This is a genomic window from Richelia sinica FACHB-800 (assembly GCF_014698825.1).
Classification (GTDB): domain Bacteria; phylum Cyanobacteriota; class Cyanobacteriia; order Cyanobacteriales; family Nostocaceae; genus FACHB-800.
On the sequence record NZ_JACJTT010000001.1, the window covers coordinates 1 to 57,671 of the forward strand.

The 57,671-nt window shown below is 39.2% G+C and carries 48 protein-coding genes and 1 pseudogene (1 of these 49 running past the window's edge); 20 read left to right on the forward strand and 29 right to left on the reverse strand.

The features are described 5' to 3' along the window. Nucleotides 1-124: 124 nt before the first annotated feature. From H6G73_RS00005 to H6G73_RS00015, 3 genes are all read right to left on the reverse strand, one after another. Nucleotides 125-1,192 (reverse strand): J domain-containing protein, encoded by a 1,068-nt coding sequence (locus tag H6G73_RS00005; protein ID WP_190600890.1) that lies wholly within the window; start codon nt 1,190-1,192, stop codon nt 125-127. A gap of 97 nt (nt 1,193-1,289) precedes the next feature. Next, on the reverse strand, nt 1,290-2,765 hold the full coding sequence (gene cobQ / locus H6G73_RS00010) for a cobyric acid synthase CobQ (protein ID WP_190600891.1): 1,476 nt from the start codon (nt 2,763-2,765) through the stop codon (nt 1,290-1,292). Between the two features lie 225 nt (nt 2,766-2,990). After that, a complete protein-coding gene (locus tag H6G73_RS00015) occupies nt 2,991-3,395 on the reverse strand; it encodes an Npun_F0494 family protein (RefSeq protein WP_190600892.1) in 405 nt (134 codons plus the stop codon). 128 nt (nt 3,396-3,523) lie between these two features. Here H6G73_RS00015 and H6G73_RS00020 point away from each other — a divergent pair, with 128 nt between their 5' ends. Continuing rightward, nucleotides 3,524-3,961, forward strand: a complete 438-nt coding sequence (locus tag H6G73_RS00020) for a peroxiredoxin (protein WP_190600893.1) — start codon at nt 3,524-3,526, stop codon at nt 3,959-3,961. Nucleotides 3,962-4,259: 298 nt separating this feature from the next. Here H6G73_RS00020 and H6G73_RS00025 read toward each other — a convergent pair whose 3' ends face one another. Beyond that, nucleotides 4,260-5,306 carry an ABC transporter permease gene (locus tag H6G73_RS00025; protein ID WP_190600894.1) on the reverse strand — a complete coding sequence of 349 codons (1,047 nt, stop codon included), beginning with the start codon at nt 5,304-5,306 and terminating at the stop codon, nt 4,260-4,262. Between the two features lie 56 nt (nt 5,307-5,362). After that, nucleotides 5,363-5,881, reverse strand: coding sequence for an adenine phosphoribosyltransferase (locus H6G73_RS00030; RefSeq protein ID WP_190600895.1), 519 nt, complete (start codon nt 5,879-5,881; stop codon nt 5,363-5,365). Nucleotides 5,882-6,198: 317 nt separating this feature from the next. Here H6G73_RS00030 and H6G73_RS00035 point away from each other — a divergent pair, with 317 nt between their 5' ends. Continuing rightward, nucleotides 6,199-6,825 (forward strand): DUF3038 domain-containing protein, encoded by a 627-nt coding sequence (locus tag H6G73_RS00035; RefSeq protein ID WP_190600896.1) that lies wholly within the window; start codon nt 6,199-6,201, stop codon nt 6,823-6,825. 264 nt (nt 6,826-7,089) lie between these two features. Then, nucleotides 7,090-8,589 carry a DUF4335 domain-containing protein gene (locus H6G73_RS00040; protein ID WP_190600897.1) on the forward strand — a complete coding sequence of 500 codons (1,500 nt, stop codon included), beginning with the start codon at nt 7,090-7,092 and terminating at the stop codon, nt 8,587-8,589. Nucleotides 8,590-8,783: 194 nt separating this feature from the next. Here the strand turns inward: H6G73_RS00040 and hpnJ are convergent, their stop codons facing one another. Beyond that, complete coding sequence (gene hpnJ / locus H6G73_RS00045) at nt 8,784-10,232, reverse strand: hopanoid biosynthesis associated radical SAM protein HpnJ (RefSeq protein ID WP_190600898.1); 1,449 nt, start codon at nt 10,230-10,232, stop codon at nt 8,784-8,786. A 193-nt stretch (nt 10,233-10,425) separates the two neighbouring features. Then, nucleotides 10,426-11,256 carry a squalene/phytoene synthase family protein gene (locus H6G73_RS00050; RefSeq protein ID WP_190600899.1) on the reverse strand — a complete coding sequence of 277 codons (831 nt, stop codon included), beginning with the start codon at nt 11,254-11,256 and terminating at the stop codon, nt 10,426-10,428. Between the two features lie 766 nt (nt 11,257-12,022). Between H6G73_RS00050 and H6G73_RS00055 the strand changes: the two genes are divergently transcribed. After that, entirely contained in the window at nt 12,023-12,394 is a 372-nt protein-coding gene (locus H6G73_RS00055) for a DUF6464 family protein (RefSeq protein ID WP_190600900.1), read from the forward strand. A 40-nt stretch (nt 12,395-12,434) separates the two neighbouring features. On the opposite strand, the gene fmt is transcribed toward H6G73_RS00055, so the two are convergent. Beyond that, nucleotides 12,435-13,436 carry a methionyl-tRNA formyltransferase gene (gene fmt / locus H6G73_RS00060; RefSeq protein ID WP_190600901.1) on the reverse strand — a complete coding sequence of 334 codons (1,002 nt, stop codon included), beginning with the start codon at nt 13,434-13,436 and terminating at the stop codon, nt 12,435-12,437. 891 nt (nt 13,437-14,327) lie between these two features. On the opposite strand from fmt, the gene H6G73_RS00065 reads away from it, so the two are divergent. After that, nucleotides 14,328-15,614: a hypothetical protein gene (locus H6G73_RS00065; protein WP_190600902.1), complete on the forward strand. Its 1,287-nt coding sequence runs from the start codon at nt 14,328-14,330 to the stop codon at nt 15,612-15,614. 153 nt (nt 15,615-15,767) lie between these two features. Here H6G73_RS00065 and H6G73_RS00070 read toward each other — a convergent pair whose 3' ends face one another. From H6G73_RS00070 to H6G73_RS00080, 3 genes are read right to left on the reverse strand one after another with little or no spacing between them, the layout of a single operon-like run. Then, nucleotides 15,768-16,724 carry a heme o synthase gene (locus H6G73_RS00070; protein WP_190600903.1) on the reverse strand — a complete coding sequence of 319 codons (957 nt, stop codon included), beginning with the start codon at nt 16,722-16,724 and terminating at the stop codon, nt 15,768-15,770. Nucleotides 16,725-16,757: 33 nt separating this feature from the next. After that, nucleotides 16,758-16,952, reverse strand: coding sequence for a hypothetical protein (locus H6G73_RS00075; protein ID WP_190600904.1), 195 nt, complete (start codon nt 16,950-16,952; stop codon nt 16,758-16,760). A gap of 39 nt (nt 16,953-16,991) precedes the next feature. Next, nucleotides 16,992-17,930, reverse strand: a complete 939-nt coding sequence (locus H6G73_RS00080) for a COX15/CtaA family protein (RefSeq protein ID WP_190600905.1) — start codon at nt 17,928-17,930, stop codon at nt 16,992-16,994. A 408-nt stretch (nt 17,931-18,338) separates the two neighbouring features. Between H6G73_RS00080 and H6G73_RS00085 the strand changes: the two genes are divergently transcribed. The 5 genes from H6G73_RS00085 to H6G73_RS00105 all read left to right on the forward strand — a co-directional run bounded on the left by H6G73_RS00085 (nt 18,339) and on the right by H6G73_RS00105 (nt 25,226). After that, on the forward strand, nt 18,339-19,418 hold the full coding sequence (locus H6G73_RS00085; RefSeq protein WP_190600906.1) for a cytochrome c oxidase subunit II: 1,080 nt from the start codon (nt 18,339-18,341) through the stop codon (nt 19,416-19,418). A 124-nt stretch (nt 19,419-19,542) separates the two neighbouring features. Then, nucleotides 19,543-21,237 carry a cytochrome c oxidase subunit I gene (gene ctaD / locus H6G73_RS00090; protein WP_190600907.1) on the forward strand — a complete coding sequence of 565 codons (1,695 nt, stop codon included), beginning with the start codon at nt 19,543-19,545 and terminating at the stop codon, nt 21,235-21,237. A gap of 84 nt (nt 21,238-21,321) precedes the next feature. Continuing rightward, a complete protein-coding gene (locus H6G73_RS00095; RefSeq protein WP_190600908.1) occupies nt 21,322-21,942 on the forward strand; it encodes a cytochrome c oxidase subunit 3 in 621 nt (206 codons plus the stop codon). A 1,030-nt stretch (nt 21,943-22,972) separates the two neighbouring features. Continuing rightward, nucleotides 22,973-24,214 carry a DUF4912 domain-containing protein gene (locus H6G73_RS00100; protein ID WP_190600909.1) on the forward strand — a complete coding sequence of 414 codons (1,242 nt, stop codon included), beginning with the start codon at nt 22,973-22,975 and terminating at the stop codon, nt 24,212-24,214. Between the two features lie 85 nt (nt 24,215-24,299). Continuing rightward, nucleotides 24,300-25,226: a phosphodiester glycosidase family protein gene (locus H6G73_RS00105; RefSeq protein WP_190600910.1), complete on the forward strand. Its 927-nt coding sequence runs from the start codon at nt 24,300-24,302 to the stop codon at nt 25,224-25,226. A 100-nt stretch (nt 25,227-25,326) separates the two neighbouring features. Here the strand turns inward: H6G73_RS00105 and H6G73_RS00110 are convergent, their stop codons facing one another. The 3 genes from H6G73_RS00110 to H6G73_RS00120 all read right to left on the reverse strand — a co-directional run bounded on the left by H6G73_RS00110 (nt 25,327) and on the right by H6G73_RS00120 (nt 29,196). Continuing rightward, nucleotides 25,327-25,785: a COG3650 family protein gene (locus H6G73_RS00110; RefSeq protein ID WP_242034076.1), complete on the reverse strand. Its 459-nt coding sequence runs from the start codon at nt 25,783-25,785 to the stop codon at nt 25,327-25,329. Nucleotides 25,786-25,793: 8 nt separating this feature from the next. Continuing rightward, on the reverse strand, nt 25,794-26,723 hold the full coding sequence (locus H6G73_RS00115; RefSeq protein WP_190600911.1) for a carbohydrate ABC transporter permease: 930 nt from the start codon (nt 26,721-26,723) through the stop codon (nt 25,794-25,796). Between the two features lie 370 nt (nt 26,724-27,093). Beyond that, complete coding sequence (locus H6G73_RS00120; protein WP_190600912.1) at nt 27,094-29,196, reverse strand: TonB-dependent receptor plug domain-containing protein; 2,103 nt, start codon at nt 29,194-29,196, stop codon at nt 27,094-27,096. 209 nt (nt 29,197-29,405) lie between these two features. On the opposite strand from H6G73_RS00120, the gene H6G73_RS00125 reads away from it, so the two are divergent. Beyond that, entirely contained in the window at nt 29,406-29,744 is a 339-nt protein-coding gene (locus H6G73_RS00125) for a hypothetical protein (RefSeq protein WP_190600913.1), read from the forward strand. 343 nt (nt 29,745-30,087) lie between these two features. Continuing rightward, complete coding sequence (locus H6G73_RS00130; protein ID WP_190600914.1) at nt 30,088-30,615, forward strand: hypothetical protein; 528 nt, start codon at nt 30,088-30,090, stop codon at nt 30,613-30,615. 87 nt (nt 30,616-30,702) lie between these two features. Here H6G73_RS00130 and recA read toward each other — a convergent pair whose 3' ends face one another. Then, on the reverse strand, nt 30,703-31,779 hold the full coding sequence (recA, locus tag H6G73_RS00135) for a recombinase RecA (protein ID WP_190600915.1): 1,077 nt from the start codon (nt 31,777-31,779) through the stop codon (nt 30,703-30,705). Between the two features lie 357 nt (nt 31,780-32,136). Between recA and H6G73_RS25045 the strand changes: the two genes are divergently transcribed. The 5 genes from H6G73_RS25045 to H6G73_RS00155 all read left to right on the forward strand — a co-directional run bounded on the left by H6G73_RS25045 (nt 32,137) and on the right by H6G73_RS00155 (nt 36,536). After that, the gene (locus H6G73_RS25045) at nt 32,137-32,250 is read left to right on the forward strand and encodes a leucine-rich repeat domain-containing protein (RefSeq protein ID WP_390838854.1); all 114 of its coding nucleotides are present in this window, start codon (nt 32,137-32,139) and stop codon (nt 32,248-32,250) included. Nucleotides 32,251-32,662: 412 nt separating this feature from the next. Beyond that, nucleotides 32,663-33,685: a tetratricopeptide repeat protein gene (locus H6G73_RS00140; protein WP_190600916.1), complete on the forward strand. Its 1,023-nt coding sequence runs from the start codon at nt 32,663-32,665 to the stop codon at nt 33,683-33,685. Between the two features lie 78 nt (nt 33,686-33,763). Then, nucleotides 33,764-34,603 (forward strand): FAD-binding domain-containing protein, encoded by an 840-nt coding sequence (locus H6G73_RS00145; protein ID WP_190600917.1) that lies wholly within the window; start codon nt 33,764-33,766, stop codon nt 34,601-34,603. Between the two features lie 90 nt (nt 34,604-34,693). Beyond that, nucleotides 34,694-35,110, forward strand: a complete 417-nt coding sequence (locus H6G73_RS00150) for a hypothetical protein (protein ID WP_190600918.1) — start codon at nt 34,694-34,696, stop codon at nt 35,108-35,110. 31 nt (nt 35,111-35,141) lie between these two features. Beyond that, on the forward strand, nt 35,142-36,536 hold the full coding sequence (locus tag H6G73_RS00155) for a TldD/PmbA family protein (protein WP_190600919.1): 1,395 nt from the start codon (nt 35,142-35,144) through the stop codon (nt 36,534-36,536). 103 nt (nt 36,537-36,639) lie between these two features. On the opposite strand, the gene H6G73_RS24670 is transcribed toward H6G73_RS00155, so the two are convergent. The 7 genes from H6G73_RS24670 to H6G73_RS00190 form a co-directional block, all read right to left on the reverse strand. Next, nucleotides 36,640-36,984 carry a transposase gene (locus tag H6G73_RS24670; protein WP_244997473.1) on the reverse strand — a complete coding sequence of 115 codons (345 nt, stop codon included), beginning with the start codon at nt 36,982-36,984 and terminating at the stop codon, nt 36,640-36,642. Further along, nucleotides 36,960-37,814 carry a formylglycine-generating enzyme family protein gene (locus H6G73_RS00165; RefSeq protein WP_190600920.1) on the reverse strand — a complete coding sequence of 285 codons (855 nt, stop codon included), beginning with the start codon at nt 37,812-37,814 and terminating at the stop codon, nt 36,960-36,962. The genes H6G73_RS24670 and H6G73_RS00165 overlap by 25 nt, the downstream gene beginning before the upstream one ends. A gap of 111 nt (nt 37,815-37,925) precedes the next feature. Continuing rightward, on the reverse strand, nt 37,926-39,956 hold the full coding sequence (locus H6G73_RS24300; RefSeq protein WP_242034077.1) for a formylglycine-generating enzyme family protein: 2,031 nt from the start codon (nt 39,954-39,956) through the stop codon (nt 37,926-37,928). After that, nucleotides 39,956-41,125: a hypothetical protein gene (locus tag H6G73_RS00175; RefSeq protein ID WP_190600921.1), complete on the reverse strand. Its 1,170-nt coding sequence runs from the start codon at nt 41,123-41,125 to the stop codon at nt 39,956-39,958. Before H6G73_RS00175 ends, H6G73_RS24300 begins: the two co-directional genes overlap by 1 nt. 13 nt (nt 41,126-41,138) lie before the next feature. Next, nucleotides 41,139-42,170, reverse strand: coding sequence for an AAA family ATPase (locus H6G73_RS00180; RefSeq protein ID WP_190600922.1), 1,032 nt, complete (start codon nt 42,168-42,170; stop codon nt 41,139-41,141). Between the two features lies 1 nt (nt 42,171). Continuing rightward, complete coding sequence (locus tag H6G73_RS00185) at nt 42,172-43,560, reverse strand: hypothetical protein (protein WP_190600923.1); 1,389 nt, start codon at nt 43,558-43,560, stop codon at nt 42,172-42,174. 34 nt (nt 43,561-43,594) lie between these two features. Then, nucleotides 43,595-44,167, reverse strand: a complete 573-nt coding sequence (locus H6G73_RS00190; protein ID WP_190600924.1) for a hypothetical protein — start codon at nt 44,165-44,167, stop codon at nt 43,595-43,597. 621 nt (nt 44,168-44,788) lie between these two features. Between H6G73_RS00190 and H6G73_RS00195 the strand changes: the two genes are divergently transcribed. Together H6G73_RS00195 and H6G73_RS00200 are read left to right on the forward strand one after the other, a co-directional pair. Continuing rightward, entirely contained in the window at nt 44,789-47,623 is a 2,835-nt protein-coding gene (locus H6G73_RS00195; RefSeq protein WP_190600925.1) for a hybrid sensor histidine kinase/response regulator, read from the forward strand. Between the two features lie 2 nt (nt 47,624-47,625). Then, the gene (locus H6G73_RS00200; protein WP_190600926.1) at nt 47,626-50,055 is read left to right on the forward strand and encodes a response regulator; all 2,430 of its coding nucleotides are present in this window, start codon (nt 47,626-47,628) and stop codon (nt 50,053-50,055) included. A gap of 35 nt (nt 50,056-50,090) precedes the next feature. On the opposite strand, the gene H6G73_RS00205 is transcribed toward H6G73_RS00200, so the two are convergent. The 7 genes and pseudogenes from H6G73_RS00205 to H6G73_RS00240 all read right to left on the reverse strand — a co-directional run bounded on the left by H6G73_RS00205 (nt 50,091) and on the right by H6G73_RS00240 (nt 57,363). Further along, nucleotides 50,091-50,411, reverse strand: a complete 321-nt coding sequence (locus tag H6G73_RS00205; protein WP_190600927.1) for a hypothetical protein — start codon at nt 50,409-50,411, stop codon at nt 50,091-50,093. 686 nt (nt 50,412-51,097) lie between these two features. After that, a complete protein-coding gene (gene coaE / locus H6G73_RS00210; protein WP_190600928.1) occupies nt 51,098-51,694 on the reverse strand; it encodes a dephospho-CoA kinase in 597 nt (198 codons plus the stop codon). Further along, nucleotides 51,687-53,265 (reverse strand): annotated as a pseudogene (cobA, locus tag H6G73_RS25050) (uroporphyrinogen-III C-methyltransferase). Before cobA ends, coaE begins: the two are co-directional and overlap by 8 nt. Nucleotides 53,266-53,281: 16 nt before the next feature. After that, nucleotides 53,282-54,514: a tetratricopeptide repeat protein gene (locus H6G73_RS00225; RefSeq protein ID WP_190600931.1), complete on the reverse strand. Its 1,233-nt coding sequence runs from the start codon at nt 54,512-54,514 to the stop codon at nt 53,282-53,284. Nucleotides 54,515-55,013: 499 nt separating this feature from the next. Further along, nucleotides 55,014-55,487 carry a tetratricopeptide repeat protein gene (locus H6G73_RS00230; RefSeq protein ID WP_190600932.1) on the reverse strand — a complete coding sequence of 158 codons (474 nt, stop codon included), beginning with the start codon at nt 55,485-55,487 and terminating at the stop codon, nt 55,014-55,016. 10 nt (nt 55,488-55,497) lie between these two features. Then, entirely contained in the window at nt 55,498-56,439 is a 942-nt protein-coding gene (locus H6G73_RS00235; protein ID WP_190600933.1) for a homogentisate phytyltransferase, read from the reverse strand. An 81-nt stretch (nt 56,440-56,520) separates the two neighbouring features. Then, nucleotides 56,521-57,363: a methyltransferase domain-containing protein gene (locus tag H6G73_RS00240; RefSeq protein ID WP_190600934.1), complete on the reverse strand. Its 843-nt coding sequence runs from the start codon at nt 57,361-57,363 to the stop codon at nt 56,521-56,523. Nucleotides 57,364-57,569: 206 nt separating this feature from the next. Between H6G73_RS00240 and H6G73_RS00245 the strand changes: the two genes are divergently transcribed. Beyond that, a protein-coding gene (locus H6G73_RS00245) for a TrkH family potassium uptake protein (RefSeq protein ID WP_190600935.1) crosses the window boundary here: on the forward strand, nt 57,570-57,671 show its beginning. 1,233 nt of this gene lie beyond the right edge of the window; the window shows 102 of its 1,335 coding nt (coding positions 1-102); it begins with the start codon at nt 57,570-57,572; the stop codon falls past the right edge of the window.

A 57,671-nucleotide genomic window follows, 5' to 3' on the forward strand; every position in this document is an offset into this window, starting at 1 on the left:
GTTATGTTCATTGGCTTGAGGAGATAATGTTATGTTGACTATTTTAGGCTTTTTAGAGCTACTCTATCTAAAGATGTAAAGTTTTGTATCGACATTCAACATTTCTGATATTGTCCCTTTGAGTTTAAAATTCCATATCTAAATCTATACCTAATTGGGACAACATATCTTCTAGCATCTCTTCTACGATTCTTTCATTGCTAGCCCGGAGTGATTCTGGCCCTGCTAAAAATTCTTTGATAGTGATTTTTTTATCTTTGAAATCTTGGACAAAATCGCGAATACCAGCAATAATTTTAACTTGTGATTCAACAGCTTTTAACATTAAGCCAATCCCATCTATATTTTGTTTAGCAGCTTTCCGATAGTCAGAAACCATTGCTCCTTCAGGAGTATTTTTGGCTAAACGCAGTTCACGTTTGAGATTTTCGTATTGAGTTTTGAGAATTTCATTTTGCTGCTCTATAATTCGACATTTACGACTTAAATCGCTTTCGCTATTTTTATCGATTTCTTCACCTAATTCATATTTTTTTTCTATTTCTAATAACCTTGCTAGGTCTCCTTCTTGGTAAGCTTTATTAATTTCTTTCATGATTTCAGTGTGGGACATTTGGGTTTCGGAGTCCGTCACTTTATCAGGATGGAATATTTCTGCTAATTTTAAGAATGTTTGTCGAATTCTGCGGGATTCATCGGTTTTAGGTTTACTGACTGATGACACTTCTTCCCGTCCTACTTGTCGCTGTTGATAGCCATATGTATTTTCTGATTGAAAATTGTCATCATCAGATTTAAAATTTTCAAACATTTCATCTAATTCTGTATCATCTTCCTCAATTTGGATTTTTTTAGTGATGATACCTGATGCTTGGAGATTAAAATAAACCTTTTCTACCTTTTCCTGAGTTTGCTTGCCAAATTTCCTACTGGCAAAAATCTCTTTAAATAAGGCATGAATTTCTTGGTCTATTTCTGCTATTTTGACAAAACTAGGACTAATGCGGTGGAACATTTCTGTAGCTAAAGACCGCATTTGTTCAACAAAATTATTTAATTCTGTGCGCTTTTTTTTAATTTGTTTTAATAAAGATTGATGCTCTTTTTCCAGGGAATCTAGATAAATATGTAAGTCAGAGAGAGCCAGTGTGGCTGGCTGGGGTGGAGATGCTAATGTTTTTTTGCGCGGCATAACTAAAGTGGTGAAAAGTTATGTTTAAAAAATAACATAACTATCCTTGAGTTTATACATGTCACTGTAGCAGTGTGATGACAATCAAACCTCTGACTTAAGACAAAAATGGGGTGAGGTCTAAATGTTTTTCAATTTCATTACCTAAGTGGTCTAACATTTGTTCTCGCTGTTCTCGGTAGTTAGCAACCCCTGTAGGTAAGGATTTTAAACCCCGTTGTTGACGAAGGCGATTTAACCAAGCGCGTCGCCAAGGGCCATTATCAAAGATGCCGTGTAAATATGTTCCCCAAATGGATTGACAGTTATCAACTAAGCCCAGACTAGGGTCATCAAATAGGGGTTGACAGGATGGTTTATCTATGAGTTGTTCTACACGCGATCGCCCTTGATGAATTTCAAACCCATTTACAGGTAATCCCATTTGGGGATAATTAGATGTAACTTGCCGTTGACGGGCGATTTTCTGACCTGTAATGATGGTTTTCAAGGGAAATAAATTGAACCCTTGATATTTACCAGCTTGTCCCTCAATTCCTTCTGGATCAGCGATAGTTTGACCTAACATTTGAAAGCCACCGCAAATACCTAATACTGTTCCTCCAGAAGCAGCATAATGTTGAATGGCTTCGGCAATGCCAGTTTTTTGCATCAGTAACAGGTCAGCAATAGTGGTTTTTGTACCAGGGATAATTACTGCGTCTGGATGACCTAAATCTTGTCGAGGATGGATGTATTTAACTGAAACTGTGGGTTCCGATTCTAGGGGGTCAAAATCAGTAAAATTGGCAATTCTTGGTAAACGGATGACAGCTATATTTAAGTCAGCTTGGATTTTGGTAGAATTGCGTTCTAGTAAATCGAGGGAATCTTCAGCGGGGAAAATTGTTTCTAAATAAGGAATCACACCGACAACAGGAATACCAGTCCGCTGTTCTAACCATTTAATTCCTGGTTCGAGAATTGAACGTTGTCCCCGGAACTTGTTGATAACAACTCCCTTAATTAATTCTCTTTCTTCTGGTTCTAGTAACTCTAAAGTTCCTACTACATGGGCAAACGCACCACCCCTATCAATATCAACTACTAATAATGTGGGTGCATTCAAATGTTTAGCCACACGCATATTAGTTAAATCTCGGTGTTTGAGATTAATTTCTGCTGGACTACCAGCACCTTCACACACCAAGACATCAAAATCTGTTGATAAATGTTGCAAACATTCTTGAATAGTTTGCCAGCCTATTTCGAAATATTGCTGATAGTAATCTGCGGCAGTGACTTTTCCTACCGCTTTACCTCTGAGGATGACTTGGGATGTCATATCTCCTTGGGGCTTGAGTAAAATCGGGTTCATTTCTACCCAAGGCGTTACCCCTGCGGCCCAAGCTTGCACGGCCTGTGCATAACCCATTTCCCCACCACTGGCAGTAACGTAGGCGTTTAAAGCCATATTTTGACCTTTAAAGGGTGCTACTCGCCAGCCTCGACGTGAGAGAATACGGCAAATAGCGGTGCTGATAAGTGATTTTCCAGCGTGGGATGTGGTTCCCACTACCATAATTGATTTCATCTTTGATTTAGTACCGCCGTGGGGAATTTAATATTAACTATTTATGGTTCACAGTTGAAAAAGCCTTTGAGGTCAGCTTTTCAAAATTTTTGAATGGTTGCTTGATTTCACCGTGCTGCGTGACTACAGCATGGCGTGGGAATTTTAAGTTTGAATAGTAATATGGCAATCTACTCATCAAAAGTCAAATTTTGACTTGATGTGGTGTAAACGTCAATTGTGGGTTTAGAAGGGTAGACGAAACCAACGGGTAATGAAATCTGCCAGGCGATCGCCTAATGTGGGTGTAGGTAACTCTTGGTTGGAAAACTTTTCCACTAATTGATAACCAAGGGGAGTGAGCCGAAAACTATCTGTAATCCCCTGTCCGTCCACCTCTCGCCGCAATATACCCACTTCAATCAGCCAGCCTAAAGCCTGGTCACAGGCTAACTCAGATAGGGGTTTTTTAGTATATCCATGCTGAATACCATTGTCCATGGCGATCGCTCCCAAGGAAATACTTTGGTTGGTCATGGTGACTACTAAAGCTAATTTGAAGGGAGAACAAATGAGCGATCGCTCGGCTCTTGCTAAGGTTTTACTAGGATAGACTAGGGGTTTGTAATTTTGAGAATTAACGGCTGCCATAGGTTTAGAGTTGAGGGATGGAAGAGTAAGAGGGAGTAAAAACCTTAATTACTGTAACTTCTACTAAATATTGTAAATTATTGTAAAATTTCAAGTGCATAGAGAATCTCATACAGGAACGGTGAATTATGGCTCTAGCAGTTGGTACAGTCGCACCTGCATTTACCACCAAAGACACTAACGGTAATACAGTTTCCCTCTCTGATTTTGCTGGTAAAACAGTAGTTCTCTACTTTTACCCCAAAGATGACACCCCTGGCTGCACCAAACAAGCTTGCAGTTTCCGCGATGCCAAAGATGAATATGTAAGTAAAGGCATAGTAGTGCTGGGAGTTAGTGCTGATGATGAAGCTGCTCACCAAGCATTTACAGCTAAATATAGTCTGAATTTCCCCCTCTTAGCTGACACCGATAAAAGCATCATCAAAGCTTACGATGTTGATGGTGGTGGTTATGCCAAGCGTGTCACCTATGTAATTAGCCCAGAAGGCAAAATTGCTCATGTTGATGCTAATGTCAACACTCCTACCCACGCTAGCGATGTATTGAAGGTGTTGGGTCTGTAATTTGGACAAGTAGGGGCGGGTTAATCAATATCTTGAATTGCTTAACCAGGATACTTGTAAACCCGCCCCTACCACTAATTTAAATATCTTGAATTGCTCAACCAGGCTACTTGTAAACCCGCCCCTACCACTAATTTAAACATCTTGAATTGCTCAACCAGGCTACTTGTAAACCCGCCCCTACCACTAATTTAAACATCTTGAATCGCTCAACCAGTCTACTTGTAAACCTGCCCCTACCACTAATTTAAACATCTTGAATCGCTCAACCAGTCTACTTGTAAACCCCGCCATACCACTAATTTAAATCTTCCAGTTTAATCCGTGGGTCAGCAGCCTTCAGCATCAAGTCAGCAATTAAATTACCCACAATTAACAACACCGCACTCATCACCAAGCTAGCCATAACTAAATACTGGTCTTTGGCTAACACAGCTTGTAGGGTTAACTTGCCCAAACCCGGCCAGTTAAAGAAGTTTTCTGTAATAAATGCACCACTTAACAAACTAGCTAACTCAAACCCCAATAAAGTTATCAAGGGATTAATAGCATTCCGCAGTGCATGAACAAAAATCACCCGATTTTCTGGTAAACCTTTAGCACGGGCTGTTTGAATGTAATCTTGGCGCAGCACATCCAATAATTCACCACGAGTTATCCGTTGCAAACCAGCAAAACTGGTGATACTCAAGGCAATAATCGGTAAAATCATGTGCCAACCGATATCTAAAATTTTCCCCAACCATGTAAGTTCACCGTGGTTGATACTGGTCATATTCCCTACGGGAAACAAGGGGGTAGTAATTTGAGCTAAGAATAATAAAAATAGGGCAGTGATAAAGCTGGGGAAGCCTTGTCCAGTGTAGCTAATGACTTGTAAAACCCTATCGACAGTGCGATTTTGTTTAACAGCTGCGAGAATGCCCAAGGGAATAGCAATAGACCAGGTTGTAATTAAAGAAGCGATCGCTAATAATAAAGTCGCTGGCACCCGTTCCCACAATAGAGACGCAACGGAACGCTGATAAACAAAGCTAGTACCAAAATCACCCTTGGTGACAATTTGCCTCAACCACAACCAAAACTGCTGCGGCCAAGATTTATCTAAACCAAATTGCTTCCTAATTTCTTCGATGCGTTCAGGAGAAATTTTCGGATTTTGCCGCAGGGTATCCACATAATCCCCTGGAGACAGTTTCATAATAAAAAACGATAGTGCAGATGCTAAAAAAATCGTTAATAGTGCCTGCAATAAGCGTTTTACCACATAAATAAAAGTGTCGCTGGTGACTAGCCTAATTAGCCAATCTCGACTCATCTCCAAGGAAATTTTTGTATGTGCCATAGTTTATCAGTTGTCACCTCTGGAAAACTTCATGACTAATCGCCAATCACCAATGACTAATACTGGACTAAGGATATGATCGGCACATCTGGTAGATTTTTTCGCCCCTGCAAATCTTCTAGCTCGATGATAAACCCAAAGCCTACCAACTCACAGCCAATCTTTTCTAACAACTGTGCAGTGGCGCTAGCAGTGCCACCAGTAGCAATTAAATCATCGACAATCAACACTCTGCTGCCCACATGCAAAGCATCCTGGTGCATTTCCAGCATATCTGTACCATACTCTAGTTCATATTCAACCTGATGAACTGCGGCTGGTAACTTGCCTTTCTTCCGCACAGGCACAAAACCCGCCTCTAGCTTATAAGCCAAAGGGGCACCAAAAATAAAACCACGAGACTCCATCCCCACAACGTAATCCGGCTGGAAATCCAAATCTATGCACTTTTGTGCTAAAAAGTCAATTGTGTAGCGTAAACCATCGCGATCGCGTAATAGAGTAGTAATATCCCGAAATAAAATTCCTGGCTTAGGGAAATCTGGTATGTCACGAATTAAAGCTTTCAAATCCATAGGACAAAATTTAGAAATAGGTCACAGACAATGGGTCAGAGGTCTAAGTCAAAACTCTTGCACTGGGAAATTCCACACCAGATTTTGACCAAAACAGTTGATACAGCCTAGCTTGAGGCGTTATCTGATAACTGTCTTCCGTCTTCAACTCCAGATACCTGAAAAATCGTACACTATAATGTCATACGCTGGAGGTTAAAGCCATTGTTTCGTCATCTATTGACAATAACTCAGACTTTAACCCAACCTAAAGAATAAATTCTGAATTCTCAATTGTTTTACTGATTTTATTGGCATAGCATAGGGTATTTTATAGAATGAATGTTTCCGCCGATGTCAAAGCTTTCAACAGTCCAGCGTCCGAGGCCATGCCAATGATTTTGGACACTTTACCAGATCCTGCGATCGCTGGACATGGATGTCCCCGCAGAACCGCAGTACAAATTGACTTGATGTTACTAGCAATAGAAGCATTAGAACTAGGTGGTTCTGAAGCTATATTGGCATTCGCTGATGAATTAGACCTCAAAAACATCATTAAAGACCGAGTCAATTTATGGCGAATGCGAAGTTCTAACCCCCTCCGTCGAGCGCATATTCGTCGCCCTTTAAGCATCTTAGAAGCTAAGGCTTTAGTCATCATTACCTGCTATATAGCCAGACGCTTAACAGTAGTTATCCGCCAACTACTCACCATATATCAACAACTGGATGAAAAGCAAATTCCCCTGGAGCAAAACTTACGTTTAGGTAACTATCTAGAGCGATTTAGAAGACATTTTAAAAGTCGTATGAATGCCAGACGCTCAGGGCTAATTGCTTTAAATTCCGATGACAAACTAGATGAATTAGCTATAGATTTGTTAGGTAAACTACTATTTTGCACCGGCACTACGGGAATGCAGCGCTTTTGGATTAGCCTGTTTGATGGAGAAGTAGATTAAATATCCTTAAATTTATAACTCATAAATTATATAGGTGATAACTTACGCCCACAATAATCAATATGCAGGTTGGTTTTATTCATCAAAAAATCATTTTCCTGGGTTAAGTAAATTACGCTGTAAAACGAGATGCGTCCCCTGACGCATCAAAAATTTATGAAATTAAGTTTGCCATAACAAGGAATTTTACTGTGCATAAATTCTAAGATTGTTTATTTATGTGACAGTTATGATAACTAGATTCATTAAATGCTTTGAGGTGATATGAATATTCAACGTAAATATAGTTTACCTAATTGTACCCTGCTGTTAGAAGGCTTAAGTAATGTCACAAAAACCACCCAATTTCAAGAACTGCGTCCAGAACTTTCGATATTAGTAAATGCAGAATGCCATTTATCTTGTGCCGATCAACCAATCTCTGGAGGCAGGAAGTTTTTTGAGAGTTTAATTCGGGCAGTTAGTGCCTATGCCCAAGAATTTTTAAGTAGCGTCCCCAACCCCCAAGCTCACAATCAGGAATCAGAGTTGGTAGCCCTGCAAAAAATTGGTAGTAATCGACATAAATTAATAGTTTATTCAGAACCTAGCACCCCAGAGGTAGAATCTCATCAAAATAATCGACAATCACCAATTCAAATAGAACTAAACACATTACAACTATTTGATTTAGTAGAAGCCATAGATCAATTTTTTGCGGATACTCAAACATTGCCAGAGTTATCATTAGAGTTGCAACCGGTCACTAGGCGTTATAGTGGAACCAGCCAAGTTTTACTCAAGCAAGCAGTACCTGCAACCTTGGGGGTTTCCAGTCTAGCAGTAGCCGCAGTTGCTTTCAGCTTAATTCCTGCACCCCCAGTCCGTTCCCCAGATACAAAACCACAGGAACAAACTACCTCTAGTCAACCTACTAGTAGTCCTGTCACCGCTACACCAACACCTATAGCTTCAGCTACACCAACAGATGCACCTTCTCCCACCCCTACACCAACAGATTCACCTTCTCCCACCCCTACACCAACAGATTCACCCTCTCCTACCCCCTCACCCATAGCCTCAGCTACCCCCGTCCTGACAGATTTGCAAGCCCTTTTAAAATCCGTCCCCGAAATTACTGACCCTTCCCAATTACGGGCTTTAAATCGCCAAGTTTATAACCAAATCAACCCAGCTTGGACTGGTCGTTCTGAATGGGAAAATGATTTAATCTTCCGGTTAGGTGTAGCAGCTGATGGTAGCATTGTCGGTTACAAAGCAGTCAATCAATCAGCTAATGATGATGTCAACAAAACCCCATTACCAAGTCTGCTTTATAACCCTGCTAATCGGCGTATTACTAACGAACCTATTGCTCAATTTCGAGTCGTTTTTACTAAGCAAGGAGTCTTAGAAGTTAGCCCTTGGGCAGGATACGCTAAAAAACCGGAAGTAGTAGGGGAAAAAATTGCTGATAGCAATGTAGTTAAAGAGTTAAATCAAAAACTTTATAATACTATTCGTCAAGGATGGAGTATTACTCCCACATTTACAAAAGAATTGAAATATCGAGTAGCAGTAAATAAAGATGGCATCATCGCTGACTATGAACCGCTAAACCAAGTTGCTTTTGATCATTTTCGGGAAACACCCCTTCCCCAGATGTTCCAATCAATTTATGGTTCTAACGCTGCTGCACCTAATAATAAAGACCCACTAGCCCATTTTCAAGTGACATTCCAGCCCAAAGGCACACTTGAGGTTAAACCTTGGCAAGGCTATTAATTTCTCGAATATTCTATGATTTCTGGCGAAATATAGCAGGTGACAGGTGAAAGCGATCAAAACCTTTCATTGTGTAAGTTTTAGTATTAGTTAATATCCTAACTTCCTTCCGGCTATATTTATGCTTCAGCTAATAGGGGGAAGCAGGGGTAGAAGGTGAGAAGATTCTTACCCTACACCCTACATTCCACAACTTATACCGCAGCTACTTGCTTAGACTGGGCTTGAGTGCGCCGTTCTTTCAAATAGGAGAAGAACTCTGCACCTTCTCGTAGACGACGAACTAACATCTGTCTATCTGTGATCATTTCCCGCACAATAGGAATAATCGCTTTGGGACGGAAGTAAAAACGGCGATACATCTGCTCAACAGCATCTTCAATTTCTGCACTAGAAAGGGTGGGATATTGCAAAGTAGAAGTTTGAATTCCAGAGTTAGCAACTAAAGATTCATTGGCAAACCAACCATTTTCTTGGGCCTGTGCATACAATTCTGTACCTGGATAAGGTGCAGCAATGGAAACTTGAATAGTATGGGGACTCAGTTCACAAGCAAAACGGATAGTTTCTTCTACGGTTTCTTTGGTTTCAATCGGTAAGCCAATGATGAAGGTGCCATGTACCGTAATACCTAGCTTGTGGCAGTTTTTCATAAATTCCCTTGCCACTTCCAATTTAATGCCTTTTTTGATGCGGTTGAGAGTGTCTTGATTTCCCGATTCAAACCCAACTAACAGCAAGCGTAAGCCATTATCCCGCAAGGTTTTCAAGGTATCGTAATCTAAATTAGCACGCGCATTACAACTCCAGGTGAGGTTGAGTCGTTTCATGTGTTCGCTAATGGCGATCGCTCGATGTTTGTCGATGGTGAATGTGTCATCATCAAACATATACTCCCGTACCTTGTCCCCAAACAAGGCTTTAGCCTCTTCCATCTCCCGTCCCACTGCATCTGGGCTTTTATGGCGATAAAGATGTCCACCAATAGTTTGAGGCCACAAGCAAAAAGTACATTTAGCAGGACAACCACGCCCAGTGTAGAAGGAAATGTAAGGGTGCTGCAAATAGCCAATGAAATATTTACGAATATCTAAATCACGGGCATAAACAGGTAATACGCTGGGCATTGCATCCCAGTCATGAATTAACGGACGTTCTTCGTTATGACGGATATTTCCTAATTTATCTCGATAGCTTAAGCCCTTGATTTCATCCCAAGGTTTACCTTCCGCCAATTCCTTACAGGTATAATCAAATTCATTGCGGCAGACAAAATCTATAACTGGATGATCCCGCAAAGTTTCTTCCGGTAACACCGCCACATGGGCCCCCACAAACCCTATTTGCACACCGGGATTTTGTGCCTTGATAGCTTCTGCACACTTCACATCATTGGCTAAAGAAGGTGTGCTAGTGTGCATAATTACTAATTCATAATCCTTAGCAATTGCCAACACATCCTCCACAGTTTGACCATGGGGTGGTGCATCTACTAGCTTACTCCCAGGCACTAAAGCCGCAGGTTGTGCCAACCAAGTAGGATACCAAAAAGAGGTAATCTCTCGCTTGGCTTGGTATCGAGAACCAGCACCACCATCAAACCCATCAAAGGAAGGTGGACTTAGAAATAAAGTTGTTTTCACAGACATCTCCTCCCACGTACAAAGATTTAGGCAATAGGTAATACCAATTTGAGATTTTGGATGAAAAGCCTTGATTTATAAACTATTGCACTAATTTGCAACCAGAATATTTGTCTCCAATTAAACAAAGACAGCACAACTAACACCAAAACATCTAGTTGCTTGTGGCTCTAAGATATTGATATGGGCAAATCTAACTTGCTTTGATATTTATCTCCATGAGATTTTGCAGGAGAGCATACACATCACTACGGCTGAGTTTTTCCTTACCACTAGCCAAAGCCTCAAGAGTACCATGAGCCAAAGCGAGAGGAATTTGACAAAATTGCAAAGCTGGCCCAGGAGGTAAGGAACTAGTATAGGCATCAGCTAATGCTAAATTGCGCTGTGCATATTCATGTAACTTGGCTGCACTCCATCCTGTGGGAAAGAAATCAACTCCTCGTTTTAAATCTTCATCGTGATTACGGAGGATATTGACTGATTGTAAACCGCGACCAAATGCGATCGCTTGGGTACGGTTTGTTTGTGTCCCATCATACCAAGTCCACAAATCTGACAACAACAAGCCAACAGCACCTGCTACCCCAAATGTATAACGGTCTAAGTCTGACTCTGTATCAATTTGCCAATTCTTTTCTGCCCAAAATGCCATTCTATCTGCCATGGCTGCGGTAGCATCCCATATCCGTGGGGCGATTGTTTCCGGTGCTAAGATAGACCATTCTCTCACCCGCAAACTGACTTCTGGTAAAATATTTTCGTAGCCAGTAAATCCTGTCGAGAAGGCATCTACAGCAAAACCATCCACCCCAGCTTGCAATGTTAAGCTGATGTTACGTAAGATGGCGCTTTTAGCAGTATTATCCAATTCTGGATGGTCTTCAATTTCATCAATGGCACGCATACACAAGTATGCTGAAGTTACGGCTTCCTGCAACCCAGAGGGTAAAATGCTAATGGGGATATAAAAAGTGCGACTAGTTTCTTTGAGGATTTGCAGGGCATCGCTACGTAAATCCATTATACTCACTCCTCTCCTACGCTTTACACCACATAAATCTTTGACTTTTTGATGATACTGGATAAAGTTTTTACTAAACTGGAAAAACTATAGTTACCCTAGTGTTTCATCTAAAAATTAACAATTTATAGTATCGCAATTAACCAAAATCTCAAATCTATTAAAGTTTAGTCTAATATATTGGCTCTTGGTAGCAATCGTTGTGCGGCCAGTTGCCATCCCAATCCGATCAAATTTTTTGTATAAAAATCAACTAATCTACTCAAATTAGCAAAAAAATTAACTGTATTTGGTATATTCCGTCAATCTCCAGTCAAGTTTCGTCCGAAAATTTCAGTATGACTGCACTCAAGTGGACATAGGAGATGCAGTCACAATCACCCCAATCAAGCCTTTTAGCACAGTTACCTGTGATGTACTGAATTTCGACTACGAGGTAGTTGAGCGTAGTCGAAACTCGAAAACCATGCAGTCGTATTCCTCAAGCCTTAGACAGCGTGGCTTTCACCATAATTTCCCCTGCTATAGGACTCCTATTTGATTTTCTTTCTATCTATATCCTCATTTGCCATAGCTGTTGAATTTTTGGCAAATAGATCATGAACAAAATTTTAATTAACTCTTGACAAGTGGCAGATGCAATCAACTTTTATTTTCATGTATTCTGGTGTACACAGTTGATGAAAGCTACTGAATTCCCAACTACTCAACTAAAGTAAAGTGTTGCGATACTATTTTTATAATGTAAATCAGATAACATAAACTTATGGAGCCAGACTCTCTACCAACTGAAGTAATTTTAACCAACCCTCGCCAGTCACTGGGGAAATTACAACTGGATTGGACACCCCAACCGGGAAACTATCTGGATTTCCAAGGCAAAACCTATGCTGTATTAGAGCGTCGTCACCGCTATCAATTTAAAGCTGGACGTTATCGGTTGCATAACATTGCTATTTACGTACAGTCTGCTAAACGTCCTTCTGAAAAAACTTTAGTCGCAGGACGCTGGGTAATTGGAGATGCGACTTGTGACTATAATGCTCTGTCAGAAATCATTCGCTGTGCAGTTAACCCTAATGGCCCTTGTGAATCTTGTCGGTATTACGAAAACTCCCAGCAAAACAGTCCGCAATAATTTAGGGATGGGGAATTGGTGATTAGTTTTTGTCCTCATCTCAACCATTCCCTAAAACTTCCCCCACTGCTAACCGAGTACCATTGACAAAATCCCATCCAGATTGAGGACGCTTCCCTGCTAATTGTACTTCCTGCAACAGTAATAGACCTGCTCCTGTTTGAACGATCGCACCTATACCTTTAACAACACTCACCACTTCACCAGGTTGACCAGATAAACTAGACAGATTAGGGACTTTATTCACGACAGTTTGTAACGATTCTGGCAACTTCTGGATAGATTCAGCATCTAAGGGCAATGTCGCAGTTATCTTCAAGGACTGATGACGAAAACTACTCAGGCAGTTAGGGTAAAAGCCACGAATTTGATTATGTAATTGCATGGCGCTTTTTGACCAATCGATATTGTAGTCTGGTTTTTGAATTAACGGTGCATAGGTAGCAACCGCAGAGTCTTGGGGAATAGGCTGAATTTCCTGTCGTTCTAATTGCCACAATGTTTCCACCAATAAATCAGCACCGATGGTGGACAGTCTTTGCGCTAAGGTCAGGCTATTATCCACCAATTCAATTGGTGTCACAGCTTTTAGTAGCATATCGCCTGTATCCATCCCCACATCCATTAACATGGTGGTGATGCCAGTTTCCTTTTCTCCGTTATATAGACACCATTGAATAGGGGCTGCACCTCGGTACTGGGGTAAAATCGAGCCATGTACATTAATACAGCCTAATTTGGGCATAGCGAGAATTTTCTTGGAGAGAATTTGTCCATAGGCCACGACGACAAACACATCAGCTTGCAACTGTTCCAGAGCAGTTAAAGTTTCTGTATCCTTCTTAATCCGTTCTGGTTGCCAAACTGGGAGATGGTGGGTGATCGCTAAATTTTTGACTGGAGAAGGTGTTAATTTATTCCCCCTTTCTCGGCGTTTATCTGGTTGGGTAACAACTGCTAATACTTCAAAATTAGGGTTTTCTAGCAATTTTTCTAGAGTGGGTACAGCAAATTGGGGCGTACCAAAAAATACTACTTTCATCACTATCCAAATTTAATTTTGTGAATTTAATTGACTGCGGTGACACCGACTGCTTTAATCCAATAGTCAATAAATCATGAAATACCAACCGTTAAGAGTCTGACTCTTTTAGCTGATTTAGTGGTAAAATTGGCATTGTCAGTTAGTCAAAAAGTTCCATTAGAAACTATAATGATCTAGCAATTAGATTAGCTAGTATCAACTGCATCTGCTGCTGGAGTAACTTAGCATTTGCCTATGTCTCCTGGCAAGTGAAGCAGGTATCTATGACTCTCAAAGTTCTGTGATAACAACCCAAAAGTCAGTATCTTAATTGCATAAGCGAATTCTATGCTAGCTGATTTGCAATTTTATGATTTTGGGTAGATGAGAGCAAGATTTTTGATTATGATGTATTCTGCACCCGCAGCGCCAGAGTTTTCAAGAACAATGGTTTTTTATAATGATCAGGGCCTGCACCGTTAGGTCAGAGAATTGACAAGGCGAAACTCGTGGGATTTAGCTGGTGTTAAATTCTGGACTTAAAGCCTCGGTAGATAAATTTTTGGGTAAAACTTTTTAGTCACCCAAAGATAAAATTGGCGTTTTTGGCACGATTGTTAATCTATCTGTGCAAATTGTTCATAGGAGCAAAAAAATGCTCTGTATTTTCTGATTACTGATAGAAAAATATCGGTAATATTTCCGTATACGTTCATGAAAAATCACACAATTTTGAAAATTATAAAGGTGTAGATAATGATACTAAAACTTTTGTAAAGCGATGCAAAATTTGCAGAAATTATCTCGATCTAGCATGTAGTTTGTTGTTATACATATAGTCATAACTTTTTCCATTCCTGCATCAACCTTGCCCCTCACACAGCAACCGCCCCCCTAGAGAGTCCACACATGTTTAAACCCCTTTTGCTGTCAGGATGGTTCCGCGTACAACCATATTTCAAGTACGTTGTCTTTTTTATACTAATTACACCCTTACTAGGTTTATCCGTTCACTCCACCTTGGCAAAACAAGCACAGGTAGGAAAAACCAATTCTGAGTCAGGACAATCTGAAGCTAAGTCTCAGGTAGCAGATACAGCTAAAACCGGGGAAATTGATGCAACTAAAATAAATGCCTTAGCTGCTAGATTAGATTCTTTGCTAATCAACAAAGATAGATTTGGGGGGTTACAAGTATTACCAACAGATAAAATTAATTCTGGGGTAATCAAAGAAAATAACCAGTCTAGCAATGATGGGGCTGAAGCTGATGTTGTGGCAGTAGTTAAACTCTCACCTACTGGTCAACTATCGGCAGATCAAGTTAGTTTAATTCAAAGAATAAAAGAAGCAAAAATTAAATCTTTGCTGGGAGATGTCAGTTTAGCAGATGGGGCATTAGCAACTGTTAAAACCAATCCTAGTATTACCAACCCACAGCCATCACCATCGGAGATCCAAGTAGAAGGACAACCCAAAGACACAGAGATGGTGCAAAACGATCCTCTTGGTAGTCCTCATCCCATTCCTTGGAAATGGATTATGGCAACTCAAGAAGTCATTAGTAACAAACAGGGTTCTGGGGTTCGTTACTATCGCAGTATACCGGTGATTTCTCCTGACGGAAAATATGCTGTGTATAGCCGAGTACAGTTGGATGTGAAGCCAGAAATGTATAACAGCCGTGTTACCAGCATTTTGTTTGTACAAGATGTACAATCTAAACGGTTGCGGGTAATGGCTGCTACATCTTCCGGGAAAGACCCATTGTTAAACAGAGCAGGGAATTCAGAAGTTGTCACAGAAACGGATGGCAAGATAGGGGTGTTGGTTCCCGTTAGTTGGTCTGAAAAAGGCGATCGCTTCCTCGCACGTAAATTTGAGGGCATATTCAACACGGCTGATTCTACAGATTCAGCAGTCATCTGGGATCGGCAAAATCATCGCACTGTTACCGTCGCACCCACTGAAGAACAGCATGAACATGAAAAAATTGCGATTTTGTTGGGCTGGAGTCAAAAACAACCTGATAGCGTATTGTTTAAAGCGGGTGAACTAGGGGAAGAAGATTGGCCTCTAGTCCAAGTATCCAGCAATGGCAAAATCGTCACTTTATCTAGCGATGAAGATAAGCCAGTAACATTTGGAGAAAAGATTACCCAAGTGTGGGCAGAACCACAAGTAGCGTCTAGATAATTAATTAATGAATAATGATTGAAATTCCCGTTGTTACTGATAGTGACATCGGGAATTTTTTTGTATTTATAGCAGGAGGCAGGGGGGAAACGGAGGACAAGGGGGACAAGGACGAAATCTTCTTTTACCTCCCCCTCTCCCCCTCTCTTTGATCTAACTAACCAAGTGCAACTGAGTCAGCACTGTACTAACGAGATGTTGAGTAATCGGTAAACTATCAATTACCATCCCCAAACACAACAGCATCATGTAGGAGATGGAATACAGGAATAATTCCCTTGCAATGGTTTTATCCTCTGGATTTTGTAATAAGCGCCAAGACTTGTGAACAAACACTCCACCCAAGGTCATAGCAATTACTACATATACAATGCCACTAGCATGTAAGGGATAGAACAGCATCACAGTTGCTGTGACTGTAATCACTGTATAAAACCAAATTTGCCTAACGGTGGCTTTATCACCTGCAATCACAGGTAACATTGGTACACCCACCTTTGCGTAGTCATCCCGAATCATTAAAGCCAATGCCCAAAAGTGTGGTGGTGTCCATAAAAAGACAATGGCAAAAATTAGCCAAGCTGCCCAGCTTAAAGTATCTGTCACCGCAGCCCAACCCACTAAAGCGGGAATTGCTCCCGCAGCACCACCAATCACAATATTTTGAGTGCTGTGACGTTTCAACCAATGGGTATAGACTAAAACGTAAAAAACTATGCCAGAAAATGCTAAAAGTGCGGAGAGAAGATTGGCAAATACTGTTAATAGGGTAAAAGAAGCAACTGCTAGAGCGATCGCGAAAATAAATGCGTCCCGTGCTTGTATCCGACCAGAAGGCATAGGCCGATGCCGTGTGCGTTCCATTTCATAATCTATATCTCGGTCGTAGATACAGTTAATAGTCTGGGCGCTAGCGGCTGCTAAAGTGCCACCAATCATTGTTACTATCAACAGCCAAGGATCTACTTGTCCCTTAGCTGCTATCCACATACTACCCGCAGTAGTAATTAGCAGCAAAGGAATAATACGCGGCTTAGTTAGCTGGTAATAACTTTGAACAACTTGGAAAAATGTTTCGTGGTGACGACGAGAGACGTTAGTCTCAATCATGTTGTATGTCTTTCCTTATGTTTCAAGAACTTATCAGCAACCCCGACTCAGTTTAATGGGAGAATTTCTCCACACAGCTATCTGAGAAGAGGTTGTCAACCACATCCCGTCAAGATTAGTCATAAAGCTTTGTCTAGCTGTATACAAGGCAGTTAGGACATTAACTACAGCTAAAAACTGAGATACCCAAAGGCTTTTAGCACTGTCACCTGCTATATGTAGAGTCAAAGCTATTTGTATTGTTTATGGAAGCAGGGAGGAATACTTTCACCTATCACCTGTTGCCAACATCATTTCCCGATGAGCAAGCTGGTCACGCCATGCTAATACTGTGAACACTACTAAAGTTCCCAACAAAGTAGCACCAATAGCCTGGTGAGACACGGTGAGAGGTTCAACTTGTAAATGTAAGCGGAAAGTAGCAACTCCCAATCCCAGTTGTAAAAGCAACAAACTACCAGCTAGATTTGCTATTTTTCGTAAAGCTGGATGCAGTGCTGGTGTGCGCCAGGAGATGAATACTAATGCTAGGGTGGCGACAGTAGGTGGAACTAATCCAAAAATATGGCTGTACATCATGGTACAGAGTTGATACCCAGCAAAGCATTGATGTAAAGCCCAACGAGAACCAACTAAAGCACCTAAGAGACTTTGTAGGTAGACCAAAACAGCAGCCGTTAAACCCACCCAAGGCAATTTTCCAACTGTTCCCGTTCCCTGGTAGGGAATGAGTGTAGTGCCAATAATTAAAAGGGTAGTGAAAAATAAAAGTGCTGTTCCTAAATGGGCAGTAACAATATCAAAGCGGAGTAATTCTGTAACAGTGAGACCCCCTAGAATACCTTGGAACACGATTAAAAATAGGGCAAATGAAGAAGCCCAAGGTAGCCAATTGGGTAAGGACCGACGATGCCACCAAGATAAACCACAAAGTGCGATCGCACTCATACCAATTAAAGCTGCATCCAGTCTGTGAAACCATTCCAAGAATACTTGGAGATTCATTTGCTTGGCTGGTACTAATTCGCCATAGCATAAAGGCCAATCTGGACAAGCAAGTCCAGCATTCATCACACGGGTGGCGCTGCCTATAGCCATCAAAATCAACGTAGCTATACACATCTTCCACACCAAGCGACGAATCATATCTTTTGGCTGTTGCTGGGTGGCTGTTTCATTTTCTGGTTGTAGGACAAATTCGTTCATTAACGATACCTTCTGCCCGCCTTTGTGAGCGCTGCTGAAAATTTTCGATCTTGATTCAGTACCAAACTTATCTCTAACCTAACTGATTCAGTTGAGGTGAAGAGATGAGCTTTCCCTTATACTTTGGCTCACTTGAGTTACTTCGCGCTGTAAGATTTAGGCATTTTTTAAGATGTAAATAATCAATAAAAAACAATTAACGAAAATTATGGAAAATTTACCTAATTTTTGTTTTTAATTGTCTTAAGCTCAGGGCAATCCTGCCTAACTCACTTTTACTCAAAATTAGGATATTACCTGAAAAAATTAATAAAAATTTCATGCGATCGCCCATCATCTCCCCAATGCTGCACTACCTTAGTAAGTGAGCAACGTTAAGATAACGTAGTAAATTCTTTTTCTTGAGCCGTGAAAATTCCAAGTTCAATCTGGACATTACTCATAGGCATCGTCTTAACGTTAGTCAGCCTCTGGTACGGTCAAAATCATGGACTGTTACCAACTGCTGCCACAGATGAAGCCACCTTAGTAGATGGTCTGTTCAACACAATGATGACAGTCTCTACAGGTATATTTTTGATAGTAGAAGGGTTTTTAATTTATTGTGTTTTTAAATACCGTCGTCGCCCAGGAGACAATCAAGACGGGCCACCCATAGAAGGTAATGTACCTTTAGAAATACTTTGGACAGCCATACCCGCAATTATCGTCCTGGGAATTTCTGTATACAGCTTTGATGTCTACAACGAAATCGGTGGATTTGATCCCCACGCCATGCATGAACCACCCATCATGCAAGAATCAATGGCCATGCCGGGAACTGCTATTGCTGCCACCTTAACGGATACTCCTCCCAGTACCCAACCAAACCTCAATCAAGAAAAGTCCGATGCAGCGATGCAAGACCCAGCAACCGCAGCAGTTCGCAACGCTGACCAAATTCCCCAATTGCGAGATGCGCCTGGTGCAGGTAGTGTAGCGCCTACTTTAGGGGCAAGTTCTGACAAACAAGGAAAACCACCAGAATTACTTGTGAATGTCACCGGACTGCAATATGCTTGGCTATTTACCTATCCAGAAACTGGTATAAGTACAGGTGAACTACACCTCCCCATCGGTCGGGAAGTGAAAATTAATATGACAGCCAATGATGTGATTCATGCCTTTTGGGTGCCAGAGTTTCGCCTCAAACAAGATGCGATCCCCGGTAGACAAACAGAATTGCGTTTCACACCGAAAACAGCTGGTGACTATGCCCTAATTTGTGCTGAACTGTGTGGCCCTTACCATGGTGCAATGAGAACTCAGGTAGTGGTAGAGTCTCCAGAAGCTTTTAACAAATGGATGCAAGAGCAAGTTGTCGCTAGTCAAGAGACAATGAATCAAGCGGTGGCAGTTAACCCAGCAGATATGTCACCAGAAGAATTCCTCGCGCCCTATACCAAGGAGATGGGCATTCACCCAGAAATGTTGCAGCACATTCATTAATGATGGGAAATGACTGCACCTTTGATGCAGCTTGAAGACTTGAACAACCTCAACGCCAAAATTTTCTGGCACAGTCAATGGTGAAGACAAACACCTGATGACAAATGACAAATAAAAAACTTTTATGACTCAAGCACAATTACAAGAAACTGCCAACATTCCCAGTTCTGGGTCAGAATCAGGGGTGCGAAAGTGGTGGGAATTCTTTACTTTCAACACCGACCATAAGGTAATTGGCATTCAATACCTGGTAACATCCTTTATCTTTTACTGTATTGGTGGTGTGTTAGCTGATTTGGTACGGACAGAATTACGCACACCAGACGTAGATTTTGTCACACCTGAAGTGTATAACAGCTTGTTCACACTCCACGCCACAATCATGATTTTCCTGTGGATTGTGCCAGCCGGGGCAGGATTTGCTAACTATTTGATCCCCTTGATGATTGGGGCCAAGGATATGGCATTTCCACGGTTGAATGCTGTGGCATTTTGGATGATACCTCCAGCAGGTGTGTTGCTCATCGCCAGTTTAGCTGTAGGTGATGCCCCAGATGCAGGTTGGACTTCCTACCCTCCCTTGAGTTTGGTTACAGGTCAAGTGGGTGAGGGCATTTGGATTATGAGTGTCCTCTTGTTGGGGACTTCATCCATTTTGGGGGCGATTAACTTTATTGTTACCCTCCTGAAAATGCGAATTCCAGGGATGGGCTTTCATCAAATGCCTTTATTTTGTTGGGCAATGTTGGCCACTTCTGCCCTGGTTTTACTTTCTACACCTGTGTTAGCCGCAGGTTTGATTTTGTTGGCCTTTGATTTAATTGCGGGGACAACATTTTTTAATCCCAGTGGTGGTGGTGACCCGGTGGTTTATCAGCATATGTTCTGGTTCTATTCCCACCCGGCAGTGTACATCATGATTTTGCCGTTTTTCGGGGCAATTTCTGAGGTGATCCCAGTCCACTCCCGTAAGCCTATTTTCGGTTATAAGGCGATCGCTTATTCTTCTCTAGCCATCAGTTTTTTGGGACTCATCGTCTGGGCCCACCACATGTTCACCAGTGGTATTCCTGGCTGGTTGCGGATGTTTTTCATGATCACTACCATGATCATCGCTGTACCCACAGGGATCAAAATTTTTAGCTGGTTAGCAACCTTGTGGGGAGGCAAAATTCAATTCAACAGCGCCATGCTATTTGCACTGGGTTTTGTTGGTACTTTCGTGATTGGTGGGATTAGTGGCGTGATGTTAGCCTCTGTCCCCTTTGATATCCATGTTCACGATACCTACTTCGTCGTTGCTCATCTCCACTACGTTCTTTTTGGTGGTAGCGTTTTAGGCATTTTTGCCGCTATCTATCATTGGTTCCCGAAAATGACCGGTAGGATGCTCAATGAGTTTTGGGGTAAGGTTCACTTTGTTCTCACTATTGTGGGTCTGAATATGTGCTTCTTACCCATGCACAAATTGGGAATGATGGGGATGAATCGCCGTGTTGCTCAATATGACCCCAAATTTACCTTTTTGAATGAAATTTGCACCTACGGCGCTTATATTCTCGCAGTTTCTACCTTGCCATTTATCATTAACGCCATTTGGAGTTGGTTATATGGTCAAAAAGCTAGTAATAACCCTTGGCAAGCATTGACCTTAGAGTGGATGACAACCTCACCACCAGCCATTGAGAATTTTGATACAGACCCTGTGTTGACTACAGGCCCCTATGATTATGGCTCACATAGTCAAAATGTTGATATCAATGCTGTATTAAGTGTGAAGCCTGACGAACCCTATCCCACAATTGAGTCTGGTGTTTAAATGCGTCCATAGGTAACAGGTGGGCTATTTGATGAAAGTTTTTCCCTGTTCCCTATTTCCTGTTCTCTTACCATTCATAAATTCATGCAAAGTCAGACAATTGACCCCGCAAAAACTGCGCTCAATCATCACCATACAGCCACTGTTGCTCACCATGCAGATCATCCAGACCATCGCTTATTTGGGCTAATTTTCTTTCTGGTGGCAGAAGGGATGATTTTTATGGGTTTGTTTGGTGCTTACCTAACATTTCGTTCCACTATTCCTGTGTGGCCACCAGCCGGCACACCAGATTTAGAACTGTTGTTACCAGGAGTGAATACAGCCAATTTGATTGCTAGTAGCTTTGTTATGCACAATGCTGACTCCGCAATTAAAAAGAATGATGTGAAAGGGATGCGGGTTTGGTTAACCCTGACCGCGATAATGGGTACAGTGTTCTTGGTGGGTCAGGTTTATGAATATACCCATTTGGAATTTGGTTTAACAACAAATTTGTTTGCCAGTGCCTTTTATGTGTTGACTGGTTTTCACGGTTTGCACGTGACCATAGGGGTTTTAGCAATTTTAGCAGTGTTGTGGCGATCGCTTAAACCTGGCCACTACACCAGTGAAAAACGTTTCGGCATTGAAGCCGCAGAAATTTATTGGCACTTTGTTGATGTAATTTGGATCATTTTGTTCGGATTACTCTATTTACTCTAAGAATGAATTAATAGTTGTTCATTCCACTAAATAAATGACAGACCCCCTCCAGGGGTTTTTTATTATCAGTACATTTGCTACTTCATGACTAGCAAGTATGAATATCAAGCAGAAAAATTAAGATTATTAAATAAAAGCCTCAGCAAATAGATAAATTTGATTTAATTACGCATTTTTACTGAAAATTATAATTTTCCCGGTTTTTATCAAGGAGACAAATTTTTCAAGCCACCATAAATAAACCTACAAATGTATTTGTTGAAAATTTAATCTGCAACTAGTCCATGTTAATTGAAACTACTGAAATTTCTCAGCACTTCGTGAATGTGATTGGGATCATTTTATGCGGATAACTATGTTGACTCTGAGTATGAATTAGTAGTTGTTCACTCCACTAAATAAATGACAGACCCCCCCCGCTAGGGGGTTTTTATTTTAGCTTCTATTCAAATGTACTATATATTAGTATCGCTAAAACATTTTTAATCCAATATTATCCTAGACTATAGCCGTAGAAAAAGCAGTTAGGACATTAACTACAGCTAAAACTGAGATATCCAAAAGCTTCTAGCACTGTCACCTGTCACCTGCTATAAATCTCTCAAAGGTTTACCCAATCGGCTTTTTGGCATTTCATTCAACTCTACCAAACAGTATGTCAGTAAAATATAACTTTGTGTACTAATAAAAATAGAACATGTCAGAATATCATGACATTTTGATCCCGCAAGAGCCGGTAAATACGTCAAATCGTTGATAAAGCATCTTTGCACCCCTTGATCCCGATAAAGACTTAGTGGTTAATATTTACTTAACAAAATAAAAAAATGCTCCTGTAAACCTCGGTCATTGCTCAACCAAGCATGAACAGGAATGTCAAGGGAGTAATAAAAACGAACTAAACAACCTTAAAAACTGGGCAATACCAGGAGTCAGGAATAACAAATTCATCTGTGGTGTCTTAAATGCAATAAAACATTTTATAACCCAGAGAAGATATTGACCGTTAAAACGACTGGAGGCCAAATTAATGGCAAAAGAACGCCCGCCGCTAGAGGAGATGACACTACGACAACTACGTAAAGTTGCCAGTGAATATGGGATATCTCGCTATAGCCGAATGCGTAAATCACAATTGCTGGCATCAATTCAAGAAGTCCAGCGAACTAAATTTTCTCTCAGTACATCTCGTTCACTGGAGGCACAGGAAAGCGTGGAAGCAGCAAAGTTTGAGCTAGGTCAAGAAGACCGTACTGGTGGTTCTCTTGCGGATGTTGATGAAGGACTGGCAGATTTACCAGGTGGTTACGGTGAAAGCCGGGTTGTACTGCTACCGCGTGACCCTCAGTGGGCTTATGCTTATTGGGACATTCCTAACGACCATAAAGAACAACTCCGTCGTGAAGGTGGACAACAATTAGCACTACGGATTTATGATGTCACTGACATTGACTTAGACTATCAAAGTCCCCATAGCATCCAAGAGTATCCTGCGGATGAACTAGCCAGAGAATGGTACTTGCCAATTCCCGTGAGCGATCGCGATTATGTTATAGATATCGGATATCGTACAGTTGATGGGCGTTGGTTAGTATTAGCTCGTTCTGCCAGAGTACACATTCCACCAGTGTATCCTTCCGATTGGATTGAAGATGTCTTCATCACAGTAGACTTTGAAGAAGACCTACGTGGCAAAACCTTATACGAACTCGTACCTCCTGCCAAGAAAATCGCCACAGGTGCTACTGCTAGCAACCCCATCTATGACCAAATCTTTGGTTTAGCTGAATCTGCGGAAGCTCAACGAGTTGCTGGTTCTATCTTTGGTTCCATGCAGCATGTACCTGGTTCCGTCCGTCCAGAACAAGCAATCAGTTCCTACATTTTCCCCTCTGGAGTCGGAATGTGGGCAGTTCCTACCGCATCTGGAATCAACATGTCCGGTGTAGGTATGTCTGGAGTTGGTTTCTCAGCTTCTGCTGTACCAGTACGTCCCCGCAAATTCTGGTTAGTTGCTGATGCAGAATTAATTGTTTACGGTGCAACCGAACCAGACGCAACTGTTACCATTGGTGGTCGTCCCATCAAACTGAATTCAGATGGTACATTCCGCTTCCAAATGTCCTTCCAAGATGGTTTAATCGACTATCCCATTTTGGCAGTTGCAGCTGATGGTGAACAAACCCGTTCTATCCATATGAAATTTGAACGTGAAACACCATCTCGCAATACCAACACCAAAGAAGAAGCCGTTTTAGAATGGTTTGCTTAAAAATTTAACTTTCACATTACGCCATAACTGCAATTTACATTTTTCCCCGCTATAGTTATCTGTAGCGGTTTTTTTTATTGATTCTATGTCTGACCACAAATTATTTTTATTATCTATTTTGCTCATCTCTACAGGCTTAATCTCTGGGTGTAAAGATATGGTTGCTAAATCAGCACCCAAACCTGTTACCAATTGTCCTGGTCAAGACCCCAATTTTAGTATTGAATTTTTTAAAACTAATAATCGTGGTGAAAGATTTGCTAAAGGCATTAATCATGTGATTATTTTTAACCCTAAGTCACCACAATTAGACTTTAAAGTTAATGTGGGTTTAGGTCATAAAATATATACTAAAGATACTAAAAGTAAATTTCGTCGTGATTATATACCTAAACAATTTCGAGACCTGATTACTGATCAAAATTCAACATTATCAGGTAAAAAACCCATTGCTGCCATTAACGCTGACTATATAGGTACTGATAATAAACCCCAAGGGTTAAATATCTCGCGAGGTATTGAGTATTCTGGTGCATTTAAAAATAAACGCTCCTCCTTTGGTATTTCTGGAGGAAGTCCAAGACAAAGAATAGCAACCATTGATAAAGGAAGAAGAGGTAACGATAACCTCAATTACAATTTAGTCGGTGGCAATGGGAGATTTTATACTGATGGACAATTTAAAGATATCTGTAAAGCTTTGGGAGAATTTGCCTGCAAAGGAGCAACTAATCGCTCAATGGCAGCAATTACCAGTCGAGGATTTGTGATTCTTTTAGTTAATGATATGAAAGCTAATTCTAGCTTAGAAATATCTAGTAACAACAAAGAATTACTACCCAGTCAATTTGATGATGTTTTAGAAGGAATAGCCAGAAAAAATTGTTTAGGTCGTATTGAAGAGGGACTTTTATTTGATGGCGGTATGTCTCCTGGATTGTATTACAATAATAAAGTTTACGTCGATAATTTTGGGCCAATTGGCTCTGTGTTTTTAATTTATAAAAAATAATTAATTATCCTGTACTTTATTCATTTTTTCGTTTACCAATAAACATCAGATTTATTGCAAAATCCCTAATTTCTGGTCTTGCTTGGTTGCTTGATTGCATTTATTTTCTCTCAGCACAACCTTCCAACACTCGGTTACCCAAAATCAAAGTAGTAGCGTAAGGATATTTTTGATCAGACATTCCATCACTACACTCTTTCACTTTTGTAATAATTAAAGTATTATTTCTACCTCTCAACTTATACACTCGAACCAAATCAGCAGAACGACCCTCAGCCTTCAATGGTGTTACATAGGGGAAATTTAGCTTTTTCCCATTAATATCAGTATAAAAAATACCTCGTCTACTTACGTTGATATTCCAAAAAGGTTCTGTTCCTCGTGCAATAAAAACTTCATTTTGTGAATTTTGCGACACAATCATATCTTGAGTATTAAGTGTTTTTTCCACAGCATCAGCCTGCAAACCAATTACCGTACTAGCCAAGCAAACAGATAAAACAATTATATTTTTCATAATTTTATCTTCAGGTAAATAATCTTCGATGACTCTATACATTTAGCATTTTAAATGCCTACATTCTTACCCTGTTGTTGATCAACTAAAAAACGTAAAACTGATAAACCCACAATTATCAAAAATAAAACTAAGCCAATAGAGCAAGCATAACTAGTTTCCAAGTTAGCAAATGCTTGTTCATACAAATAATAAACGATGGTCTTAGAACTGTTAAGGGGGCCTCCTTGAGTCATAATATAAACCTCTTCAAATACCTTAGTCGCTGAAATAGAAGAAATAACAGCCACCAAGGCCAAGTAAGGTTGCATTAAAGGTAAGGTAATATCTAAATGTTTATAAATGCCATCAGAACCATCAATTGCAGCAGCTTCGTAAATATCATTAGGAATAGATTGCAATCCTGCTAAATAAATGACCATGTAGTAACCTAACCCTTTCCAAATAGTCACGGCCATGACACTAGCTAGAGAAATGGGTACTATACCTAATAATTTACTTGAGCTAGTCAACCATGGTATACCTTCAGGAGAAATACCGATAGTTTTTAGCACTTGATTTAATAAACCATTCTCTGCATACAACCATTTCCAAGCTATTCCTGCCACAACCATAGAAATTACTACTGGTGCATAGTATGCAGTTCTAAACCAAGTCATCCCTCGTAATTTTTGATTGACTAATATTGCTAACCCTAAAGGTGCAATTACCAAAATGGGGACAACGCAAACTAAATAAAGGAATGTGTTAGTTAAGGTTTTCCAAAACACTTCATCCTTTGCCAAACGCCAAAAGTTTTTAAAACCTACCCATTGAGCAGATTCACCAATAATTTGATAACTGGTAAAACTTAAATAGAATGCCTGTATAGCAGGCCAAAATACAGTTAAAGTTAAAATTAATAAAGCAGGAGCGATAAATATATAAGGGATGAGTTGTTGTTGCAGTATAATCCAATCTTGAGATTTTAATTTATACATAAAATATAATTTTTTTAGCTGAGTTTAAGCACAACGGGTGAGAATTATTATTTACTTTGAGACCTTAGATATAGGCAATGTGAAGAATACAATTATTTTTTCACAAACACATCTACAACAATAACTATAAACGCAAAAATCAAATTTTCCCCAAATTTATTGATTGTTACACTCATTTGTCAAGTTATAGTTTATCATTCTTATCATCTAAAGATAGTCGTAGCCAGCATTAAACTAACACCTCACCTACTGAGATGCTTCAGTCAAGCACCAGAAAAGAGGGTGAGTTAAGCTTTGTATGATACACCCTCCAATTGAAGATTTACTTTATCAAGTATCTCTTAGCTCAAGTTTATTTCTATGCCTTTGATTAGATATTGGCTGTTAACCCTAAGCGAAAAGTAAAACCTGGACTATAGATACGATTGACTCGCTCATATTGCTCACCTAGCAAATTTTCTAAGTGAAGCATCAATCCCACATTTTTACTGACTGGAATACGTCCACTAAAATCCAGATTTACAAAACTGGGTGAAAAATCTGTATTTTTGTCACCAGGTTTATTGTAGAGAGAGCGACGAGAACCACTATTATAAGTCAAATACAAATTAGCTTGCCATCCGGCATTTTCATAAGCGATACCAGTTTGTAGTAAAGAATAAGGTATTAATCCTAATTGCAAACCCGTTTCTGTGCCTGTTTTGATTTCTGCATCTGTGTAGGTGTAATTGACAAAAGTAGACCATGTTCGGTTAATTTCCAACTGTAGCGCTGCTTCTAAACCATTGGTATCAACTAAACCAATATTTTCCCATCTACCATTAATAATGCCTAGTCGGTTATCTAAACTACTACCAAAATAAGTAAACTGCCCTTGCAAATTGCTAGATAAATTTATATCTACTCCCGCAGTCCAAGCTGAACCAGTTTCTGGTTTTAAGTCTGGGTTTGGTTCCCAACCATGAACTGTATCATACACATACAATTGGTCTAAACCTGGATTACGCTGTGCTCCTATCCAACTACCTCGAATAGCTATAGTTGGTGAAATTTCATAGCGTATCCCTACACTAGGATTGAGATAGTTGCCAAATTGTCCATCAAAGGTTTGTCTTACACCTAAATCGACTAAAAATTTATCGCTAATGTTCCAAGTATTGACTGCAAATAATGCAGTATTGACTACACTTCTATCCTCTCGCTCATTATTATTAGCTCTATTAGGACTGGTACTAAATACGTCACCATTTAAATCTGTATTTTTTAAATCTATTCCCCAGCGTAAGCGATTATCTTGATTAAATTTCCACTCATGGTCTACTCTAGCAGAAAACTGTTTTGTATCTAAAATAGCTGTGCGGTAATATTCTGTCCCCTGAAAAACAGTTGGGCCGTAGGTGCTAAAGTAGTCTTGATTATAACCAATTGTCGTTGTCAAAATAGAATTTCTTTTATCATCAAGTTGTGTTTTCCAAGCCAAACCAATATTCAAACCATCATGGTCTAATCTATCTTTTTGCAATGGAAAACCAAAATAAATTAATCCTCGACGACTACTCAAGGTTTTGATATCTAAATTTAATGAATTTTTGGGATTAATATCAACAGCAATACTGCCAAAATATGTACTTGTTGCTGTATCCGCGTTAAATAAAAAACCTTGGGAGTCGCGATTTGCAGCACCTACAGGTACAGGATAACGATTATCGACAAAATATCTTTCAAAGCTAAAGTTATATTTAACAGCATCGGTACTACCACCATAGCTAACTTGTTGATTATTTAAGCTGAGTGATCCAAATTCAACAGTACCTGTGAATCTGGGTTTACCATCACCTTGCTTAGTAATGATGTTGACAATTCCACCAAAGGCTGATGAACCATATAAAGAAGAAGCTGCACCACTATATAATTCTACTCTTTCGATAGATTCAACAGGAATACTATTTAAATCTGTATTACCGTGATAAGTGCTAATGTTGTTGTTAATAGGTCTGCCATTAATCAAAAATACAGATTGATTAATAGACGCTCCTCGGTAGTATGTACCCGTATGAATATCTGCACCATAGCCTACATCATTAATGGCAAAACCAGGTAGTCTTTTGAGAATTTCAGCAACGCTACTAGCTCCCTGCTTTTGAATCTCTTCCTTCTCAATGACATAAGTTGGTGTAGATTCAGGAAGAGAATCTTTCTCTCCAATAGCTTCAAGAAAAATATCTGCATCATCAGTAATGGTAGTATTTCCTTCTGCCTCGGTTTCTTTTTCATTATCATTTGTTTTTGGCTGTTGAGTTAATAACTCAGCCCTAGTTACAGGTATGAAATTTTCACTCAAATTGGGAATATCTAACGTGTTTTTTTGTGATTGATTACTATTTTTTGGCGAATTTTCTTCAACGGCAAACACAGGAGAAAATGCCAGTAAATTTAGCAAAGACACTGGCAATAGAAAAATATACTTATTCATTTTTGCTCACACACACATGTAAAAACAGTCACACCATTCTTTATCTGATAATGAAAATGTGTCAACAGACAAGTCGTCATACTTATTAGTGAAGATGACCATTGCTATTTGATGGCTGATGGCAGAGATTTTCTGCGCTAAACTAAAAATAATGGGATAATCTCTGGCGTTAAGTTCTACGCAAAATTTATCCTTATCACTCCAGTGACATGTCTCAAGAGCCTAAAAAATCACTACAGATTCAGGAGATTATTGGACTTAAACCACAACATTTTGCTGATCTAATCAGAGCATCTCAATTAATTTTTGATCCTAGCGGGGGTATTTCTGGAAGAAGATTAAAAGTTGATTGGGAAAGTTTTGGTATTCCGCAAAATGTAGCGAATAATCTCAAGTGTCTTGGAGAAGAGTTTCAATATACTTCTCCTTATATTTCTGCCGAAGTTATCTGGAATAAGTTAATTCCAGAAACGAGAATTTGGTTTATCGAAAATAAAGATAAGTTGTGGCAGTTTGAAGAAATATTCCCTGCACTTGACGAAGACTAAAATTCAAACTTGCCTATGACTTTTGTTAGCAATTAGGATGTAGCGATGCCGTAAATAATTACCTGTCAGCAGGTGTACAATGTAGGGTGTGTAATAATTGACTTTTTTATACCAATTCTCTGTGAAGTGATGTTATATTAGCCTACAGCATATCATCTAGGTTAATACACAATCCTAAAGTCTGCTGCTAATGCAGCGCAGATTAATACAGAATTGGTATAAACACACCCTATATTAATAATATGAATGCAAATTTACTAGATAATTAAATTGACTTGTTAACCCGGAATGAGGGTATAAATCACGAAATTAAATACTAATATCTAATAGAGAAATGATGTTTATGAAAATGTTGGTTGCTAGAGTAGCATTGGCTACGGTGTGTTTAATTGGCGGAGTTACTACTACCGATTCCCATCATAGTAGCATTGTTTTGGCAGATAATCCTCCTGAAACTTCTGAAGCAGAAAATGATCAAGAGGTGATTGTTAATAATGCTGAATTTGGAATTAAAAGAATTAATCGGGGCAAAGCAAATTTTATTCCCACGACTCAAGTACCGCTACAAGAAGGATATGTTTATGGCTGGCGAATTCAATTAGATAAATATCAAGGAGAGGTGAAATGGCGGGAGGTACTGCGGTTACCAAAGGCCCCAGAGACTTGGAGTACAGAGTTTAGTGAAGATTTTTCGATCTCAAAAGATGGGAAAACAGCTACTTCTAAACGGAGTCAAACGCCTGTAAATGGTGTAATTGAGAACTTTTGGACGATCGCACCAGGAGATCCCGTTGGCAAGCATCAAATAGAAGTATATATCGATGAGCGGTTGATAGCAACCTTTGATTTTGAAGTGGTAGAAGAAAAATAGGTTGACACTAAAATCAACTTCATAAAAAAGTCTGAACTACACATCAGGTTCAGACTTTCATGAGATTTCCCTAATTCAATTTGCTGATTATTCTTCCTCTAAATCCACTTCTTCTTCTTCCTCATCGTCCTGATTCTTCGCTACGGAATTAGCAGAAACGACTGCACCTTTATCTAATTTTTCCCTCACTAAGTCTTTAATTTTGTCAGCAAATTCGGTCTTTTCTTCTAAATACTTAATGGCGTTATCTCTTCCTTGGGAAATGTTTTCACCGTTATAGCTGTACCAAGCACCTTTACGAATCAACACTCCGGTTTCTTCTGCGAGGTCTACTAAACAACCTAAAGTAGAAACGCCTTTACCGAAGATAATATCAAACTCAGCAACTCTAAAGGGTGGTGCAACTTTGTTTTTAGCTACCTTCACTTTCACACGGTTGCCAAATTCATCAGAACCTTTTTTCAAGGTTTGAATACGACGGATATCTAAACGCACAGATGCGTAAAATTTCAAAGCGTTACCACCAGTGGTGGTTTCTGGACTACCATAGGTGACTCCAATCTTTTGCCGCAATTGGTTGATAAAGATGACGGTGCAACCAGATTTACCAATGTTACCTGTAATTTTACGTAAGGCTTGGCTCATTAACCTGGCTTGCAAACCAACGTGAGCATCACCCATATCACCTTCGATTTCTGCACGGGGTACAAGGGCGGCTACTGAGTCTATGACTACAATATCAACTGCGGCGGAACGGACTAATTGATCAACAATTTCTAAGGCTGATTCACCTGTGTCTGGCTGAGAAACCAGGAGGTTTTCAATATCTACACCCAAGGCGGCTGCATAGGTAGGGTCTAGGGCGTGTTCTGCGTCTACAAAGGCGGCAATACCACCATTTCTTTGAACTTCAGCGATCGCATGGAGTGCTACTGTAGTTTTACCAGAACTTTCCGGGCCATAAATCTCGATGACTCGCCCTTTTGGTAAACCACCACCCAAAGCTAAATCTAAGGTTAGCGCCCCAGTGGAAATGGTTTCTACCCGCATCCGAGTAGCATCTCCCAGGCGCATAATCGCTCCCTTACCAAAGCTACGCTCAATTTGGTTGAGTACCATATTTAGCGCTTTTTGCTTGCCCGCAGTGTCTGTGTTGATAGCCATTAGAGCCTCTAAATATATTGATTTAAGAAGAATTGGGTTTGGGGGTTTATTAGAACAGATATACTATTTTAACTGGAAAATGTGACAATAGTACAACTCATAACAATTTTAGATTTTGAATTTTCGATTTTGGATGAGTAATACCCCTTAAATGCGATGATGACGGTGCTTTGGAGTAGATCCTAACTCACCACATCCCTAATTTTGGGTTTTGGGGTAAAAGATTTTCGTCGATGTAGGGGGAAAGTAGATAGATGGAATTCTTGCCTATGCCAATCTGTAGCTAGATAGCATCCTGTTAGGGCACTCCAAAAAATAAATTATGCCAAATTGGAGGGGTGGGGTTATCCTGCCCCTATGAGTTGCGGGTTTCGTAAGTTACTGGTCAATTTGCAAACCCTCGACCTCAGCAATAATCAACTCAGTAGTCTGCCTGAGGGGATCAGGAACTTAGGGAATTCCAGAGAATAAGTTATTCCAAAAAAAACAAAAGACAGCATCTGCATGAGAATGATTATTATTATTGATGATGACATAGTTTATTTTCTGGAAGTCTCTTATGCTCTAATTATCTGCTATCCATAACCTGGATACATGCAAAAAGTGAGAAAATATATACGGTAAATTAGACAATTATTTAAAATGTCTGGAAATTGAACAAAATCAAAAATCTAGAGTTTAAATAGTGAGCTTTTAACTAGATGACTAACGATAATCTTTGAGTAAGTCAATATCGCTGCCACATTTCTATCTTTACGTCTTATACCTAAAGGTAGAAAATAAGGTCTACTCCTAATTGGTTACACTTGAGATACTTCCTCCTCAAGATGTATCTACTCAGGAATGAGCGACCTATCTTTTTGAATAGAGCAACTGAGGGCAGATGACAAAACCTTTAAATCAACTCAAAGATTGGGAACAGAGTTTTCAAGCCGCCAATTATTGCTATAAACAAGGTAAATTCCAGGAATATCTGCAAATTGCTAGGGAAAATTTGCACTTAGCTAGGGCAATTCCTGACCGAGCAAAAGAAGGCTATGCTTTAAATAATCTTGGGTTAGCCTACCTCAGTTGCTGTCAACCTCAAAAAGCATTAGATTATTTTCATCAAGCAGTTAATATCGCTGTAGAACTTGGCTATCAGCAAGGAGAAGCGATTGCTTTAAGTAATTTAGGTTCAACCTACAGCAGATTGTCAAAATATGACATTGCTTTACAATATTTGGAAAAATCACTGCAAATTTTGAGAAAACTAGAAGACATACCAGGTGAAATTTCTAGTTTGAATGAAGTGGCTCTGATATATACTAAATTGGGAGAACCGAAAAGAGCCTTATTACTGCATCACCAAATTTTGAATATGCGTCAATTTATTGGTGATTTTTCTGGTGAAGCTGTGACATTAAATGGGATTGGCTTTGCTTATAGTGTGCAAGGTAAATTTAAAACAGCACTGAAATATTTTCAACAAGCGTTACCAATTCAAAAAGCTGTCAAAAATTTGTCAGGAGAGGCGATTACATTAAATAATGTGGCTTCTACTTATTGCGATTTAGGTAAACCAAAGCAAGCACTACTACTTTATCATCTGGTTTTGTTGGCACGTCAAACATTAAACGATAGAGCCGGTGAAGCAGCAACGCTGAATAATATTGGCTATACCTACAGTTTGATTCCTAATAACTATAAAGCGATCAAGTTTTATAAACAAGCGATCGCTATTTATCAAGAATTGGGTGATGGGCTAGGAGAAATATCAGCTTGGTTAAATCTGGGTAATCTTTATGCCACAACCAAGCGCAAAAAATTAGCACGTTCTTGCTATGACAATGCTCAAGACTTAGCCAAGCAAATGGAAAATCAGCCCCTACTCAAAAAAGTACAGCAATTTATCGACAATATTTAGGCTGGATGGGACAAATTCCCGCACTACTTCCCATAGAATTGGTAGAAGGTATTGCCAATGTGGGAATGTAGAAAAACTATGTTACGTGATTTTCAAAGTCGCGATGAGTTAGTAACTTATCTTCGCAGCCAATTTCCCCAAGTAGTGGAACGAGGGGAAGAAATCAGCACCATAGTGGGAGGAAGAAAGGCAGCACAAAAAGCACTACAAAAAGTAGACCCAGTTACCTATGGTAAAACTCGTAACTTTTTAACAGGTGCAGTGACTAAACTTTCACCTTATATTCGCTATGGTGTCTTAAGTTTGCGGGAAATTCGTGATTATATCCTTGAGCAGGTTGAAAATAAAGACGATGCTGCTAAATTAATTAATGAATTAGCTTGGCGTGACTATTGGCAGAGATTGTATGTCAAGCTAGGAAATAATATTTGGCAAGACCAAGAAGAATATAAAACAGGTTATCAAGCGAAAGATTATGCACCAGAGTTAGCCTCAGATATTCAAGCTGGGACAACTGGTAGAGTGTGTATTGATAGCTTTAGCCATGAGTTAAAAGCAACAGGCTATTTACATAATCACATGCGAATGTGGTTAGCAGCTTATATTATTCATTGGCGCAAAATTCAATGGCAAGCTGGGGCGAAATGGTTTCTACAACATTTGCTAGATGGAGACCCCGCTAGTAATAATATGTCTTGGCAGTGGGTAGCTAGTACGTTTAGTCATAAACCCTATTTTTTTAATAGAGAAAATTTAGAAAAATACACTAAAGGTGTTTATTGTCGTCAATGTTCTCTTTACGGTAATTGTGATTTTGAAGGCAGTTATACAGAATTAGAAAAGCGTCTATTTCCCCAGGGAGAATTTACAAAACAGCCCAATAGTCAAACTTGGCAGAAAGGGAAAAGACGAAAATAATCAAATGAGAAGTGATGGGCATATGAAATCCATTGCTCATGATTATCTGTGTTCATCTGCGTTTATCCGCGTTCAATTATTAATTCTAGAATGAATAAACCGATTATTTGGATACATGGAGACTGTCTTAGTCCCTACAACCCTGCACTGCAAGAATATCCTAATACCCCGGCTATTTGGGTGTGGGATGAGGCGTTAATTGAAGCATGGCAACTGAGTTTTAAACGTCTCACTTTTATTTACGAATGCCTGTTAGAGTTACCTGTGGAAATTCGCCGTGGTGATGTGGCTAAGGAAATTTTGACTTTTGCTCAAGAACATGATGCCAGTTTAGTAGTTACTACTGATAGCCCCAGTCCCCGATTTGATGATATTTGCACGGAAGTTGAGAGGTCTTTAGAATTAGAAGTTTTAGAAGTGGAGCCTTTTTTTGATTATGATGGTTACATTGACTTGAAAAGATTTTCCCGCTATTGGAAAGTAGCTGACAAGTACGTCTGGGATTGACATTATCCTCAATTTAGGTTCTCACCGAGAAATGCCAAATATACTTGCTGACGCTCAAAATTTACTGACTGACCTCATTGCCCGTTATGCTTCCCGTGTTGATTATTTGATGATTCGGTTGGAGGAAGCAGAAGACACGGATATTGTGTTGCGTGGCAATAAGGTGGAGACTCTCAGCGAAGGTATATCGATTGGTGGGCATATTCGCGCTTGTTATAAGGGTGGCTGGGGTTTGAGCAGTTTTAACCAGCTAGCCACAATTAGTGAGAGGATAGAAGAAGCGATCGCAGCAGCACGATTAGTGGGTGATGAAGAAACCATCCTCGCACCCATCGACCCCGTACAAGCCATTTGCCAATTACCCCTCACAGGCACTGACCCAAGGCAAATATCTTTGCAACAAAAAAAAGAATTGTGCGATCGCTATACTAACCTACTCAAAAGTTTCGATCCCCGCATCACCACAACCTCAGTCCGTTATGGTGACAGCACCCAACGAGTTATCATTGCTTCCTCCGAAGGAACCTTGATAGAACAATCTTGGGTAGACATGGAAATGCGCTTCGCTGCCACAGCCAGAAATGGTGACACAGTGCAAACAGGCAGAGAAACCACAGGTTCCCGCAAAGCCTACGAAGACTTAACCAATTTAGATGAGCAAATTACCAGTGCAGCCCAAAGGGCAGTAGCAGCCCTATCTTTACCACCAGTTAAAGGCAACACCTACACCGTAGTTATTGACCCCATTCTCACCGGCTTATTTGTCCATGAAGCATTTGGCCATCTTTCCGAAGCTGATATGGCCTATGAAAACCCCGATTTATTAGAAGTCATGACCATCGGCCGACGTTTCGGCCCAGAAGAATTGCAAATTTGGGATGGGGCAGCACCAGAAGGTCATCGTGGCAGCTATTTTTATGACGATGAAGGTACTCCTGCCACCACTACCCAATTAATCAAAGATGGAGTGCTAGTAGGCAGACTACATTCCCGTGAAACCGCTGGCAAATTAGACGAAACACCCACAGGTAACGCACGTTGCCTCAATTATCATTTTTCCCCCATCGTTCGCATGACGAACACCTGGATTGAAAGAGGTAAAACACCAGTTGCAGATTTATTTACAGATATTAAAGAAGGAGTTTACGCCCGTAATTGGTTAGGAGGCATGACCAACGGCGAAATGTTTACCTTCAGTGCTGGGGAAGCCTGGATGATTAGAAACGGCAAAATCGCTGAACCAGTTCGAGACGTGACACTTTCAGGTAACGTTTTTCAAACCTTAGCAGATATCGAAGCCATTGGTGATGACTTTTACTGGGATGAATCAGGTGGTTGTGGCAAAGGTGGACAAAATGGCTTACCTGTAGGTTGTGGTGGGCCAAGTTTACGCATTCAAGAAGTGGTAGTTGGCGGTGAAACCTGATATAACATGTGAAACCAATAGACCTCTCCAGAAAAGATTGTAGAGACGTTCCATGGAACGTCTCTACAAGGGTTTCAAATCACGCACATTTAATACCAATTCTCTAAAAGCCAGCTACAGATAAAGCCATCAAAATATATTGCCTTCGGGCAATAGATGCAATAATGTGTTTGGTTAATTTCCCAATTTCAGCGTAGAGAGCAGTACGTAAATCATCAAGTTTTTTGGGTAGTAACCAACGCAGTCGGCGCTTAAGATATTGCCAAACCTGTTCAATTGGGTTTAATTCGGGAGAATGTGCAGGCTGAAATAATAAAATGATGTTATCTGGTACTTGAAGACGTTTGGCTTGATGAAAGGCACCATTATCCAGTTGAATAATTAGTACCGAATCAGTAAAATGTTGAGAAATATAAAGAGCTACTAATACGTTATTCCGACCCCACACACAACACGAAAACCAAAATAGTTGTCGTAACGGGAATCGCGACCGTAGTAGTTGCGATACGCGGAACGGCAGATCTCAGGATTGCCGAACCAAGAACCGCCCCGCAGCATGGCTTGTCCTGTTTTGTCAATAAGGTTTTTATCACTATTAAACCAAGCACTGCCATCTGTAGGCGCTCCTTCATAATTACTGTGCCAATCGTCAAGACACCATTCCCAGACGTTTCCGTGCATATCGTATAAGCCAAAGTTATTGGCTACTCCAAAACTCCCTACTTCTGTTGTTTCTTGTCTATAAACTCCTTTTGGGCCTTGTCCATAAGAACCTGACCATTGATTATTTTCACCGTCTGTACCATCATAGTTAGCCAAATCCGTTGTAATTGTCTCGCCAAAGTGAAATGGCGTGGTTGTTCCGGCTCGACAGGCATATTCCCATTCAGCTTCACTGGGGAGACGATAATTTCTACCTGTATGTTGAGAAAGGCGTGAGCAAAACTCGACTGCATCGTACCAAGACACTTGCTCAACTGGGCGATTTGCACCTTTAAAATTAGAAGGATTGGGGTTAAGTTCTCGGTTAACTTGCGGCATGGCGGCTACTGCTTGCCATTGTGCTTGAGTGACTGGAAATTTACCCATACAACATAGCTGAATGTTAACTAAATGCTGAGGGCTTTCTGAGTCACGACGTTCTAGCTCATCTTCTGGTGAACCCATCATAAAGCTGCCTCTTGGAATCAAGACCATTTCTAGTTCAATTCCATTACCCAAGTCTTCTACATAGCATTTTGCTGTCTTCTGTATCCGGTTGATAACTATTTTTGGCATTTATTATCACTGGCTTTTGTAATTTTGCAAAAAAAATTTTAAACGCTCCGCTTTGCTCCGCTAAAAAGAGTAGAAAAGAAAAAGTGCAAAGAGTAAAAAGAGCTATTAAGCTTACGCAGGAGAACATGCAACACGAAACCCGAAGCAGTATGCCGTTGAGCCGAGATCCTTGTTGCTGCGATAAGCCGAACGGCAATTTCTAGGATTGGTGTACCAAGAACCACCACGCAGTATACGATTATTATCATCTAGCCATACGCTTCCGTCTGTTGGCGCACTTTTATAATTCTCATGCCAATGGTCTTGACACCATTCCCATACGTTTCCGTGCATATCATACAATCCAAAGTTATTAGCTACTTTAAGAATCCCTACTTCTGTTGTTTCTTGTCTGTAAATTCCTTTGGGTCCTTGACCATAAGAACCTGACCATTGATTTTTTTCATCATCTGTACCACGATAATTAGCTAAATCAGTTGTAATTGTCTCGCCAAAGTGAAATGGTGTCTTTGTTCCGGCTCGACAGGCATATTCCCATTCAGCTTCACTCGGAAGGCGGTAGGGTCTACCTGTATATTGAGAGAGGCGATGGCAAAACTCAACAGCATCATCCCAAGAAACTTGCTCTACAGGGCGATTTTCTCCTTTAAAATTAGATGGGTCGGGATTTAAATCCCGATTCACTTGGGGCAACTGAGCTACAAATTGCCACTGTGCTTGGGTGACTGGATATTTACCCATAAAAAATGGCTGCACTGTTACTGTATGTTGTGGACTTTCACTACTTCGGCGTTCTAATTCCTTTGATGGAGAACCCATGACAAATTCACCACCGGGAATTGCTACCATTTCTAGCCCTATAATTCTTTGTTGTGTTTGTTGTAGTGGTACTGGTAGCGTTAGTGGTAGTTCTTCTAAAGCCTTTTCGATTTGAGAAATTTCTTCGTCAACCTTTGATATCTCTAATGATATATCTTCCTGTATCCTAAACCTTTCAACATGAGAATTTTCATATATAAAATTGCTTACAAAATTATGCTCCAATGTCTTTTTTTCTTTGGATAAGTAAAATAACTGCCGTTGAAGTTTTGCTCTTTGTTGCTGTTTTATTTGTTGTGTTTGTTGTGGTGATAGCCTTTTTAAAGTCTCATCTATTTCAGAAATTCGCTCATTAATTTTTATTAAATTGAAATAAGTCTTTTTTTCATCAATAGTAGTTTGTTGATATGTTAAATTTTGTGATAATTCTTGTGTAACTTTTATTAGTCTATCTTTCTCTTCTAATAAAATTAATTTTTCTTTGAGTTTTTCTGACTCCTCAAAGTCTACTTGGTTGTCATCACCTAACAACTCTACAAAATAAAACCCTCGTTGTTTTTCTCTGTTAACAACTTGTCCACGAGCATCAACAGTCACTGTTACAAAGTCAAAGGGTTGTAACTCTTCTGTAGGCTCATCTTCTTGAGTAATGATTGCTACTTGAAACTTGACAGGTTGTAGGGTAATTCCCATCTGTGTGGCTATTTTGGTAGCCTCATCCTGAATGGGTTGATTATCGAGTGTTTGTTGCGCCCATTCTAATAACAATGGCTGAAAACCTTTTTCTGATAATAGGTCAGCATAACTTTCTACTAATGCTGCCCATTTGATACGCTCTTTACCATCTGCCGAGCTTGTCAACCGTTGCAATTCTTGTTTAATAGCGTTAATTGCTTCTTGTCCATCAGGACTCAGGTACGCCAATGCTGTCCAGTCGGGGCGTTCTCCCAAAACTAAAACCCGGTTATCGTTGTTGGCCTGCAAACGACTGGCAATATACTCAGACATAAAATTAGCCAGTTCTTTGAGTCGCTGTTCCCCAAACTCATCGCATAACTGGCGAAGTAAGGCATCTCTTGTTTTACCTTCCATTTCATACAGGTCATAGCCTGCGGTTTGGCATAATCCTGAGAGCAATACATCTGCCACTGCATACCAGGGAACATCACGAACAAAATTCTCACGTAAACAATAGAGTAAATCTGAAGTGAGGGTCAGGGGAAAAGCAGCATGGTAGGCCAAATACAGCGCATTCGTTCCGTAGCGTCTTTCAAAAACCCGAATGCGGCGAGTTGCTAAATCGTCTCTATTTTTAGGCGACATTAGATTTGGGGATACATCTGCCATGTCTTAATTTTACTCTCCTGGGAATTTTCTCGTGTTGCCCTTTGCAATCTGGCAGGTTCGTAGGGTAACATTTTGCCATTAAGTACAGCATCAATTGTCCAGGCTGAGGTTTGCTCCCAGCGTATAGGTGGTAGAGGATTCAGCCAGATAATTTGGCGAATACATGGGGTTAATGCTGTCAAAAACTGCGATATTCCCTTAATTCGCTCTTGGCTATAGGTGGCTGTTGCGGCTCCAGCATCACTGAAAATTAAGGCAACGGTGCGGTTACGATGTAGTTTTGGTAAAAGGTTAGTCAGAGATTCGGCTTTGGTTGGATGATTCCAGTGATAAAGATATTCGTCGGGATAATTAGTAAACCGATAGATTTTAGCAGGTGTAATTCTAGCTTCTGTTATTGCTTGAATGAAGGGTTGAAGAACAGGAAAAAAAGGTATCATTGCGGAACTATCATCTATCAGTAGTAAAAGTTCTGTCCGTCTAGTTTGTAACGGACGCATAACTACATCACTAAAAATTCCTTCCTGTTCAATTTTATTAATAGTCGCTTCTATATCTAATTCTTTTTCCAATCCACTTTGATTTACTTGTCGTAGCAACCGCCAAGTTACTTGGATATCATGTAATTTAATGGGCAAATCTGTAGGTCGAAAATGAAATTTTTTTCCCTTTTTGGCCTCCTCAAACGGTGTAGAGACTGGGGTAGGCTTTGGTGTAGTTCCAGTTTGAACAGCAGTTGGAACTTTGACTTCGCTTTGTTTCTGCGTTGATGGAATCCTCCTTCTGGGGGGAATTTGAGGCAGATTTGATGGTGGCTTTATCTGAGGCGGAGGCTCATCTTTTGGTAGTTGTGTTTTTGGTGGAACTGATTCATAGGACTGCACAGGCATCTTATCATGATGCTGCTTTATGTAACGTTCAAAGGTACGGTCAAAAATATTGGCATCATAATCAGCAGATGGTTTTACCCACAATAACCGACACACCCTTTTAATATCTTGCCATCCACCTAATCCATACCCCTGAGTAACTGCTTGTCGCAATAACTCATATTGTTCTAGTGTTAGAGCCATTCCCGCTTTTCGCAACTCTTGGAATAAATCTAACAATAGTGAATCGAGGACAACAGATGAAGAATTGTTCATAAAATTTATATTTCTAGCTTTTGCTTTTCTGATACAACTCCAAATCCTGTTTTGTCTTGATAAGTGTTCCCAGTAACGGTAATTGTTTAGATAAATTCTCTAAATCCTTCGATGCTTTATTAACATCTTCTTTATTTAAAAGAGCAGTAAGAAACTCTAGGAATTCACTTGTTCCTGGTGGTCTACTTCCCGGAACCTTTTCTAAGAGTTTGCGGATTTCATAGAATCTTTCTATGGCTTGATCTACCAGTGATTTTTTATCTTTTACTTCTTCGCCAAACCGTTTATTGATAATCTCCCGTAACTGATCCTCTTGGGGAAATTCTACAAAGAAATACAAACATCGGCGGAGAAAAGGTTCTGGTAAAGGTTTCTCTCGATTACTGGTAATAAAAATAATTGGTTTATGCTCAGGAGTAGGAATTTTCTCTCCAGTTTCTGGAATTTCTAATCGCAATTCTTCTAACTCAAGCAATAAATCATTGGCGAAATCACTATCTGCTTTGTCAATTTCATCAATTAATAAAATAGGACGATGAGAGTGTGGCTTTAATGCTTGACCTAATTTTCCAAACTTCCGATAATTTTCCTTTTTCTGTAATCGTGTCTTTAATTCTTCAGTTTCTTTCTCTCCCAAAAAATCTTTTAATTCCCGTGGGTTATTTCCCATTAATTGGGCATCCCGTAATCTAGCAACAGCATCATAGGTGTACAACCCATCACGAGCGCGAGTTGTAGATTTAATATTCCAAATATAATAATCCCACCATTCTTGTTGACCCTGTTCATTTTTCCGGTCTTGTAGATACTTTTGGGTAAACTCATAAGCAACTGCTCCAGCCAAGCGAGTTTTACCACAACCGGGTTCTCCTTCCAATAATAATGGTCGCTCTAGTGCGATCGCTAAATTAACTGCTTCTATTAAATCAGGGCTAGGTAGATAAGGATAATATATTCGCTTTTCTGGGTCTTTAGTTACACTTTGAGGAGGTTGGAATTTTTCTGCTCCTGTGTATTGATACCTTGGTTTTTGTTGTTTGTTCATTTTAATATCTCCATTTGGCTTCAATTTCAGCAAGACCGTTAGTAAAAGTAAATATAGACTCACAAATATTAGTTAATACATTTTCAGGAATGTCACTCCAACAGGGAATAATATTATTTAACAGCTTATCTATATAACTATCATTCAAATTTAGGCATGATAACACTTCATTTTTTTCCAACCAAGTCTGTATATCATCTGATGAAATTTTCTCAACAGAGGAAAGTAAAAAAACATCTTGTGGTTGTGGATTTTTTTGTTGAATTATTCTCCTAACTTTGTTTTCACTTAGTTTAATAAAATTAAATTTGTTTTCTGGAGTGCAGAATTTATTTTTAAAATCTTTCGGTTCTACTACCATCAATAATACCAGCCGTGATTGAATTTTACGATTTTCCAGTGAACGTACTTGCTGAACTAAGTTTTCCCAAAAATCTAAAATTATATTGATTGTTGGTTGGTCTAAAAAGTTTAATTGACGCATGATAATAATTATAGGTTTATTCTGACACAAGTTAGCTAAATCTTCAATTATTGACTCTTGAGTAGGATTTTCAACCGTGGAAATAGTTGTAAATTCCTGCCAAAAATCTTCTAGATTACCTCTTATAGCATAAGATTGAAAATTAATAAAATATGGATTAGTATGAAGAGAATTAGGTATATTATAAATTAATCTTTCGATTAACCAATCTTGAATTTTGACATTTGAAGCCTGGACTAAAAATGCTGATTCTTTTAAATCAATTATTTTTTTGAAGTATTCTTCATTGGGTCTATAGTCTAAATAACGCAATACTTTTAAACCTGTATCTGGAGATATTTTAGTATTATGTTGATTAGGAAATCTTAAATTATCCTTGGCAATCATTTGACAATGCCAAGCTTGAATATTTTCATTATCCGATTTCTTGCCTTGAACAGTTTTTTGGCTATACTTATTTTGCAAATCTGGGGAGAGGGCATTATAGGTTGCTGTATCAATACAAAAACAACCAGTTTCTGCTCCATAAGCTTCTAATCTCTGAGCAATAGCAATAGGGTTTCCGACTAACTCTCCACCTATATCTTGAGTAATTTCTCCAGTTGCAGCACCAATGCGGAATGGCCAAAATTTTTCATTACAAAGTAAATATTGGGCAAATTGATGAGCCTCATCAACTTTATCAAAAATCAGGTAAGCACCATCTCCTTCTTCTCTAAGAATTATTTTTTGTAGTTTATCTGCTTGATATTCCTCATTTACTGTTTGTAATGCTTTATTCCTTAATTCTTTAATTTGACCAGTAAAACCCTTGATTCCATCTATATTAGCATAATTGTATACTGTATCAGTAACTCCTTTAGAACCAACAAAATCAAATCTAACTATTGTTCCAGTTCGCGTCATTTTCAATAATATAAATAAACAATTTACTGATTACTTATAAATTTCGATAAATAATCAAACTAACCAAAATTGATAATGGAATTACTAATATAGAAGCAATTAAAGTATATATTGCATAAGTAAAAATCTGAAATTTCAAAAAAGCAATTTCCGAGTTAACAGTAATTTGCCCAGAAATATCTTCATATTCTTTTTTATAAGGTGTATTTAATTGACTATCAAAATAGTGTTTATTCAAAGCATCGAGTAGTTCGATGGAATTATATTTCTGTAAATGTCCAAAGAACCAAAAATTATCTGAATCCTTCTTTATATAAGCTGGGTTCTTAGGGGGGCGATTTCGCAGCCACACAACACGCTCTAGATTTGTTTTAGGCAGAAAAGAAAGCGCACAGATTAAAGAACAAATACAAAGGAGAATAGTTGTTAATAACAAACCAATTTTTAATGAATTAGGTATATTCTGCGCTGTGGCTAAAATAGTTATGGTCGCAGTAATAGCAGCACCAGAAAAAGCCAGCAGGATACCATTTTTAGCTTCTGCAAACTTCAGCCACTCATTGACATTCTGGAAAATTGCTACGAGCTTAGAAGAAATTTCATCCATAGAAACATAGATTACATAACTCTACGAGATACTACCAACTGTATGATTAAGTGTTGCTACTTTTAAACAATTCTTAACGAAGTATTGTTATATACAAAAACTATTTATTGCACTACTACACAGTGCTATAGCTAATTCCCTGTGTCCAGCGCTACAGAGAAGTAATAGCAGCCCTCACCGTAGGTATTAGATATCTTCGATCAATGTGGGTAGTGAAACCCTGGTAGGGACATTTCAAAGGTAGGAATTCTCCGCTGTAAAATCTTTGTCGGAAATGTCGATAGAATTGGTTAAAAACAGTATTGAAAGGTGCAGGATTAATGCAAAGCCTTTAGATGGTATTCCATCCCCACCTTTTAAAAATAGTGCAATTGAATATATCTGATGCTCGTAATTCCCTGGTATTACTTGGATACTTTGCGATTGGAGCAAGGGGGGAAATTTTTCTTAAGAGAAAAAGGAAAGGATACAATATTACTTATGATAATGCTGATTATGTCATGTTCGGCAAATCACCCATAATATGTAATTGTAAGCCAAATAAACCTATGTTTCACTATTTAGTTGCTGATAAATTTATTTATGCACAGCTTTTAATAATAACAACACCCTCAAAAAATAATGATTAGCCATCCTACCAAAAAGACCCAAAAATATCGACGAATAAACTTGAGATTAGTCTTAATCTTTCCCTTCGTTCTGCAAATTGTTGGTGCAGTGGGATTGGTGGGTTATCTTTCTTACCGCAGTGGTCAGAAAGCAGTAGAGAATATGGCTAATTCTTTGATGGTAGAAGTAGGCGATCGCATCAATCAAAATCTTGTTAATTATTTGCATAATCCAACGGAAGTTGTTAAAACTAATGCGGCAATTCTGAAACTGGGAATTATCAACTGGCGTGATTTACCAACCTTAGAAAAATATTTTTGGCAACAGTCAAAAATTGTGCATGAAATTAACTCAGTAGCAATAGCCAATGAACAAAAAGAGATTTTAATTATTCAAACCCAGGATGATGGTTCTCGTGTAGTGCGTTTGAGAGATAAATCTACTAACTATAATTGGGATAATTATTTAGCTGATAGTCAAGGTAAACGCATCAAATTAATTAGGCGTTTAACCACTTATGACCCCCATAAAGACCCTCCTAACAACCCTTGGTATGAAGCAACAAAAAAGTCTGGTGGCCCACTCTGGCGACTGAGTGTGGCAATAGTCAAAGAAAATAACCCTGTTCTAGTTGCTGTTTATTTTGAGCCTTTCTACGCTCCTAATCAGACATTTCAAGGAGTGCTTGGTTCTTCTGTTTCTCTATCTAAACTCGGAAGTTATCTGAAAAATTTGAAAATCGGCAAAACTGGACAAGCATTTGTCATTGAAAAAAACGGATTACTGATTGGCACTTCTACCGGCGAAATACCTTTTCGTCAAGGTGTAATTGATCCAGCAAATCCTCACAATTGGGCAAAAAATGTAGACCCGAATCAGCGCCGACTCAATGCTCTTGATAGTAGTAATTTTATCACTAAAGAAACTACCAAGTATTTAAAAAATAAATTTGCTGATTTTCATATTTTTCAGCAACGAAAACAAATGAAGTTGACCTTAAATAATCAATCTTACTTTGTTAAGGTTTTACCATTACATAATCAAGATAAGTTAGATTGGCTGACAATTATCGTTATTCCTGAATCTGACTTTATGGCAGAAATTCAGGCAAATATGAACTTGACAATTTTATTGTGCGGAATCACCCTCGTAGTCGCTACATTAATTGGGATTCTGACAGCAAAATGGATTACTGAGCCAATTCAAAGATTAAATATAGCTAGTCAAGCATTAGCGCAAGGTAATTGGCAAAAATATCTACAAGAAGATAGGGAAAAACTCAGTCAACTCTTACCCGTAAAAGTGATTTCTGAATTAGCTACCTTTGTTGATTCATTTCAAGGTATGGCTGGGCAATTACAATCCTCTTTTGCTACTTTAGAAAACCGAGTTAAGGAAAGAACAGCAGAATTAATAGTTGCCAAAGAAAAAGCAGAGGTTGCAAATCAAGCTAAAAGTACATTTATTGCTAATATGAGCCATGAGTTACGCTCTCCACTGAATGCCATTCTTGGCTTTTCTCAATTGATGTTACGCTCAAAAAACCTGTATTTTGACCATTACGAAAATGTCAGCGTTATTTATCGTAGTGGTGAATATTTACTCACCCTCATTAATAATATTCTTGATTTATCCAAAATTGAAGCCGGAAGAATTACTATTAATTTGAAAAATTGTGATTTATATAGGTTGTTGGATGAGTTGGAAGATATGTTGCATCTGCGGGCAACAAATGCGGGCTTAAAGCTAATCTTTCAATATCATGAAAATATTCCGCGCTATATCTATACAGATGAAGTAAAACTACGGCAGGTATTAATCAATTTACTCAGCAACGCTATCAAGTTTACATCGGTTGGTGAAATTAATCTAAATGTGTTTTTGCAAAACCAAGAAACAACAGATGTTTTTTACCTTTATTTTCAAGTTTGTGATACTGGAGTAGGTATTTCGGCTGTAGAAATACCAAAAATATTTGATGTTTTTACTCAAGCACAAGCGGGTAAAGATTGCCAGGAAGGGACAGGTTTGGGTTTAGCGATTAGCCGCAAATTTGTGCAATTGATGGGTGGAGACATTATGGTGGAAAGTGAGTTAGGAAAAGGTACTACTGTTACATTTTCTATTCAAGCTAAATTAGGAGAACAATCTAAAAATCAAGTTGCACAAGAATATCAATCTGTTTTAGGACTAGTACCAGGACAACCAACCTATAAAATTTTAGTAGTAGATGATAAATCGATTAATTGTCAATTACTAATTAAGCTTTTAGTTCCTTTGGGTTTTGAAGTCCAAGCAGCTAGTAATGGTCAGGAAGCTATAGCTATTTGGGAAGTATGGGAACCGCACCTGATTTTTATGGATATGAGAATGCCTGTGATGGATGGTTATGAAGCTACTAAATATATTAAAGCCCAAATCAAAGGCAGCACTACAGCAGTGATAGCTTTAACTGCAAGTGTTTTAGAAGAGGAAAAAGCCCTTATCTGTTCATCTGGTTGTGATGATTTTCTCCGTAAACCATTTACAATGTATATGATATTTGAAACCCTGTCTAAGCATTTAGGTGTTAAATATATTTATGAAGAAATTAAAGTTAATGTCAATGACCATGATTTAGAGAAATCACTAAAATCAGAAGATTTAAAAATAATGAATCATGAATGGATTGTCAAATTATATGAAATTTCCTTAGAAGCTAATGTGAAGCTAATTAGAGAATTATTAAAAGAAATACCAGATACAGAAACCCATTTAATTCAATCTTTAAATAAACTTGTCCATCAGTCTCAATTTGAAAAAATTGCTGATTTTGTAGAACCGCTTGTATTAAAAAAAAATAAGTGACCATGAATTATCATATCCATCCTAATAGTAAAGGCACTATTTTATTAGTAGATGACCTACCAGAAAACTTAGAGCTACTCAGTAATTTATTACTAGACCTTGGTTATGAAGTGCGTCGAGTAACTAGTGGCAAAATGGCACTAAAAACCGTAAAAATTAAACCACCAGATGTAATTCTTTTAGATATTAAGATGCCAGAAATGGATGGTTATCAAGTTTGTCAAGCATTCAAAGCAGATTTAGAGTTGCGAGATATTCCTGTCATATTTGTTAGTGCTTTAGATGAAGCTTTTGACAAGGTGAAAGCTTTTCAAGTGGGGGGAGTAGATTATATTACCAAACCTTTCCAAATAGAAGAAGTAGTGGCTAGGTTAGAAAACCAATTAACAATTCAGAAGCATAAACTTTTTTTATTAAATGAAATTGCTAAACGCCGAGAAACTGAAGAGATGCTCTATCAGTCCAGGTCAATCCTTTCTAGTATTTTAAATAGTTCTCTAGATGGGATTGCTGCGATGCAAACTATTCGCAATCTCATCACTGGTAAAATTGAAGATTTTCGCTGTTTAGTAGTCAATCCTATGCTTTCTAAGGCTTTAGGAAAAAGCCGTGAAGAATTACTCAAAAAATCATCAGTTAAAGAATTATTGAATTATTTAGATCCCACCCTATTTAATAAGTTTGTGGAAGTGGTAGAAACAGGAAATTGTCTCACCGATGATTTGTACTATCCTCTCGAAGAGTCTTCTTGGTTTCATTATGTGGCAGTAAAAGTAGGAGATGGATTGGCAGTTACAGTCCGTGATATTACAACTCGCAAACAGGCAGAAATTAAGCTGCAAGAATCAGAAACTAAATTTTTAACTATTTTTAATAATAATCCTGATCCAGTTTGGATTGCTACTTTGATAGAAGGCAGATGTTTAAATGTGAATGAAAGTTTCTGTCAATTTTTAGGAGTGACATCGGATGAAGTCGTCAATAAAACCTGCGTAGAATTGGAACTTTGGGATAATATTGAAGATTTATACTACTTTAGAAAAACCTTAACTCAAGTAGGAATAATCCAAAATTTTGAAGTTGTCATCCGCACAAAATCAAGGGTAGCTAAGAATGTTTTGCTTTCTGCGAAACGAGAAAAATTGAATGAACAAGATTGTGTGATTGGTGTACTTAAAGATATCACAGAGCGAAAATTGGCAGAAATAGCTTTAGAACAAGCGAAGGAAGCCGCAGAAGCAGCAACTAAAGCAAAAAGTGAATTTTTAGCCAATATGAGCCATGAAATTCGGACTCCTATGAATGGCATGTTGGGGATGGCAGAGTTACTTGCCAATAGCAATCTCACAGATATACAACAAGATTTTGTCCAAACTATTCGAGATAGCGGTACTGCACTTTTAACTATCATCAATGATATTCTTGATTTCTCGAAAATTGAGTCGGGTGTGGTGGAGTTAGATCAAAATGTTTTTAGTTTAGAAGATGTTTTACAATCTGTTTACAATCTGCTACATCAACAGGCATTAGATAAAAATATTCATTTGCAATATACTAGTCAACCAGATATTCCTAAATTTTTTATTGGTGATAGCACTCGATTTCGGCAAATTATTCTTAATCTTGTGGGAAATGCCATTAAATTTACAGAACAGGGAACTGTGAATATTTCTGTAGTTAGTAATGGAAGGCAGGAGAATGATAAATTACAATTATTATTTTCAATTCAAGATACGGGGATTGGCATTAAGAGCGATCGCATTCTGAAACTGTTTCAACCCTTCATCCAAGCTGACCCGTCTATTAGTCGTAAATATGGCGGTACTGGTCTAGGTTTAACTATCTGCAAGAGTTTAGTGGAGTTGATGGGAGGCGCTATTTGGGTAGAGAGTGGGGGTCATGTTGGCGGTGATCCTCCCCGGAATTGGACACCTGATTTCACTCAACAGGGAACCACGTTCTATTTCCATATTGTATTATCCTTAGTTACCGAGACAGAAAAAACTACACAGCTTTCTGCCACCCAGCTAGAAATTGAGCAAGCGATCGCTCAAACAGGCCCCTTAAAAATTCTATTAGTAGAAGATAATATAGTTAATCAAAAAGTAGCTCGTCAAATCCTCACCAAGCTGGGTTATCAAATCGACCTTGCTAACAATGGCATAGAAGCTGTAACAGCAGTCCAAAACAAATCCTATGATGTTGTTTTGATGGATGTGCAAATGCCAGAGATGGATGGTTTGACGGCAGCGCAACTGATTCGCCAAATGCCAATTAATCAACCTCGTATCGTGGCCATGACAGCCAGTGCGTTAGCAAGCGATCGCTTTGCTTGTTTAGAGGCAGGAATGGATGACTATATTAGTAAGCCGATTACAATTCAACAAATTGTCCAGACTCTTTTAGCATGTACTTCCACAGCCGTTTCCTAGGGTGAAAATAAACTTTTCCCACCTGGGGATGAAAATTATCCTATTTGCTTGAGGAGTGCTATCCACATATCAGCAGGGTCGGAGTAGTAATCAATTTCTTCAATTTGATAGCGGTGTGATTGATTGTCTTTTTTTAAAATAATTTGGTCACCAGCTTTAATATCTTTACCCCAGGCAGTCATGCAGGCTTTTTGTTCTTGCTGTAGCCAATCAAATACGTAATCAATACCCCAAATCAAATGACTATAGTCATGAACTTTTTGTTGTTTTTTTACTTCCTGGACTGGTGAAGAACTAGACCCAAAGAAGTTGAGAATGTTCCAGTTAAATTTTCTACCTGTTTTGATTAAATACATAAGTCAAGTCTCCTCAAACAATCATTTTTAACTGAGATTATGGGTTTTCTGAAACTGGATAAATAAGGGGAAAGATGAATTGATGAGTTACGACTTTTTCGGTTAATAAAGTCAGCACCCGCGAAAAATGATCAGATCAATATCAGGTAGAAACACGGAATATGCTATTTGTATTCAAGTGTTTCTCTCAGTTCCAGGCATAGCTTAATTACTAGTGGCTGAGTTGACAAAATTTGTTTACTAACTCCAGTTGATGGGGTAACTTTAATTTCTTATTTTAAATCAGTAATTCAAGAAGGTTGTTAAATTTTGGATGAATTTCTTGTTAATTCTTTTTATCGAGATCATTTATGTGGGGACTAAGTAAGTAAGCAAATATTCTCAGGGAAAAATGAATTTTGCCAGTATTGGTACTTAGGCGAAAGTCATTATTACTGTAATATTTTCTGTGGATAAATACTGACGATGCAGGTAAGGGGAGGGATAAACCAAGGCATCTCCGAACAAGATTTTAGAGGCGTTAAATGTAACGTCTCTACAAGGGTTATACCGTTTCTTTGTGTGGCTGCATATATTGACCCTCAGTTTCGCTTGGCAAGGGAGGGGGTGTTATTCTGTGCATCTTCAGAAAAAATTGGTATGACAGGAAACGCATATTTAATTCACCAGATGTCTATTAACTACTACTAGCGATGAAATGCTATATCTATCTGCTGAAGCAGAAACTCCAGAGAAGAGGAGTTGTCTAACACCACGTCAGCTAGGGCGACTTTTTCTGCTAAGGGGAACTGGCTGTTAATTCTGGCAGCGGCTTGTTCTGGGGTTAAATGATTACGCTGGATTAATCTCTGCTGTTGTTGTTGTGGAGAACAGGAGACTACCCAAATTTCTGTGGATAGGTGTTGTAACCCAGCTTCAAATAATAAAGGGATGACTAATACTAAGGTTGGGGCGGTAGATTCCATCATAGCTTGACGGAAGCGATCGCCTACATAGGGATGGATAACACTCTCTAACCATTGACGTTCATGGGTTTGGTTAAAGATAATCTCTCCCAATTTTGGACGATTGAGGTTGCCATCTGCAAGTAAAATACCTTCACCATACCTGTGGACAATCTTGGTCAAAATTGGTGAATCTAAAGCCACCGCATCTCTAGCATAGATATCTGCATCTAAAATTGGTACGTGATACTTACTGGCTAAATAGTCAGCTACTGTAGTTTTACCAGTAGCAATACCACCAGTTAAGCCAATTAAGCGTTTGTGTTTTCCCCTATTCATATCCAGAAGTTGCCCATTTAATTAAAGCTTGGGTTAAGCCTTCGAGGGTGTATTCTTGTGCTTCCACATCGACGCGACCGAATAGGGTTTGACAAGTTTTTGAGGTTTGGGGGCCAATGGAGGCAATACAAACGTCTTGCAGGTAAGTTGCTGGTGGTTGAGGAAGGAGATTGGTTGCTAGTTGACAGAAAAATTGCACTGTCTTGGAACTAGCGAAGGTAATTACATCTATGTTGCGGTTGAGTAGGGCAAATTCTGCTGCGGGGGGAATACTTTGGGGACAGCAGGATTCATAAGCGGGAACTTCTAAAACTTCTGCACCTTTAGCGGTTAGTTCTTTAACTAAGACTTCTCGTCCACCGCTTTCTACTCTAGGAAATAAAATCTTTTTACCTGGGAGTTGTTCAGGGAAGTTTTCTACTAGGGAGTCAGCAACGAAGTTAGGGGGGATAAAGTCGGGGTGGATATTTTGGGTTTTTAAACTTTGGGCAGTTTTTTCTCCCACTACAGCAATTTTTACACCAGCTAAGTCATGGAAATTGTGGCCTGCGGTGCGGAGTCTGGAGAAAAAGTAGTCTACACCATTGGTAGAGGTGAGAATTAACCAGTCAAAACTACTTAAATTTGCGATCGCTTGATCTAATGGTTCCCAACTACTAGGGGGGCCAATTTCCAAAGCAGGCATTTCAATCACTTTAGCACCTGCGGCGGTGAGGCGATCGCTAAATTGATTAGACTGACCAAGGGAACGAGTGACCAAAATGGTTTTACCTGCAAGGGGAAGATGGCTGGACATAGATAACTGAGTGGGAATAATAGCTTTAGTTTAGGCTTTCAGTTTTATTCTCGCAGGTCAAGTAGGGTTGTAGGCCTACAACTTCACCAATCACAATGACGACTGGGGAAAGGGAGATGCCCGCAGTTAGTTCCAGAATGTTACCTAGTTCCCCTTGCCAAATTGCTTGACGGGGAGTTCCTGCCCACTGGATGATGGCAATAGGTGTGGAAAGCGATCGCTGATATCGTCGCAGTTGATGGATAATTTCTGGTAAATTCTGACCCCCCATCAAAATCACCAAGGTCTCTAACCGTGACAGTGCTTCCCAGTCTAAAACCTCTGGTTCATGGGCTGTCAATACGGCAAAACACCGACTGAGGACGGTATCTGTTAAAGGTATTCCTGCGAGTAATGGTGCTGCTAAGGCTGAGGAAATACCCGGAACCACCTCAAAATCACAGCCAGCGGCTTTTAAAGCCTCAATTTCTGCCACGCACCGTCCAAAAATAAATGGATCACCAGATTTTAAGCGAACGACTTGTTTTCCTCCCTGGCAATATTTCACTAATAATTGATTAATTTCTGTTTGGGGTGTACTGGGTTTACCACCACGTTTACCGACATCGATTTTTAAACAATCTGGGGGGACACAATCTAATAATTGTTGATCCACCAGGGCATCATAAATTAGGACTTGGGATTTGGCTAAAAGACGGTAAGCTTTCACCGTCAAATATTCCACATCTCCAGGCCCTGCACCTACCAGGTAAACTTTGCCCCTGTTTGCCATCATGGTTAATTTCTAAAATTTAATTGATGCGGCTGTTGATATCTTGGTACAGCTTATTCACCTGTTCCAACATATCTTGATTTTTCTGTGATTGGAATAAATCTCTGGCTTTGTTCAGATGTTTGAGGGCTTCATCTACTCGTTTTTGTTTGTGGAGCGTAATTGCTAAATTATAGTAAGCATAGCCATAATTGGGGTCGATACTAATGGCTTTTTGATAATTACTAATGGCTGCTTGAACTTGACCTTGGTCATCCAAAGTATTAGCTAAACCTGTATAGGCCTTGGCACTTCTAGGTTGCAGTTTAATCACAGTTGAATATTCAGTCGCAGCGGCTGTTAATTGGCCTTGTTCATATAAGGCATTACCTAAATTGTAATGAGCATCGGTGTTTTGCTGGTCGAGACTAATCGCTTTTTGGTATTGAGCGATCGCATCATCCATTTTTCCCTGATCATATAAAGCATTGCCTAGCTTGACATAGGTCTGTGCATAATCAGGACGCAAGCGAATGGTAGTTTGATATTCAGCTATCGCTTCTGCCGTTTTCCCTTGGTCATATAAAGCACTGCCTAAATAATAATGAGGTTCAGCATTCTCAGGGTCAAGACTAATGGCTTGTTGATATTGAGTAATAGCTTCAGTAATTTTATTTTGGTCATATAAAGCATTACCCAAACTAATATAAGCCTTAATATTTTTCGGGTCTAAACGTACTGCTGCTTGATAATTCGTAATGGCAGCTTTTAGGTTATTTTGATAATAATAAATATTCCCCAATGAATAATAAGCACGGGCATATTGGGGATTTAAGTTAATGGTTTTTTGATATTCGGCAATTGCTTCTGCATATCGATCTAATTTGGCCAAAGTTAAACCCAAATTAAAATGGGCTTCTGGAGATTGGGGATCTAATTGAATAGCTTGATTATAACTAGCGATCGCTGCTTGTGATTTGCCTTGGTCATCTAAAGCATTACCCAAACCCACATAAGCTGGGGCAAAAGCTGGGTCTAGTGCGATCGCTTCCCGAAAAGCCGCTTCTGCACCCTTAAAATCTCCTTTTATATAGAGATTTTGTCCTTTTTCAAATCTTGCTAATGCTTGAGGATTACTTTCACCAATTTTTACTTGATAAGTTCCTTGACTTTCTTGAGCATTATCACCCCTACTTTTTCCCCAGGCAACATTAGCCTGTGTCACCCACAAACTGATAATAGCTAATACTAATAACTTGTTTATTTTTTTCATTATCTAATTTCCTGTATTTGGTGATAATCCCGTTTTTAATAATTGTTGATGAATGAATATTTGTTAAATGTTTATGCCAATATTTATAATCATTTTAACCTAAATCAAATCTAGCAATAAATCTATCTTTTCAAAGATTTACATTTACCAACACCAAATAATTTTTAAAACAATATCTTTATAGTCAAATTTATCATTAGGTTGTATGAGATTGGTATAGATATCACCGATGTGGGTAAGGGTTTAGCAATGCTAAACCCAACGAGACATTTATAGTTGTGGACAAAGAAGTTAGGACATGAACTAACACTAAAACTTAGACAGCCAAAGGCTTTTAGCACTGTGGGTTGCCATTTGCTGATGGGGAAAACGGAGGACAAGGAAGACAAAGGAGATAAGGACGAATATCTTCTCTTTCCTTCCCCTCTCTCCCCCTCTCTTTTTGTCACCTGTCACCTACTCTATATGTAACAGTATTGTCATCCAATATTATCAGCAGTTATTTCACCTTGGCTTTAGCATCCATCTTGTCTAATAAAACTGATAACCTTTTGGCTGTTTCTGGTTGACGCTGCTTCATCAGTAAATCCCGCGCTTGTTTTAAATTAATTTGCGCTTCCTCTGTTTGTTCCTGCTGCATGAGAATATTTGCCAGTCTTAAATACGCTTGGGGATTTTTGGGACTGCGATTGATGACTTCTCGAAATAAGGCAATTGCTTCTGTATGATTGCCTTGTTTACTTAAAGTGTCTCCTAACAACAACCGCACTACATCATTAGTAGAATTAATCGCTATCACCTTACGAAAAGCTGCTTCTGCACCTTGATAATCCTCTGCTTGATAAAGATTCGTACCTTGCTGAAATAAATTAGCAGTAATTAAGGTTTTAACTGCAAAGTATACAAGCAAGATAACACTAGCAGATACTACCCCAATGGCAATAATATTAGTGGGCAAGAAATTTTCTAACATGGTGGTAATTTTACCCGAAAATACAAGCAAGAGGAAAAACTAAATATTCAACGAAAAACAGTTTCCAAATAAATTGGTAGAAATTAGCGATCGCACTTTTATTTTCTAAGTCTACTTCCCGGCTTTTTCTCCACATCACTACCAGAATAATGATATGTGTAATTACCAAAAAGATAGGATTTACTTCTGCCAGTTTGAATAAGCCGACAAAAATCATCCCCCCATAGCAAATAGTTAACACCCAACGGGCTAGTTTAAATACCGCTTTCTGTCCCAACTGGATGGTCAAAGTTGTGATATTGTAGAAGCGATCGCCCTCCATATCGGGTATATCTTTAAAAATCGCGATCGCGAAACTAAATACCAAAATAAACACCGTTAGTGCCCAAACTGCCCTAGGTATGCCTTGGCTACGTTGAAATAGCCAACTAAAATGTAAGAATAAACCTAAATTTACGATAGTACCCCGGACGCTAAAAATACATAAAGCCGCCCAAAAAGGATACTGTTTTAAGCGAATTGGTGGTAAAGAATAGGCTGTACCAATAGCTAAACTAATTGCCACCATCCAAAATAAAAATGGCCCACTGAACAAAGCAATAACTAAGGCAAAAATCCCAGTTAAAATGACAATTAATTGTCCTTGGGATTTTGTAAAATCTCCCGATGCTAAAGGCAAATAGGGTTTATTGATTTTATCAATTTCTACATCTTCTAATTGATTTAAACCCACAATATAAATATTGCCACATAAACAAGCTAACCAAGTGGCGAAAAATTGCCCGATGGGAATACCAGGAAATTTACTAGCAGTCACACCCAAGGTGAGCAAATATAACCCCAAAACACTTAAACTGGTGCCAATAATTGTATGGGGACGAGAAAACCGCCAAAAAGCATCAAACCATTTTCCAGGGAAAAACGGATAATTTTGTTGAAAGAATTGATTCATTTTCAGAAGTGAATTTTGAATGGTAATGACATCAAAAACGTGGAGAACAGGAAAAGATTTTTAATACTGTTTCTGCGGGCCTTATTTATTACCGCAGATTAAACCAAAGCGAATTAACCCCCGTTCATAACCGCGACGCATCAACCCCAAAGACAAGGCCCCCTGAATTGTACTCCAACCAGAACGGAATAAGCCGATAATAGCGCTAGGAGTCAGTGCAGAACTAATCACCACCTGCCAAAAAGGTGCAACTGCCATTGACCAATCAGCAGCACGGATATGATGTAATGGTAATTGCCCTGCGATCGCTTCATATTCTGGTAAGGAAATTACATAGGGTAAAAAATATACCCGATAAATATCCTGTAAATGCTTCTGTTCATCCTCAGTTAGTGGTGATGTATCCGTTGGTCGATGACACCAAGTTGCCATAATTAAAGTCCCCCCAGGCTTCAACACCCGATAACACTCCTGTAAAAACTTGACTTTATCTGGCATATGTTCACCACTTTCTAGAGACCACACCAAATCAAAGGAATTATCAACAAAGGGCATTTCTAGGGCATTTGCGACCAAAAACTCACTCCTATGGCTTAAATTCGCAGCTATAGCCCTTTCTGTTGCTCTTTTTGCCTGTACCGGACTCAACGTAATTCCGGTAGCCTTAGCACCGAACTTATCTGCTAAGTATAAAGAACTGCCTCCTATCCCACAACCCACATCTAAAATATTCTCTGCTGTTGTCACCCCTGACCATTGCAGCAACTCTTCAATTAAGTCTATCTGTGCTTGACGACGGTCTTTTTCTTCACTACCGTCGGGTCCATAGTAGCCGTGGTGCATGTGTTCTCCCCAAACTTGTTCCCATAAACTGGAAGAAGCATCATAAAAGTGTCTAATTTGCTGGTAAAGTATTGTACTCATAAACTCACTCGTGTCAAAAACTGAGCAAAATTAAAACAACATATTGGTAGGCTACCATGTGTGCTTTTAATTCAATTAATCTTGTTTTGTAAGTGATAAAAGTACATCAAAGAGTATCCGCCCTTTGAATTCTAACTTTTGACTTTCAGGCAATGGTACTAGCCGCAGTGAGATAATTAATTTTGCGTTGGAAAACTTGAAGTCTTATGACTGTTTCTCGGACAATTTGTTTGGGATTTTTAGCAGTAATCACATTGGGAACCATTCTGTTAATGATGCCCTTTGCCACTAGCAGTGGTAACTGGAAT

Excerpts from the sequence above, each read along its gene's own strand:
- H6G73_RS00030 (WP_190600895.1), bottom strand. The coding sequence starts at position 5,881 with ATGGATTTGAAAGCTTTAATTCGTGACATACCAGATTTCCCTAAGCCA.
- recA (WP_190600915.1), bottom strand. The coding sequence starts at position 31,779 with ATGGCTATCAACACAGACACTGCGGGCAAGCAAAAAGCGCTAAATATG.
- H6G73_RS00230 (WP_190600932.1), bottom strand. The coding sequence starts at position 55,487 with ATGTTAGAAAATTTCTTGCCCACTAATATTATTGCCATTGGGGTAGTA.
- H6G73_RS00080 (WP_190600905.1), bottom strand. The coding sequence starts at position 17,930 with ATGAACGAATTTGTCCTACAACCAGAAAATGAAACAGCCACCCAGCAA.
- H6G73_RS00205 (WP_190600927.1), bottom strand. The coding sequence starts at position 50,411 with ATGTATTTAATCAAAACAGGTAGAAAATTTAACTGGAACATTCTCAAC.
- H6G73_RS00105 (WP_190600910.1), top strand. The coding sequence starts at position 24,300 with ATGTCTGACCACAAATTATTTTTATTATCTATTTTGCTCATCTCTACA.
- H6G73_RS00240 (WP_190600934.1), bottom strand. The coding sequence starts at position 57,363 with ATGAGTACAATACTTTACCAGCAAATTAGACACTTTTATGATGCTTCT.
- H6G73_RS00130 (WP_190600914.1), top strand. The coding sequence starts at position 30,088 with ATGAAAATGTTGGTTGCTAGAGTAGCATTGGCTACGGTGTGTTTAATT.
- H6G73_RS00140 (WP_190600916.1), top strand. The coding sequence starts at position 32,663 with ATGACAAAACCTTTAAATCAACTCAAAGATTGGGAACAGAGTTTTCAA.
- H6G73_RS00200 (WP_190600926.1), top strand. The coding sequence starts at position 47,626 with ATGAATTATCATATCCATCCTAATAGTAAAGGCACTATTTTATTAGTA.
- H6G73_RS00115 (WP_190600911.1), bottom strand. The coding sequence starts at position 26,723 with ATGTATAAATTAAAATCTCAAGATTGGATTATACTGCAACAACAACTC.
- coaE (WP_190600928.1), bottom strand. The coding sequence starts at position 51,694 with ATGAATAGGGGAAAACACAAACGCTTAATTGGCTTAACTGGTGGTATT.
- H6G73_RS00035 (WP_190600896.1), top strand. The coding sequence starts at position 6,199 with ATGAATGTTTCCGCCGATGTCAAAGCTTTCAACAGTCCAGCGTCCGAG.
- H6G73_RS00120 (WP_190600912.1), bottom strand. The coding sequence starts at position 29,196 with ATGAATAAGTATATTTTTCTATTGCCAGTGTCTTTGCTAAATTTACTG.
- H6G73_RS25045 (WP_390838854.1), top strand. The coding sequence starts at position 32,137 with ATGAGTTGCGGGTTTCGTAAGTTACTGGTCAATTTGCAAACCCTCGAC.
- H6G73_RS00095 (WP_190600908.1), top strand. The coding sequence starts at position 21,322 with ATGCAAAGTCAGACAATTGACCCCGCAAAAACTGCGCTCAATCATCAC.
- H6G73_RS00055 (WP_190600900.1), top strand. The coding sequence starts at position 12,023 with ATGGAGCCAGACTCTCTACCAACTGAAGTAATTTTAACCAACCCTCGC.
- H6G73_RS00155 (WP_190600919.1), top strand. The coding sequence starts at position 35,142 with ATGCCAAATATACTTGCTGACGCTCAAAATTTACTGACTGACCTCATT.
- cobQ (WP_190600891.1), bottom strand. The coding sequence starts at position 2,765 with ATGAAATCAATTATGGTAGTGGGAACCACATCCCACGCTGGAAAATCA.
- H6G73_RS00015 (WP_190600892.1), bottom strand. The coding sequence starts at position 3,395 with ATGGCAGCCGTTAATTCTCAAAATTACAAACCCCTAGTCTATCCTAGT.
- H6G73_RS00025 (WP_190600894.1), bottom strand. The coding sequence starts at position 5,306 with ATGGCACATACAAAAATTTCCTTGGAGATGAGTCGAGATTGGCTAATT.
- H6G73_RS00100 (WP_190600909.1), top strand. The coding sequence starts at position 22,973 with ATGGCAAAAGAACGCCCGCCGCTAGAGGAGATGACACTACGACAACTA.
- H6G73_RS00065 (WP_190600902.1), top strand. The coding sequence starts at position 14,328 with ATGTTTAAACCCCTTTTGCTGTCAGGATGGTTCCGCGTACAACCATAT.
- ctaD (WP_190600907.1), top strand. The coding sequence starts at position 19,543 with ATGACTCAAGCACAATTACAAGAAACTGCCAACATTCCCAGTTCTGGG.
- H6G73_RS00185 (WP_190600923.1), bottom strand. The coding sequence starts at position 43,560 with ATGACGCGAACTGGAACAATAGTTAGATTTGATTTTGTTGGTTCTAAA.
- H6G73_RS00150 (WP_190600918.1), top strand. The coding sequence starts at position 34,694 with ATGAATAAACCGATTATTTGGATACATGGAGACTGTCTTAGTCCCTAC.
- H6G73_RS00225 (WP_190600931.1), bottom strand. The coding sequence starts at position 54,514 with ATGAAAAAAATAAACAAGTTATTAGTATTAGCTATTATCAGTTTGTGG.
- H6G73_RS00050 (WP_190600899.1), bottom strand. The coding sequence starts at position 11,256 with ATGGATTTACGTAGCGATGCCCTGCAAATCCTCAAAGAAACTAGTCGC.
- H6G73_RS00005 (WP_190600890.1), bottom strand. The coding sequence starts at position 1,192 with ATGCCGCGCAAAAAAACATTAGCATCTCCACCCCAGCCAGCCACACTG.
- H6G73_RS00020 (WP_190600893.1), top strand. The coding sequence starts at position 3,524 with ATGGCTCTAGCAGTTGGTACAGTCGCACCTGCATTTACCACCAAAGAC.
- H6G73_RS24300 (WP_242034077.1), bottom strand. The coding sequence starts at position 39,956 with ATGTCGCCTAAAAATAGAGACGATTTAGCAACTCGCCGCATTCGGGTT.
- H6G73_RS00165 (WP_190600920.1), bottom strand. The coding sequence starts at position 37,814 with ATGCCAAAAATAGTTATCAACCGGATACAGAAGACAGCAAAATGCTAT.
- H6G73_RS00145 (WP_190600917.1), top strand. The coding sequence starts at position 33,764 with ATGTTACGTGATTTTCAAAGTCGCGATGAGTTAGTAACTTATCTTCGC.
- H6G73_RS00180 (WP_190600922.1), bottom strand. The coding sequence starts at position 42,170 with ATGAACAAACAACAAAAACCAAGGTATCAATACACAGGAGCAGAAAAA.
- H6G73_RS00175 (WP_190600921.1), bottom strand. The coding sequence starts at position 41,125 with ATGAACAATTCTTCATCTGTTGTCCTCGATTCACTATTGTTAGATTTA.
- H6G73_RS00110 (WP_242034076.1), bottom strand. The coding sequence starts at position 25,785 with ATGTATAGAGTCATCGAAGATTATTTACCTGAAGATAAAATTATGAAA.
- H6G73_RS00195 (WP_190600925.1), top strand. The coding sequence starts at position 44,789 with ATGATTAGCCATCCTACCAAAAAGACCCAAAAATATCGACGAATAAAC.
- H6G73_RS00190 (WP_190600924.1), bottom strand. The coding sequence starts at position 44,167 with ATGGATGAAATTTCTTCTAAGCTCGTAGCAATTTTCCAGAATGTCAAT.
- fmt (WP_190600901.1), bottom strand. The coding sequence starts at position 13,436 with ATGAAAGTAGTATTTTTTGGTACGCCCCAATTTGCTGTACCCACTCTA.
- H6G73_RS00040 (WP_190600897.1), top strand. The coding sequence starts at position 7,090 with ATGAATATTCAACGTAAATATAGTTTACCTAATTGTACCCTGCTGTTA.
- H6G73_RS00125 (WP_190600913.1), top strand. The coding sequence starts at position 29,406 with ATGTCTCAAGAGCCTAAAAAATCACTACAGATTCAGGAGATTATTGGA.
- H6G73_RS00235 (WP_190600933.1), bottom strand. The coding sequence starts at position 56,439 with ATGAATCAATTCTTTCAACAAAATTATCCGTTTTTCCCTGGAAAATGG.
- H6G73_RS00070 (WP_190600903.1), bottom strand. The coding sequence starts at position 16,724 with ATGATTGAGACTAACGTCTCTCGTCGTCACCACGAAACATTTTTCCAA.